Here is a 54,711-nt window from a genome sequence, read left to right on the forward strand (position 1 = left end):
GCCACTCCGTCACGGACCGCAGCCAGGAGCTGCGCGCCCGGACGGAGGTGATGAGAACGCGGGGAACCAGCCGGACATCCAAAACCGTTCGGGATGTCCGCAGTGCACAGGTGTGGGTCCAAGACTCGCTCCTGCTCACTTAATTGGAACGGTTTGCTACTACCCAATCTCCGTGCGGCAGTGGTGGCACGGGAATCGGCACGGCGGAAGTTCGACGCCCTGTGGGAAGCGGACGATCCCTGACGCCATGTCGAGAGCGCCTCCGTATTCCGTCCACCATCCCTCTGGGGAATCGGCGTACGGGGTTCCTGTGAAGGGATCGTTCTGCGCGTCGCTCATGTCAGGCCGCCACCTTCATGCCGTGGATCCAGCGCGGGCCTGCGTCGACGCCGTGAACGGCCAGCCACAGGGTGCGGCGGCGCATGCGTCGCAGCCGTCGTTCTTGGCGCTCCTTGTGCGAGAGCACGTAGGGACGGATAAGGAGGGCGGCGTTCTCACCGCGCAGGAGTACGGGCTGTGGGACGGGTCGGCGGTGCGAGTGCGCCGTTGGCGCGTTCTCGTTGCGCGGGGTGGGCTCTGGGGCTGCGGATCGGTGGCGTCCCGGTGCGGGTAACAGCAGATTCAGCAGTGATACGAGCAGGTGCGCGATAGCGTGGGTCATGTCGTCAACTCCGTAGTAGTTGAAGGCCACGCCCCCGGACGCATGCACCGCGTCGCGGGGGTCCTCTTGTTGTCTGGTGAGGAGGGCCTGTCTCGCTCTAGGCAACCGCTCGGCTACGGCCGGCGGTACCGTTGCGCCAGAGCGGCGGATTTAAACCGTTTAAAGCGCCTGCGGGCGTGGGGAGTTGAGCGACCATGCCGAATGAGCCCCTGCAACGCCTGTTCGTAGACAGCGGCTGGACCTTGAGCCAGTGCGCTCGGGCCGTGAACCTGATCGGCAGAGAGAACGGGACGCCGCTCAAGTACAACGGTTCCGCGGTTCACCACTGGTTAGGCGGAACGATGCCGCGCAGCGAATCGGTACGTCGATTCGTAGTCGAGGCATTCACGCGCCGACTGCGGCGCCCTGTGACCCACGCCGAGGCCGGGTTCTCAACTCCAGCCGATGACGGGGAACAACCGCTCGATACGGTGGAAGGGGTGATCGAGCTAGGGAGGCAAGACGTGGACCCGTCCCGGCGCAGCGTTCTCGGGGCCGGCCTCTTCTCTGTCGCGCTCACCATCCCTGGTTGGCCGGACGTGATCGGTCGGGCCGAAGCGGTGCAGACGGGCCGGGCCCAACGCATTGGCATGAGTGACGTCGACATGGTCATCGCGATGACCGAGCGCGTATCCGACTTGGACGATCAGTTCGGTGGGCGCCACGCGCGGCCGATGGCGGCCTCGTTCATCGTCAACACGGTGGCCGCGTACCTGCGGGCCGATGCACCGGAAAACGCTCGGCAAGCCATGTTGTCGGCGGCCTCGGACCTGCTGTACCTCACCGGCTACATGGCGGTGGACGAAGGGTTGCACGGGCTCGCGCAGCGCTACTACGTCAAGGCCCTGGAGCTGGCCGGAGCGGCGGAGGACCACCTGACGTACTGCACCACGCTGCGGGGGATGAGCGTGCAAGCGGTTGATCTGCGCCACGGGGCCAAGGCAATGGAGCTGGCTGACGCTGCTGCCGCCGCGTCTCCGAAGGCCGGTCCCCGGATGCAAGCGTTCCTCGTCGGCCAGCAGGCGCACGCCGCCGCGCAGACAGGCGACCGTACAGGCGCACTGCGGTTCGTCCGAGAGGCCGAGGCGGCGATGGACCGCGCCGAGTCACGGGGCAAGATCTTCGGCGCGTACGACCCCGCAGCGCTCAACTACCACATCAGTCAGGTCCGTTACGAACTCGGCGACAGGACCGGAGCCGTCGAGGCCATGCACCAAGCGGACAAGCTCCGTCACACCGTCTACCGGCGCACGCGGGTGCACCGACGCGGCCTTCTGGCCGAGCGTCAACTGGAGGTCGGCCACCTCGAAGCCGCCTGTGACACGTGGCACCAAGCCCTCGACGACTACCCCAAGGTCCAGTCCGGTCGTGCCGACGACCGGATCAAGACCATGTTCGGCCTCATCCGCCCCCACCTGAAGACCGCGGCCGCCCGCGCCCTCCACGAGCGGGCACGGCTCGTCACGCCCGAACGCCTCCACGCGTAACCCGGGGCGGGCTGGATCCCGCGGACCCTCAAGTCTCCCTCAGATCACCACGTGTTCGCCTCGCGTTCCGTACGCTCGAATGATCGAACGTCAAGAACGGAGGGACCCATGAAATCCACCCTCGGCCGTCTTGGCCGTCTGGCCTCCCGCACCGTGTCATTCCTGCTGCACGGACGGCGGCCCCGGTTCGACCACTCCGAAGCCCACCGGGACGCCCACCCCAACCGAGACGCGAGCGCGCTCGACCACTACCGACCCTCTGCCGTACCAGGGCACATGTCGGGGCCGCTGATGTGACCGCAACCCCGCAGTAGCCGCAGGGCTACCAGCCCGTCATCGACGAGAAGTCCGGGCCGATGGTGAGCGTGACCACCCCGGCCGTCGCCTCCGCGGACTGTGTCAGCTTGGCGCCGGGGAGGCGGGAACCCAGCACCGCGGCCTGGGCTTTGAGGGCGGCGGGGTAGGTGATGGTGGTCTTGTCGGTGGCGGGGGCGTTGCCGGTGGCGGTGACCGGGAAGCCGAGGCCGCGCAGCCGTCCGGCGGCGGTAGCGGCCTGGCCGGCGACGCCGGTGCCGTTGAGGACGCGGACCTGGACGGCGCGCGCGGTGATCGGGCTCTTGGCTGCCTCGGCGAGCTTCTTCTTGCCGGCGGCGCCGATCTCCCGGTCGTGGGCGAGGTCGCTGAACAGGTCCCCGGCCTGCGGGTACTGCCAGATCACATTGGCCTTGTCGGTCGGGACGTCGGCCTCGCGGTAGTAGTTGGGCACGGTCAGGAACGTGAGGCGGTCGCTGGGAATGCCCTTGACCGTCGCGGCGAGGTCGTAGAGCGGCTTGAGGCCCGCCAGGTCGTTGTCGGTCTTGATGGACTTGGTGGCCGAGTCGAGGAAGTCGTAGAGGTCGCCGGGGCTGGTGAGCTTGTCCTGGGCCTTGGCGCCCATGGCCTTCATGAACTCCTGCTGGCGGCCGATGCGTCCGAGGTCGGAGCCGTCGCCGACGCTGTAGCGGGTGCGGACGTACCCGAGGGCCTTCTCGTCCCGGACGGTCTGGCAGCCCGCCTCCATGTCCAGGTGGGCCTTCTTGTCATGGATGGCGTGCTTGGGGCAGACCTCGATGCCGTCCAGGGCGTTGACCATGCCTTTGAAGCCCTGGAAGTCGATCGAGGCGAAGTGGTCGATGCGCAGCCCGGTGTTCTTCTCGACGGTCTTGATCGTGCAGGTGGCGGCCTTGCCGATTTCGCCGCTGTCACCGCCGATCGAGAACGCCTCGTTGATTTTGAAGTGGTGCGGGGAGGACTCGGAGCCGTTGCCGCGTTTGCAGGCCGGGATCTGCACCCAGGAGTCGCGGGGGAAGGACAGCGCGGTGGCCCACTTACGGTTGGCGGCGATGTGCAACAACATCAGCGTGTCCGACTGCATGGTGGTCAGGCCCTTGCCGTACTTGGCGTTGGCGCCCGCGCGGCTGTCCGAGCCGATGATCAGGACGTTCTTGGAGCCGGGGCTGAGGTTGACCGGCCGGTCGCCGTCGAGGCCGAGGTCGGCGCCCTGGATGTTGCCGTCCAGCTTGATGTAGACCCAGGCGCCGACGCCGGCCGTGGCGAGCAGCAGGATGCCGAGGACGCCGCCGGTCCAGGCGAGGATCCGGCCGCGGCGGGTCATCCGCAGCTTGCCGGGGCGGGCGCCGCCGCGGGCCGCCCCGCCGGCCCTGCGGGATCCGTCCGCTCTGCGGCTGCCGCGCCCGGCTCCGCGCGCGGGGGCGTCGGCGGCCGTACGGGAAGTCCTGCCGCCCGTGCGGGAAGCACCTCCGGCTGCGCGGGAAGTGCCCCCGCCCGAACGCGAGGCGCCCCCGCCCGTACGCGGAACACCTCCGCCCGTACGGGAAGCTCCGCCGCCCGTACGCGAGTTGATGTCCGCGGTCCTGCGGTGCGTCTGCCTGTCATGCACGCCGGTGGCCCTTCTGATCCTTCAAGTGCTTCGTGGGGGAGGGAGCGGCATCGGCGGCCGAGGCTGGCAGCGGTGGGGAGTGCGGCGGTAGCGGTAGGGGGTCGGTGGTCAGATGCCGGTGCTGGGGAGGAGTCTTACGGACTCGGGGTCGTAGTGGAGCCATTGTGGACGGGGGCCGCCCGAGGGAGTCCGCAGCCGGCACCATTCGTCGCCGGTGTCGTCCGTCCACCAGGCGGTGATCCGTCCCAATTCCCACGTGCCATCGGGGTATTGGACCTCCACGGGTTGGTAAACCCATCGCACCTCCGCCTCTGGAGGCGGACAATCCCAGGTCAGGAGTCCGCGCTTCGTCGCCATCTCCCCCTTCCGCCGCGCCCGTTGCCTGTGTGGGACGCAATTCTACCGGCCATATCTACAGTGTTGTAGAAGTTGTCCGATTGTGCACCGGATCACAGCGTTAGCGGCCGATTGCAGTGGTCGGGCGGTAATGCGTCGGGCGGGCGGTGCGGAGGCGGAGCGTTGACTGTGGATCAGTGTGCCCTCACAGCGGCGTCGCTGCCTTCAGAACGAGGAACAGGGCTACCGCGGCGTTCAGCGCGGAGACGGCGGAGGCGGCGGTGCCCGCGGCGGCGACCAGCGCGGCCAGCCCCGCCGGGGTCAGCGCCGGCGGCCAGCTGCGGGCCGGCGGCACCGGCGCCAGCAGCGCCGCCACCCGGCGCGGCACCGGACCCGGCTCCGGCGCCGCGAACTGCGCCAGCTCCGGATACGGCGCGGGCCGCGCCACCAGCGCCGCCTTGCCCACGGCACGGGCCGTCAGCCGCCGGTCTCCGACCTCGCGGGCCGCCTCCTCGTCCGCCCACCGCTCGGTGCTGAAGGCGACCGCGGAACGCAGCGGCAGAAGCAGCGGGTTGACGCAGCCCGCCAGCCGTACGGCCAGGAGATAGCGGTGGTGACGGCAGTTCAGATGGGCGCGCTCATGGGCGAACAGGGCCGCCCGCTCGTCGGCGTCCAGGCTGCGCAGCATGCCGCGGGAGACCGCGATCCGGCCGGGCCTGGCGGGACGGCCCGGCCGGCCCGGGGTGCCGGGCACCGCGTAGGCGTAGGGATCGTCGTCCGGCAGCACCGCGGGGTCGGCGCCGGCCGGCAGTACGTCCAGCGCCCGGTGCGTACGGGCGCGGATCCGGCGGTGGCGGCGCAGCGCGGTCCCGCATCCGGCGAGGGCGGCGGCCAGCGCGAGGATCGCGGCGGCCCCGGCGACCTCGGCGAACGGCACCGCGGCCCGCACCTCCGGGTCCGACCAGCCGTCGGGCAGCGGATTGCCGGGCAGCTGGGCGGTGCCGACGACCATCAGCAGGCCCAGGCAGAGCGTGCTGCACAGGCCGAGGACGGCGGCGAGCAGGGTCAGCAGGCGGGTGGTGCCGCGCGGGTGGAGGTGCTGTTCCGCGAGCCGGGCGATCGGCAGCGCGGTGAGCGGCAGGACGAGGGGCAGGAAGACGAAGACGCCCACCGGTCAGCCTCCGCCCGTTTCGTCGGAGGGGAGGGAATCGGAGGGGAGGGAAGGGGCGGCGTTCTTCGTTCCTGCCGCCCCTTCCGTGCCCTCCGCCGCTTCCGTCTCCTCCGTCGCACGGTCCAGGAGGCTGCGCAGCAGCTGCTCGTCGTGTGCGGAGAGCGCGGAGACAAAGCTGGTGAGGACGGCGTCCCGGTCCGGTTCGCCGTCCAGTACGCGGCGCATCCGCAGCGCGGCGAGACCGGCCTCGTCGGCGGCCGGCGTCCATACGTAGGCGCGGCCGGCGCGCTCGCGGGTGACGGCCTTCTTGGCGTGCAGCCGGGACAGGATCGTCATCACGGTCGTGTACGCGAGGTCGCCGCCGAGTCGTTCCTGCACCCAGGCGGCGGTGGCCGGCCCCTGCGAGTGGTGGAGCGCGGCCAGCACCTGGGCTTCCAGCTGGCCCTGCCCGCGCCGCCGCCCCCGCGTGGACGATCCGCCGAGCGGATCGCCCAGGGAGGACTTGCCGCCCATGCCGTCGCCTCCCGTCGCGCCGGGTGTCCCGCTGGCCGGGACGTCGGGGCATTTTACTGAGCGGCCGGCCCAGGGGCGCGGCCCGTGCGGCGGCCCGCGCATCGATCCGTACCGCGGCCCGTCGCCTCACGGGCGCTTACTTCTACACTCCTGTAGTTTTTGAGCTTCCGCATGCGGACACAACACCTGGAGGGGAAACCATGGGAGTCTCGCTGGCCAAGGGCGGCAATGTCTCGCTGTCCAAGGAAGCGCCCGGACTGACCGCGGTCACGGTCGGCCTCGGCTGGGACGTACGGACGACGACGGGCGCGGACTACGACCTCGACGCCAGCGCGCTGCTGTGCACCGAGACCGGCAAGGTCGCCTCGGACGGTCACTTCGTCTTCTACAACAACCTCACCAGCCCCGACGGTTCGGTGCAGCACACCGGCGACAACCTGACCGGCGAGGGCGAGGGCGACGACGAGGCCATCAACGTCACGCTGTCCGGCGTGCCCGCCGAGATCACGAAGATCGTCTTCCCGGTCTCCATCCACGACGCGGAGAGCCGCGGCCAGAGCTTCGGCCAGGTCCGCAACGCCTTCATCCGCGTGGTGAACCAGGCGGACGGGGTCGAGCTGGCCCGCTACGACCTGAGCGAGGACGCCTCGACCGAGACCGCGATGGTCTTCGGCGAGCTGTACCGGCACGGCGCGGAGTGGAAGTTCCGGGCGGTGGGGCAGGGCTACGCGTCCGGCCTGGCGGGCATCGCGGCCGACTTCGGCGTCAACGTCTGACGTCCGTGTCCGGGAGACGCAGGCGGGTGAGGGGTGGCCACGGCCACCCCTCACCCGTCTCCCGCTCTCAGAGATCGAACTCCTCCGGCGCGATGCCCAGCGCGAAGCACACCTCGCGCACCACCGCCTGCTCCGTCTTGTCGAAGTCGCCGTCGGCGCCGCCGATCACGATGCCGATCTGGATCACGGCCCGGCCCTCCACCGGCTTCTTCTTCACCTTTCCGATCTCCTGCAGCACCGCGACCTTGCCGAAGTCGAAGTCGGCGGCCAGCTTGTCGAGGTAGCCGTCGAAGCGGCGCTGGAGATCGTCCGCGGGGAAGTTCTGCAGCACCTCGTTCGTGGCGATCAGCTGGGCCACGCGCCGGCGCTCGGCCGGGTCGATGGTGCCGTCCGCGGCGGCCACCAGGGCGCATATCGCCATGCTCGCGTCCCGGAAGGCGCCGCTCTTGAGGTCGTTCTTCTTGGCGACGAGCTGGGTCTGCATCGTCTGCGCGGAATCCTTGATCCGGTCCCACAGAGCCATGGGGTCCTCCTCCGTCATCGGGTGTGCTCGGGTCATGCGTAGGCAAAATCTACAGGCTTGTAGAAGTTGGCCGTACGGGAAGGTCCCCACCTGGACGGTTCGGTAGCGCAATAACCGAGTTTGGGGCGATTTGTCGTCCGGGTTCGCGTACCTTGGAACCACCGAAGGGAATCCGTACGCCGGCCGTCGCGCCGGAATCGTCCGAGGTGCCTGAGGTGAGCACCATGCAGACCCTGTTGACCGTCATCGTGCTGCTGGCGCTGGTCGCTCTGGGGGCCCTCTTCATCGCCCGGGTCAACGCCCAGACGACCGGACGTCTCGCCACACACCGGTACGCGGCGCTGCGCCCGTCCTTCCGCCTCCGGCTGCGCAAGCGGCCGCACGGCGACACCTCCCACCCCGGACCGCACCAGGCCGGACCACCGCCACCCACGCCCCAGACGGGCGACGACAAGACAGGCGACGACTTGTGACGTCCACCGCCCGCAACGCCCCGCCACGGCAGCAACCGAGCCGGCAGTACGACGGGACGTCGCCGTTCCCCACCGATGATCATGAAGCCCCGCCGTCCGGCGGCCGTCGGATGTATGTGACGGTCACCGGAATCATCGTCGTCGCACCGTTCGTGGGCCTGGCAGTCGCCATCCCGCTGCTCTGGGGCAGCGTGGTACGCCCCGCCGACCTCGTACTCGCCGCTGTTTTCTACGTCGTCACGGGCCTCGGCGTGACCGTCGGATTCCATCGCGGCCTCACCCACGGCAGCTACACCGCGACCCCCGCGCTGCGCATCGCGCTCGCCGTCGCCGGGTCGCTGAGCTTCCAGGGCGATGTCATCGACTGGGTCGCCACCCACCGCCGCCACCATGCCTTCGCCGACCGCCCCGGCGATCCGCACTCCCCGTACCGCTACGGCACCAGCCTGCGCGGACAGCTGCGCGGCCTGGTGCACTCGCACATCGGCTGGCTGTTCGGCAACGACCCCACCTCGCACCAGCACTACGCGCCCGATCTGCTCGCCGACCGCGGCATCCGAGCGGTGGACCGGGCATTCCCCGCACTGTGCCTGCTCACCCTGGGCCTGCCGTTCGCGCTGGGCTGGGCCATCGGCGGCTCATGGGTCACCGGCCTCACCGCCCTCCTCTGGGCGGGTTTCATCAGGATCGCGCTGCTGCACCATGTCACCTGGAGCGTGAATTCGCTCTGCCATGTGATCGGTCAGCGGCCGTTCCGCACCCGCCGGTTCGACCGGGCGACCAACCTGTGGCCGCTGGCCCTGCTCTCGTTCGGTGAGAGCTGGCACAACCTGCACCATGCCGACCCGACCTGCGCCCGGCACGGCGTGGACCGCGGTCAGCTCGATCCGTCCGCCGCCCTCATCCGGCTCTTCGAACGCGTCGGCTGGGTGCGCGACGTGCGCTGGCCGGACCCGGCCCGGGTCGCGGCCCGCCGCGTCCAGGCGGGCTGAGGGGCTGCCCCGTGACGCGCCGCCCGTGACCTCCTTCCAGGAGCACACCATGACCTCCGCCTCCGGTGCTCTCCCCGAACACCCGGCCCCGCCACCCGTCGCCCGCGTGGCCGTCGCCCCGCACAGCGAGGCCGCGCGCCGGATAGACGGGGTCTGGTGGCCGCACTCGACCGAACTCGTCACCGAACTGCCCGAGCTGCTGGCCGCGTTGCCCTTCGACTGGCCACGGATGACGCACGCCACCGTGAACGGGACGAGGTGGTCCTCGCTGCCCTGCCACATCCTCGTCGCGGGCCATGTCGTCCGGCTGCGCAGAACCGCCAACCGGCCGGGCCCGGACACCATCTGCCTGGTCTCCACCGGCATCGGCCGCCGCGACCTGCTGATCCTCCCGCCCGACACACCCGAGCCGGAAGCCATCCGGATCATGTCGGAGATGGCGGGGACGGGACATCTGACGACGGCCTGAGGGGCGCCCCCGGCCTCTCCCCGCTGCATACGTCCCTACTGCACACGGGTGGTGTTCATCGGAAGAACGCCACCCCGGGGGCGTCGCTCCCGCATTCCTCGCATTTCGTACTCATCATAAGAAAACGCAACAGATGTGGCAGATGCAGCAGATGCAACGGATGCAACGGGTGCAGGAACGGAAAGAGGGGCGCATGGCTGCGACCAGGGTCATGAAGTTCTGGGCGGTGTGCCTTGCCGTGCTCGGCAAGCTGCTGGCCTCACTGGGCGTCTCCGCCGCGGCGGCGGCGGCGCGCCGGGAGGCGGCGATGTACGGGGACGGCGCGGACGGCACTCCGGACGCCGCCCCGGACCCCGTCCCGGGCCCTGACCCGGTGCCCCTGTACGGCAGGGCCACCGCCGCCCGGCGGATGTCCGAGGCGGGCGGGCAACTGCTGCCGCCCACCATCAAGCAGCGCATCCGAGCCGAGGCCCACGGCGGCTCGCCCACCCTGCGCAGCCGCCTCGCCACCGGCGCCGAGCCACTCCACACCGTCCCCGCAGGGCCCCTGCCGCACACCGGCACGGAGCCGGACGAGGTCCCCGTGCGCATCCCGGCGGCCCGCCGCCGCGCGCACGCCGACTGCGCGGCCTGAGCCCGGCAGCAGCGGACTGCCGGGCCCAGGCCACGCTCTTCAGCCGAGCGCTCCCAGCACCACACCGAGCGCCGTGAGCACGTAGAAGACCGCGGCGCAGACCATTCCGCGCCGGATACACCGGTACTTGGCCGTGACCGCCTGCGACAGCACGGCGAACTGGCTGACGTGCCGCTCCAGTGGATCGGTACGGCGCACGAGCGAGGCGAGCCGCCGGGTGGAGACCGTCGCGGGCACATCGCCGAAGTAGTGCGCGCGCTGTCGAACCGCCGGGCCCGTCCGCGGCACGATGGCCAGCCCCAGCAGGGACAGCGCCGGCGGCAGAGCCGCACAGCCCGCCCAGAACAGCGACTGGGCGACCGGCCCGTAGCGCAACGGGGTGATCCCGCCCGCGCTGACCGCGCCGATCAGGGCGGTCACCGCCACGCCGAGGCACGAGAGCATGAAGCCGGCCTTCTGGTCCGCCTTGAGCATTTCCTCGCGGGTCTCGGCCAGCAGCAGACGGGCCAGGACATCGCCCCGGCTCGCCTCGCCGTCCCCCCTCGAAACAGCCACTCGGGTTCCTTTCCGCAGGTCAGTAGGTTGTTCAGAGCGAAGAGGTGCGACGCAGCTCGTCCTCCAGCGCGTTCACCGCCTGGCTGACGCGGATGTTCATCTCCGCCACATGCTCACGGTGCGCGGCCGCGAACTCGGCCCTGCGCCGCCGCAGGTCCTGCTCGCACCCTTCCTGGGCGATCTCCAGATCCGCCATGGCCCGGCGTTCCGTGACGCGCACCGCGGCCTCGTGGACCTTGACGGCGCTGTTGCTCCTCGACGACAGCAGCCGGTCGTAGCTGTTCTCGTGGCTCAGGAACTTCACCAGCACCGGGAGCACGTCGATGAGGATGAAGAGCAGCCGCACCATCCACACGCCCACGAACAGCGCGGTGTTCTTGCCGGTGAGCGCCTCCAGCGCCTGCATGCGCTCCAGGACGCCGATGCCCTTCTGCTTGGCACGCTCCTGCGCCACACGTTCGGCGATCTCCTTGTTCCGCGCCGCGAGGAAGCTGCCACGGGAACGCGTGAGCCGGCCGCCGTCCCGCCCGATCCGCTGCTGCATGTCCGCCAGCCGCCGCTCGTTCTCGGCGGTGTGGTGGGTGCTGCGGTAGTCCCGCGCCTTCTCCCGCAGCCGCAGACACTCCGAAGTGCGCTGCAACAGACCGGAGGACGCGTTGCGGATCAGCTGTCGGCACTCGTCACGGACGTCCGAGTCGAGGGCCTCCAGCCGGCGGGTGTCCTGGTCGACGCGCTTCTGGAGCTCGGCGGTGTCCTTGCGGAGATCGCCGAGGTCGCGGAACTGCGCGCCGGGAGTCGCCGCGAAGGAGAGCAGATGGTCGCCGCAGTCCCGCGGCCGGCCGCCGGCCTTCTCCGACGGGTCGGGGTTGCAGCGCAGCAGATTGCCGCGCAGCCGGTCCAGCTCGCCGTGCCGCTCGTCCCGGATGCGTTCTTCCACCGCGGTCTGGAAGACCCGCAGCACCAGCGGCTCCGCGATCACCGTGCCCAGCATCAGGGCGACGACGAGCCGCATCAGCAGCGGGCCCGCGCGCCGCTTGGCGTTGGGCTGGGGTGCGATCAGCCAGCGGTCGAGGTTGAGGACGAACAGCATCCAGATCACCGCGGGGAGCAGCGCCAGGAACGACGCCTCGCCGATCGCCTCGTTCGCGAAGTTCCACATCGAGAAGGCGGCGATGACGGACGTACCGAGCACGACGCCGCCCAGCGCCGTGTACTTGCTGCGCTCGAACCACACCCAGGCGAGCAGGTTCTCGTCCACGCCGGTGAGCGAGCGCAGCCGGCGGGCGGGGTCGAAGCCCTGCGGCCCGGCCTGGTCGGTGGGTCTGCCGTACCCCTCCGGCAGTTTGAGGAAGTCAGTCAAGGAGCTCGTCCTCGTCCTTGATGTACCGGTGCGGCTCACGGTCACCGCGGCCGGTCAGCTTGGCGGGGGAGCCGCCGTCGCGGTGCGCCCCTGACCCGATGGCCTCGGACGGCGGAGACGCCGGGACCGACGCCCCGCCCGCGGGTCCGGAGCCGCGCTCCATGACCTGGTGAAGCACCTGCTGGTAGTCCACGTACTCCCCGGACGAACCCATCTGCTTCAGCAGCGTGAGGACGAGGTTGGCCTGGAGGTTGCGTTCGGCTTCGGCCTGTTCGTGGGCGCGTGCCTTGTCGTCGGCGACCGCCTGGTGCCGGCGCGCCCGGTCCTGTTCGTCCAGCCGGTGGGTGCGCTCGGCGATGTCGGCCACGTCGATCCGTTCGCGGGTGACTCCGAGGGCGTCCACATAGGCGCCGCCCTGATTGAGCAGCTCCGCGAGCCGCTGCACCGCCCTGGACTCGAACTCCTGCTGGCTGTCGAGCAGTTGCTGGCCACGGAGTTCGTCCCGCACCTTCTGTTCCCAGGCCCGCAGGTCGTCGGGGGTGAGCACCTCGATGCCGACGAACTCCACCGACATGCCGGGGATCCGCGGGGTCACGATCGTGCTGTACGCGGTCATCCGGCGGGTCGCCTGGTCCCGTACGGCGTTGACCTCCTCGATCCGGTGCGCCGCGCTCAGCCGTGACAGTTCGCTGTCCCCCGCGAGATAGGTGCGCAGCGGGACGGTGACGTCGTCGATGCCCTGCCGGGCGACGCTGGCGGCGTCGGTGACCTGGCAGGTGAAGGACGCCCGCAACGTGAAGACATCGGCCTCGCTCACCGAGGGGACGATCCGCTCGGCCTGCACCAGCCGGGCCCGGGTGTCCACCACGCTCACCGACGAGGCGTCGACGACATCGGCGTGGGACGGGTCGAAGGGCACCGCATCGGGGAACTCGCGGTACTGCCCGCCGACCCGGAAGACATAGACCGCTCCGGGCGGCAGCTCGGGCACCGCGACGACCCGACGGCGCCGTGGCCACCAGCCGCGCTCGGCCTTCTCCAGCGTCTGCTCCGCCACGATCGGGTAGTTCAACTCTTTCATCTTCTCCTTCAACTTCCTTGAAAGGAACGGGTGTTGGCCGGTACGGGGCGCTGTGCCGGGGTGTGACGCCGGGCCGGTGCGGGGCGCTGCGTCGAACCGAGCAGCACCCGCGCCAGCTGCTGGGTGCCGGGGATCGCGTAGTCGGGATGGCGCAGCGCCGCCGACATGTCGCCGCGCAGCGACGCCCACTGCCGGTCGTTCAGCGCCCCGCGCATCGCCTCGCCCAGCTCGCGCACCGGTCCGGTGGCCGACGGGTCGTCCTGGAGCGCGGCCAGCGTCCGGCACAGCGCGGCCACGGCCTGCCGGCGGCGCACGCTGAACAGCACGCCGATCCACAGGGATCCGAGCTGCCGGGCGGTCCCCGGGTGGGCCCGCAGCAGGAACGCCGCCAGCGGCTCCACCCCGCTCAGCCGGGAGGCCTCGAGCACTTCGATGGCGGTGTGCAGGGCCTCGACACGCTCCTTGCCGTGGGCGTCCGCGAGCTGCGTCCGTAGATAGCGGAGGAAGAACACCGCCCGCTCCGGCTCCTGCTCCGCGGTCGCGAGGAAGAGCACCAGCGAGCGCCGGGCGGCCATCGCCACCCGCTGGCCGCGGCCGGTCATCATCCACAGGGTGTTGAGCGCTTCGAGGCGGTACAGCGAGCCGACCTCACCGGCGAAGGCCATCGCCGCCGTGATGGCGCGCGACCACCCCTCGCCGAGCTGCGACCAGCGCATCGCCATGTTGAGCGCCTGGGAGGCCAGCCGCTCGTCCACGCACATGAACTGGAGGATGAACGCGGCGGTCAGCCGCTGGCTGCTGGTGCCGTTCGACCACGGCCGTAGCAGGTTCTCCTCGACTTCCGGGAGCGCGTGCCTGGCGAGCAGCGCCACGCCCCGTGCCACCTCGGCACGGACCTCGGGAGAACCCTCCATGGACAGCTGGTCGAGCCACTGCCGCAGCGGATACCAGAGGCTGTACCCGTACAGCTCGTGCAGTTCGCCGATGACCAGCTCACGGACCCGCGGCGAGGCGAAGACGATCATCCGCTCGCTGCGGCAGTGGTCCTCGCCCCGCTCCGTCCGCCGCTCGGCCACGGCGATCCCGACGGCACGCGACCTCCACCGCGCCCTGCTCTGCTCGATGTCCGGGGCCGGCGGCCCGGACCCGTCCTCCTCGCGCGGTGCCCCATCCTCGAACCGGTCCCAGTTGCGGGCATGCGCGCCCAGCAGCACGGTCACTGCCTCGAAGGTCCGCTCCGGCAGCCCTTCGGCGAAGGCGAGCGCCGCCATCGGCAGCAGATCACCGACCGGCGGGCGCTTGCCGAACCAGTCCTGGACGGTCTGCTTCGCGCCGTCCCGCAGGGCCACCAGGGCCGCCTCCGGGCTCTCGGACAGTTTCCGTGCCGCCCTGACGATGTCGCCGGGACGCCGCAGTTCGGCCACCCGTTCCCGCAGCTCCGAGGCGGTGTCCGGAGGCAGGTCGGGTATCGCCGCCATGTCCACGCAGTGGTCGAAGAGCGTCAGCGGGTCCGGTGGATGCCATGCGACGCAGAAGTCCTTGAGCGCCAGCCGGCGTTGTGCCGCGGGCGCGGCCGTCAGCACCAGATACGAGCCGCTCCGCCGCAGCGCGTCGCGCAGCTTCCTGACGGCGAAGCCCTGGACCGCGTCGTGGTGCGTCTCGCCGACATAGTCGAGGATCACATAGCCCTGGCCGGCCTTGAGGCTGCCCTTCGACTCGAGTTCGGCCAGCGAGTTCGCCGGCGACAGGCTCCGCAGCCCGACGCCCCGCCCCAGCACGTCCCGCAGCATCGAGAACGCGCCCGCCCGCCGCCCGCTGCCGTCCTCGCCGGCCAGCACCAGAAGGTGGTCCGCCTGGAGCCGGCCGGCGGCCTCGTCGTACCCGTCCGGATGCAGATAGTCCGTCAGCACCCGGTCGATCTCGGCGGCTTCCACAAAGCCGGGGGCCAGTCCCGGCGCCGCTGCCGCACCGAAGCCGAAGACCGCGTCCGCCGCGTCGACGTGCCCGTAGAAGTTGTTGTAGACGCGCTGCCCGAGGGCTGTCGTGAGGTCGTCGTAGCCGTCCTGGTCATCGGCCTCAGGACCGCTGTCGGCGGCTCCCGCGCCGCTCGGCCCGCCGCTCCGCTCCGGCTCCTCCCCGGAGAGCTCCGCGGCTCCGTCGCCCGGTGACGGCTCTTCCGGGGGCCGTGGCGCGGGGGGCTCGTCGACGCCGGGGTCAGCCATTGACGTTGCCGAAGCCGAGGACGCTGCCGCGCAGGTCCACCCGGTCGGTGAAGTTGTTGACGTTGACCTGGTGTCCGTTGATGTCGTTGCGCACACCGGAGCCCGCGCCCGCGCGGTTCTCCGCATCGCGGCGGCCGGCCCCGCGGCCCTGCTCCGCCGCCGCGAACTCCCCCTCACCCGGACCGTTTTCCGGTCTCTCGGGCCCGAGTTCGAGCGTATGCACGTCGTGTCCGGGCACCCACAGCCAGGCGCCCGCCTCGTACTCCTTCTCCTGGACGGTCACGCGCCGGAACCCGCCCGCGGTGAGTGTGGTGTGCCCGCCGGCGACCGTCGACAGATACACCTCGTCGGACAGGACGAGCGCCAGGTCGGTGCCGGGCGCCGCGGTCAGCGCGCGGCGCAGCGGGGCCGAGTTGAGCAGCCGGCAGGTGGTGACCACGGTCCGCCCGGCGAAGCCGTTGTCGGCCACCTCGACAGGGCCGTGGTGGACCGCGGCCCTGATCCGCATCCGGGCGCTGCTCTTCCGGTCCTCGTTGTAGGCGGCGAGCCCCGCGGTGATGTGCCGGATGTAGTCGTCCACGATCCGGGGTTCGGATCCGTCCAGGGGGGCGACGGCCAGTTGCTCGTCGCCCTTTGCCTGGATATTCCACCGGGACCGGTCCAGACCGGAGTGCAAAGCGGCCCGGGAAAGCAGCCGTGGCAGATCGTGCTGGATTTCGGATTGCCGGCGGTCGTTGTTGCCTCCGTACGCCTGGACGTCGAGGGCAATGCAGGTGCAGGGGTAGTACCCGGCCTGTTCGGCCACTTGAACTTTCCTCCCTCCTTCGCGGAGTTCCCGCGAAGCGTGGGAGAGACGTTAGGAGGGCCGGTTGGCGGCGATCCCGTACTAATACGGGTTCTCGGCACCGATTTTCGCGAATTCCAGTAACTTCGGAATGTCACTGACCGTGATCCGACGGTAATTGCGCTCCACCAGTCCCCGCTGGGCCAGCGAGGCGAGCGCCTTCTCCGCGGTGGGCAGCGCGAGCCCGGCGAGCGAGGCCAATTCCGACTGGGTGAGCGTCACCCCGAGCACACTGCGCTTCCCGCCGGAGTCGTCGACCGGCTGCCCGTAGGCCTGCGTCAGCTCCGCGACCACGCGTGCCAGCCGGGTGGACGCGTCGTACGCCCGGAAGTCCAGACGCAGCTTGTTCGCCCAGCGCAACCGGGCGCTCATCATGCGGAACAGCGCCACCATGGCGTCCGGGTGCCCGGTCAGGAACGCTTCCAGCGCGGGCCGCTGGATGATGCGCGCGGTAACCGGGCTGCAGGCGATCACCGTGCCGGAGCGGGGCCGGTCCTCGAAGGCCGCCATTTCTCCCACGAGGTCGCCGGCCACGCGTATCGCCAGCAGCATCTCGAAGCCGTCTTCCGACCGTGTCACCACCTTGACCACACCACTGGTGATCAATAGGACATGGCTGCTCCCGTCGCCCTGATGGAGCAGCGGCCGGTGGGCCGGATATTCGGTGCGGGTGCCCAGCTGTGTGAGGTCTTCGAGGGTGCCGTCGCGCAGTCGGCCGAGGAACGTCGAAGGCGACCATGAGCGGGTCATCGGACCATCCCGCGCCGGGTGAGGGATAAATGCCGGATTCGTGACATCGACATGCGCTATTGCCCCCGCTTTTCGTGACCGACCCGACCGCGCTCCGTTCTCGGGCGCATACGTTCCGTCCATGGTGCCGCTACCGGAGGAAAGCGGAAGCCGAATAAACGGCTTTGGCCGAATTCCGCGACTGAATTCGGCTCGATGTTCGGTCGCGTCGAACTGGCGGCCGGGCGCTGCGGTGGTGCCGAGCCGACGTGGTCGCCCGCCGCCTCGGACGACCCCCTCGGACGACCGCCTCAGACGAACGACCGCTCCGGCATCGGCACTTCCACGCCGTCGAGTTCCAGCGTGCAGTGCGGCCTGGACGGGACGAGGTGCGGCTCGCGTACCCGGACGCGGAGCGGGCGGGCGGGGTCCTCGGGGAGTTCGGCGCGCAGCACGGTCATCCCGCGGCCGTGCGCCTTCCGGTAGGCGACCACCTTGCCGTCGACCAGGAGCTCGATCTCGCCGTCTCTGCCGGGCCCGACGTGCACGGTGATCGAGTGGTCGCCCCGGTCCAGGTGGAAGTGGTGGCTGTGCCCCATGACGCACCTCCCGCAGTGCCGTCCGTACGTCCCAGTGTCCCCCCTCGCCCCGCTTCGTACCCGCCGAGCTGCACCGATGCGCGCTTCGCGAGCGACAATTGTGGTGGATGGGAGACGCGATGAACGGCTCGGTCCGTGTCGGACATGTGGTCGGGGTCCCGTTGCGCATGCACTGGAGCGTGCCGCTGCTGGTGGTCCTCTTCGCGTACGGGCTCGGCCGTCAGACCCTGCCCGCATGGACGCCGGGGCGCTCGGACGCCGTCTACGCGCTCGCCGGCGTCGTGGGTGCCGCGCTGCTGATGGGCAGCCTGCTGCTGCACGAGACGGCACACGCCGCGACCGCCCGGCGGAAGCAGATCTCGGTCCAGGACGTGACGCTGTGGGCCCTGGGCGGCATCACCAGGATGGGCCGGCCGCAGACCGCGAAGGCGGCCTTCGTGGTGGCCGTCGCCGGGCCGCTGGCCAGCCTGGTCATCGGCGGCGCCGCGCTCGGCGCGGGCTTCGGGCTGCACACGCTGGCCGGCTGGGCGGCGGTGCCCGGCGTCGTCCTGATGTGGCTCGGCTGGGCGAACCTGTTCCTGGGCGTCTTCAATCTGCTGCCGGCCGTGCCGCTCGACGGCGGGCGGGTGGTGCAGGCGCTGCTGTGGTGGCGTACCGGAGACCGCGACCGGGCGGAACTGGCCGCTTCCCGGAGCGGCCAGGTCATCGGCCTGCTGATGGTGGCCCTCGGCTGGATATCGGTGCTGCGCGGGTCGCCGGGCGGGCTGTGGATCGTCTTCATCGGCCTGTTCATCATGGTCGTGGCCGGGGCGGAGCGACGGCGCACCGCGTTGAACACAGCGCTGCGGGACATCCGCGTCGCCGAGGCCATGTCCAGCCCGGTGGACACCGGCGCCGACTGGCTGACCGTCCAGCGGTTCATCGACGAGGTGGCCGTGCGGGCCCGTCATTCCGTCCTGGCGCTGCTCGACTTCGAGGGCCGTCCCAGCGGGATCGTGCAGGTGGGAAGGCTCGCCGGGATACCGGGACCGCGCCGCGAGACCCTGCGGGTGCGCGAGGTGGCGACACCGCTGTCCCAGTGCGCGGTCGCCGCGCCGGACGATCTGCTGAGCGAGGCGATCGACAAGCTCAGCCTGCGCACCGGTATGCGGATCCTCGTCGTGGACGGGGGGCGGCTGGCGGGGATCGTCACCGGGAAGGACATCTCCCGGCTGATGCAGCGGCACACCCTGGGCGGCAGGCGGCCGGACGGCAGCCGTTCCGAGGACACGTGGTCCGACGGCAGGCGGACCGATGACGACGGGACCGGGACCGGAACCGGTGACGACGGGACCCGCTGAGCGCTCTGGAGGTCTGATGCGGTACGTAACGGTCACTGCCCTGAGCCACCCCGGGCTGATCCGCGAGCACAACGAGGACAGCCTGGTGGCCGGTCCGTGGACGCTCTGCGGCACCGTGACGGAGAACCCGCAGACGCTGGTGTTCCCGCTCGGCAGCCCGCTCGTCGTCGCGGTCGCCGACGGCATGGGCGGGCAACCAGGCGGCGAGGTGGCCAGCGCGCTCGCCGTCCGGCATCTGGCGTCGTACGGCCCGACGCTGGACAGCGAGGAGGCCGTCCGGGACGCCCTGAAGCTCTGCAATCACGCGGTGTACGCGGCCGCCGAACGCGATCCGACGCTGCTCACCATGGGCACCACGGTCGCCGGCGCCGTCGTGCTGCCGGACTCGCTGCTGGTGTTCAACGTCGGCGACAGCCGCGTACTCGACGCCACGTCGGACGGGCTTCGCCAGGTGAGCGTGGACGACAGCCCGCCGCTGCCGCCGGGGCGGCGCACCACCTCGCTGGTCACCCAGTCGCTCGGCGGCTCGGACCGGTACAGCGCCATCACCCCGCATGTCACCACGTCCCCACTGGCCACCGGCTGCCGCTACCTGGTGTGCACCGACGGCCTGACCGACCCCGTACCGGAGGACGCCCTCGACGGCCTGCTGCGGGCCCACGACGACGGCCGGGCCGCCTTCGAGCTGTGGAAGTCCGCCATCGAGGCGGGCGGCCCCGACAACATCACGCTCGCCCTGATCGGCGTCGGCGGCACCTCGGACACACTCGGCTAACCTGGGGGAATGGGCGGTGACTTGATCACCGTGTTCCTCTGCGGTGATGTGATGCTCGGCCGCGGCGTCGACCAGATCCTCCCGAACCCCGGCGACCCCGCGCTGCGGGAGTGGTACGTCCGCGACGCCCTCGACTACGTCGCGCTGGCCGAGGCCGCCAACGGCCCCATCCCCCGCCCGGTCGACTTCTCCTGGCCCTGGGGGGACGCGCTGCGGGTGCTCGACGACGTCGCGCCCGCCGCCCGGGTGATCAATCTGGAGACCAGCGTCACCGCGGACGGAACCTTCGCTCCGGGCAAGGAAGTCCACTACCGGATGCACCCCGGGAACGTCCGCTGCCTGGCCGCCGCCCGCCCCGACGTCTGCGTGCTGGCCAACAACCATGTCCTGGACTTCGGCCACCGCGGACTGGACGAGACGCTGGACACCCTGGCGGGCGCGGGGCTGCGGACGGCCGGCGCGGGCCGGGACGCGGACGCGGCGGCCCGGCCGGCGATCGTCCCCGTCGAGGGCGGCCGCCGGGTCGTGGTCCTCTCCTTCGGCATGCCGTCCAGCGGCATTCCGGGCTCCTGGGCCGCGACCGCCGACCGGGGCGGGGTCGACTACGTGGCCAGGCCGTCGGACAGCGCCGCGGCCGGGATCGTCGGCCGCGTACGCGAGGTGAAACGACCGGGCGACATCGCGGTGGCCTCGGTCCACTGGGGTTCCAACTGGGGCTACGAGGTGCCCCGTGACCAGGTCGCCTTCGCACGTGCGCTGATCGACGGCGGAGTGGACGTGGTGCACGGGCACTCCTCGCACCATGCCCGCCCCCTGGAGGCGTACCGGGGAAAGCTCATCCTCTACGGGTGCGGCGACTTCATCGACGACTACGAGGGCATCACCGGCTATGAGCAGTACCGCGACGACCTGCGGCTGCTCTATCTCGTCTCGCTGGAGCCGGACACCGGCCGCCTCGCCGACCTGCGGATCACGACGTTGCAGGCGTGGCGGATGCGGCTGCGGCACGCGTCGCACGAGGACGTGCTGTGGATGCGCGCGCTCCTGGACCGGATCGGCTCCGGGTTCGCCTCGCACATCGATCCCGGGCCGGAGGGCGACGCGCTCGTGCTGAGGCCGTCATGAGGGCCCGGGTGCCGCTTCAGGGCCCCGGTGCCGCTTCAGGTCCCTGGTGCCGCTTCGCCCGTGTCATCCGCTTCGTTCGCTTCGTCCGTGTCGCCGCGAGTGGACCCGAGCCGGTTGACGACCTGCACCACCCCGTCCACGCTGGCGCAGAGCCGCTCCACGATGGGGATCAGGCTGCTGCGCTCCACCGTGCCGCTGATCGTCACCGTGCCGTCGGCGACATCGACGGTGAGGGCGGACGGCGCCAGCCCCAGGGTGCCGATCAGGATGTCCTCCAGGATCTCCTCCTGGATCGCCCGGTCACGCCGCAGGAACAGCTGCATCAGGTCACGGCGGCTGATCACTCCGATGAGCCGGCCGGAGTCGTCGACCACCGGCAGCCGCTTGATCTTCTTCTCCTCCATGGTCCGCGCCGCCCGGACCGCGCTCCACTCGGGCCGGGCCACGATGGCCGGGCTCGACATCAGCGCTTCGGCGGTGCTGGGCCCCCGCTCCCCGGTATGCCTGCGCAGCAGATCCGCTTCGGACACCACACCCACCGTCCGCTCGTCCTCGTCGACGACCGGCACGGCGGTGATGCCGTATTCGTCGAGCAGCCGGGTGATCTCCTTGAACGTGGTGCCGGGCTGGACGACCACGGCGTTCGGCGTCATCAGATCGGCAACGCTGCGATGCCTCATCGCCGGCCATCCCTTCGCGGCAGCGGGTCTCCCGTCCGTACGCCTGCCTCCGCACCGCGTGCCCGCGGTGTGCCGACGGCGTAGTCACGAGCGTGCACCGCCCGGCCGGCCCGCGGGTAGGGCCGAGCGGGACCACGCGGGAGGACATGCCCCGGACGGACCACCGGACCGGCGCGCGCCGATCACCGGCGGTGTACTTGACGCACACCACTCGACCCACAGAACCCGACGCGCAGAACTCAACGCACACAAGTAGTGGCCACCGAGCGAGGGGAGCGGTCCGTGTCGCCCTCGGATGCCGCCGACCGCCCGGCCCCGCCGGACCGGATGTTCGACCGGGAGGCCGAGTGGGACGACCTGCTGCGCTTCGTGTGCGACACCCGCCGGGGCGCCACGCTCGGCCTCGTCTCGGGACAGCGCCGGTACGGCAAGACCTATCTGCTGGAGGCGATGGTCAAGGCCACCGGCGGTTTCTACTTCGACGGCCAAGCCGCGGCCGAGGCCGAGTCGCTGCGCCGCCTCGCCGACCGCCTCGCCGAACACACCCGGGCGCCGCAGCCACCCCGCTGGCACCGCTGGGAGGACGCCCTCGACGCGCTGCTGGCGCTCGGCGACGAGGGCCCGGTCCCCGTGGTCATCGACGACTTCCCCGACCTCGTCGGCCAGAGCCCCGCGCTCCCCGCCGTCATCCACAGCGCCTACCGCCGGCTGCGCACGGAGCGACCGGAGAACCGCACCCGGCTGATCCTCAGCGGCGGCATCCCCTCCATCGTGACCCGACTCTTCTCCGGCCCTTCCTCGCTGCACGACCTCGCCGGTCTGGAACTCGCGGTGCGGCCCTTCGACTTCCGGACGGCGGCCCGGTTCTGGGGCATCGACGACCCCCGGCTCGCGGTGCAGGTGCACGCCGTCGTGGGCGGAACTCCCGCCTACCGGGGCGACTTCGTGTGCGACGACGCGCCCGCCGGCCCTGACGACTTCGACGCCTGGGTGTGCCGGACCGCCCTCAATCCGCGGGTGCCCCTCTTCTGGGAGGCGCGCCATCTGCTGGAGGAGGAGGCGGACCACGCGGACCGGGCGCTGTGCCACTCGGTGCTGGTCGCGATCGCGTCCGGCTGCGCCACCCGCGGCGAGATCACCGATTGCGTCGCGGGCTCGCTGAACGACGTGTCCCATGTCCTGGTGGTGATGCAGAACCGCGGTCTGCTGCACGGCGAGCCGGACGCCTTCCGGCCGGGCCTGACGCGCTATCGCATCGCGGAGCCGCTGCTGGCCTTCGAGCACGCCGTCGCCTGGCCGCACCGCGTCGCACTGGAGCAGGAGGACGTCGCCGAGGCCTGGCGCCGGGCCCGCCGCGTCTTCGACGCCGCCGTGGTCGCACCGCACTTCGCCCAGCTGTGCCGGAACTGGGTCCTCGGGTTCGCCGCCCCGGACACCTTCGGCGGCGCCCCCGAAGAGGCCGTACGCGGCACCGTCCCCGATCCCGCGCGGCACACCAGGCTCGATGTCGACGTGGCGGTACGCGGCATGACCGACGGCCGGCCCGGGGTCCTGCTGTCGCTCGGACTCGCCCGCTGGAACGAGACCATGGGCGCCGATCACCTGGACCATCTGCGCCATATCCGCTCCGTCCTCGCCGCCTCCGGCGAGGACACCAGCCAGGCCCTCCCGGCCTGCTACAGCGCGACCGGCTTCACCCCGGAACTCCACGCGGCGGCGGCCAGGAACGAGGTCCTCCTGATCGACGCGGACAGGCTGTACGGCGGCGAGTGACCGGCCGGTTGCGTGGGTCACCCGGGGGAACCCGCCCGCGCCCCACGACGTCTTCCGGCGTGTTGGCGGTGGCGGTCCGTGGAGGAGCCCGGTGGAGCACAGGATTTTGGGGCAGCGCTACGAGCTGGTGGAGCAGCTCGGGCACGGCGGTATGGGCACGGTCTATCGGGCCGTCGACCGCCGGTTGCGCCGCACCGTCGCCGTGAAGACGCTCTCCGCCGAGCTGGCGCTGCAGCCCGAGTTCCTGGCGCGGTTCCAGCGCGAGGCGCATGCCGCCGCCGCGCTCAACCACCCCGGCGTGGCCACCGTTCATGACGTGGGCGAGGACGCCGCGGGCGGTGCCGCCGAGCCCTATCTGGTGATGGAGTACGTGGCGGGCCGGACCCTCAGCCAGGTCCTCGGCGACGGCACGCTCCCGGTGGCGCAGGCCGTCGACATCGTGGGCCAGGTGCTGGAGGCCCTGGAGCACAGCCACCGGCACGCCATCGTGCACCGCGACATCAAGCCCGCGAACGTCATGCTCACCGGCACCGGCACGGTCAAGGTCGTCGACTTCGGCATCGCGAAGGCGCTCAGCGAGGTGGCCACCCGGCTGACCGGAACGGGCGTGGCGGTCGGCACTCCCGCCTATCTCGCCCCCGAGCAGATCAACGGAGCCGAGACCGACCACCGTACGGACCTGTACGCCGTGGGCTGTCTGCTGTACGAGCTGCTCACCGGCCGTCCCCCGTACACCGGGGACTCGCCGTTCTCCGTGATGCACCAGCACCTGGCGGCGGAACCGGTGCCGCCCTCGCGGCTCCGCCCGGAGCTGCCGCCCGCGCTGGACGAGGTGATCGCACGGGCGCTGCGCAAGAGCCGGGCGGACCGCTTCCCGGACGCCTCCGCGATGAGGACGGCGCTCGACGCGGCCTCCCGGGCCGCCGCACCGGCGGCCCCGGTGCGTACCCCCACCACGCTCGACCCCGCCGCGGGGGCGATCACCCCCATGGCGGCCGACTCTCCCGACTCTCCCGACTCCCCGGCGCCTTCCGGGAGGGAGCGAGCCCCGAAGCCCGCCCGTCGGGGACCGGCGCGCGTGGTGTTCCGGCCGACCGCCGAGGGTGCCGTCGCGCTGCTCGGCTGCTTTCTCTCGGTGATGGTTTCCCGGTCCGACATGATCGAGGTCGGCCAGTTCTCCCGGGTCGCGCTGCTCGCCGGCATCGCGGGGGCGGTGTTCCTCCTGTGGTCGGCGCGGCTCGCGTGTGCGGTGGCGTGGGGGCCGGTGGCGGAGGCGGTGGCCGCGTGGTCGGAGCTGGCCCGCGGGTACGTCGGCTGGGACACCCGCTATGTCATCGTCGCCCTGGTCCTGGGCGCCGTCGCCGCCCTGTGCTTCGCCGCCGGGTACCGGGACGAGCGCGGGGGCGGGTTCGCGCTGGTGGCGTGCTGGTTCACCGGACTGACCTCGGTCTGGTTCTTCCTCGACGACCTGGACAAGATCGGCGTCTTCTACGTCCTGCTGCTGGGGGTCACGCTCGCCATCGGCGCGCAGGCGCTGGCCGCACGTATCCGAAGGGCGTCCGCGGAACGCGCCGCTGAGCTGCACGATCGCGCCGGTGTCGGCGAGGTCTCCGGGGCGCGTGGCGCCAGCGAGATGCGCGATGGCGCGCAGCGTGGTGCCACCATGGCGCCGTAGGTGCCACTTCGACGCCACGATGGCTTGCGATGGCGCCATCATGGCGTTACGGTAGTGCCATGGATCTGACGCCCTACGTCGACAACCTCCGGCATGAGCTCGCGGTCGCCGCGGATGCCGGTGGGGACGAAGCCCGTGCCCTGGCCGAGCGGCTGACCGCGCCTTTGGAGTCGGCCGCCCGGCTGACCTTGCTGAACGCGCTGTCCGCCGCGATGGGTGAGGTCACCCGTGATCTGGTGCCGGGCTCGGTCGACGTACGGCTGCGCGGGCTGGATCCGGAGTTCGTGGTGACACCGCCGCCGGGGTACGAGGCGTTCGAGGAGGAGGCCGGGGAGCCCGAGAGCGCCCCGACGCCTGTGCCGGCGCCTGTGCCTGTGGCGGATGCCGAGGAGGGCGGCACCGCGCGTATCAACTTCCGGCTTCCGGCTCATCTCAAGGCCCGGGTCGAGGAGGTCGCCGGCCAGGAGGGCCTGTCGGCCAATGCCTGGCTGGTGCGGGCGGTTGCCACTGCGCTGGAGCAGCCCGGTGAGCGGGCTCGCCCGGCGGCCGGCCGCCGGGCCCGCGGGCAGCAGGGCTTCACGGGCTGGGTCCGCTAGCCCGGCACCACACACCCACTTATCCACTCACCCGCCTGACCGGCGGGAACGCAGACATAGCCAGGAGGACGGGACAGCCATGCCAAGTTTCGACACGCCCGAACCGATCGTCGCCACCCTCGAATTCGACTGCGGCTCGGTCCGGATCATCGCGAGCAACCGCACCGACACGGTCGTCGAGGTGGTGCCGAGCAATGACGCCGACGAGGCCGACGTACGGGCCGCGGAGCAGACCAAAGTGACCTGCTCGGGCGGCGAGTTGCTGGTCAAGGGGTCCAAGAAGCGCTCCCTGTTCGGTAAGAGCGGCTCGATCGACGTGACCGTCGAGCTGCCGACCGACTCCGACGTCCTGAGCGTGTCGTCAGCGGGGACGCGGCTGGCGGCTCCCATGGCGGACTTCCTCTGCGAAGGCCGCCTGGGGCAGTGCCGGCTCAAGACCTCGGTCGGCGCCATCCAGGTCGATGAGGCGGCAGCCGTCGATCTGCGGACCGGCCACGGCCGCATCGGCGTGGACCGCGTGACGGGAGACGCCGAGCTCGTCGGGGCGGGCCGGGTCGAGATCGGTGAGGTCGCGGGCGCGGCGAGCGTCCAGAACGGCAACGGGGAGACCGTGATCGGCGAGATCACCGGCGACCTGACGGTCAAGGTGTCCAACGGCGCCATTTCCGTGGACACCGCGCATGCCTCGGTCGACGCCAAGTCCGCCAACGGTGACATCAGGATCGGCGATGTGATGCGCGGTCAGGTCACGCTGCAGGCCGCCATCGGCGATCTGGAGGTCGGCATCCGCAAGTCGACCGCCGCCTGGCTCGACGTCCACACCCGGGTCGGCCGTGTGCACAACTCCCTCGGGGAGTCCGAGGGCCCCGGCGACGCCGCCAACAAGGTCGAGGTACGCGCCAACACCGGCGTCGGCAACATCACCATCCGCCGCGCCTGACCACCCGACCACCTGACCTGACCACCTCAGCGGCGGCTCCCGGCCACGCGATCCGCCGCTCCTCGCACACCAAACCACACCCCACAGCACTCTCCGAGGAGTGTCATGACCATGCCTAATACGCCGACCGCCGCGCCGGCGATCACCGCCACCGGGCTGTCCAAGTCCTACGGCGACAAGAAGGTGCTCGACGGCATCGACCTGCACATCCCCGAGGGCACGATCTTCGCGCTGCTCGGCCCCAACGGCGCCGGCAAGACCACCACCGTGCAGATCCTCTCCACGCTCATCTCCGCGAACGCCGGCCAGGCACGGATCGCGGGCCACGACCTGACCGGCGAGGTCGACGCCGTACGCGGCGCGATCGGCGTCACCGGCCAGTTCGCGGCCGTGGACAACCTGCTGACCGCCCACGAGAACCTGATGCTGATGTCGGACCTCCAGCATCTGTCGCGCCGCGACGGCCGGCGGCGCTCCGCCGAGCTGCTGCGCCGCTTCGAGCTCACCGACGCGGCCAAGCGGCCCGTCACCACCTTCTCCGGCGGTATGCGGCGCAAGCTCGACCTCGCGATGACCCTGGTCGGCGACCCGCGCATCATCTTCCTCGACGAGCCGACCACCGGCCTGGACCCGCGCAGCCGCCGCACGATGTGGGAGATCATCCGCGGCCTGGTCGCCGACGAGGGCGTCACGATCTTCCTGACCACCCAGTACCTGGAAGAAGCCGACCAACTCGCCGACCGCATCGCCGTACTCGACCACGGCAAGCTGGTCGCCGAGGGCACCGCGGACGAGCTGAAGCGCCTCATCCCCGGCGGCCACATCCGCCTCCGGTTCGGCGACGCGAACGGCCTCGAAACGGCCGCTGACCTCTTCGGTTCCGCCGCACGCGACAGCGAAGAACTCACCCTGCAGATCCCCAGCGACGGCAGCATCCCCACCCTGCGCGCCGTCCTGGACGTCCTCGACAACGCGTCGGTGAAGGCCGAGTCCCTCACGGTGCACACCCCCGACCTCGACGACGTCTTCCTCACCCTCACCGGCCAGGCCCAGTCGGGCGCCGGCACCAACTCCCAGCTGGAGAACGCCCGATGAGCACCATGTCCTACGCCGCCAGGGATTCGATGACGATGCTGCGGCGCAACCTGAAGCGCGCACTGCGCTACCCGAGCATGACGGTCTCGGTCGTCGCGATGCCGCTGGTGATGCTGCTGCTGTTCAACTATGTCTTCGGCGGCGCCCTGGGCACCGGCATCGGCGGGGCGCCCACCGGCGGCGGCGAGTACATCGACTACATCGCGCCCGGCATCATCCTGATGGCCGCGACCTCCGGGGCCCTGTCCACCGCCATCAGCGTCTGCTCCGACATGACCGAGGGCATCGTCAACCGCTTCCGGACGATGTCGATCTCCCGCGCCTCGTTCCTGACCGGGCATGTCGTCGGCAGCGTCATCCAGACGCTGGTCAGCATCGCGCTCGTCCTGGGCGTCGCCCTGCTGATGGGCTTCCGGCCCAGCGCCACCCCCGTGGAATGGCTCGCGATCACCGGTGTCCTGGTGCTGCTCGTCCTGGCGCTGACCTGGCTGGCCGCCGCCATGGGCCTGATCGCCAAGAACGTCGAGACCGCCAGCAACATGCCCATGCCGCTGACCTTCCTGCCCTTCCTCGGCAGCGCCATCGTCCCGCCCGAGTCGATGCCCGCCGGGCTGCGCTGGTTCGCCGAGTACCAGCCCTTCACACCCGTCATCGAGACGCTGCGCGGCCTGCTGATGGGCACCGAGATCGGCAACAACGGGATCGTCGCCGTCGCCTGGTGCGTCGGCCTCAGCCTGGTCGGCTACCTCTGGGCCCGCTCGGCCTTCAACCGCGACGCAAAGCGGTAACGGGCCCACCCGGTCCACCCGGTCCACCCGGTCCACCTACTCCCCGGCATTTCCCGCGCAGCCCCGACGCACCCCCCCCCCGCACAAGCCACTTCTCCGCACACACCAGGTCACTCTCTGTTCCTTGCACGTCACTTCACACCGGAGGACACCATGCAACACGAACTGCCGACCGACTCCACCGAGCCGGTAACCATGCCGACCACCCGCCCCGAAGGCTGCCCCTTCGACCCGCCCGCCGAGCTGGCAACGCTGCGCGAGGAACAGCCGCTGCGCCGGCTCAGCTTCCCCGACGGCCACACGGGCTGGCTGGCCACCGGCCACTCCGTGGTCCGCGCGATCATGGCCGACCCCCGCTTCAGCGCGCGATACGAGCTGCTGCACTACCCGCTCGCCGACGTGGGCGAGATTCCCCCGGCGCCGCCCGGCGAATTCCTCGGCCTCGACGCCCCCGAGCACACCCGCTACCGGCGGCTGCTCATGGGCAAGTTCACCGTCCGCCGGATGCGGCAACTGGCCGAGCGCGTCGAACAGTTCACCACCGAGTGCCTGGACGCCATGGAGCGCCAGGGGGGACCGGTGGACCTGGTGAAGGCCTTCGCCCAGCCCATCCCGGCGCTGATGATCTGTGAACTCCTCGGTGTGCCCTACGCGGACCGGGACATCTTCGAGGGCCATGTGACGACGCTCTTCAACCAAGCGGCGTCGGAGGAGGAGCGCGGCACCGCCGTGACCTCGTTGACGGAGTATCTCCAGGGGCTGGTCCTGGCCAAGCGCGCCGAGCCCACCGACGACCTGCTCAGCGACCTGACCAGCAGCGACCTCACCGACGAAGAGCTCTCCGGCGTCGGGGTGTTCCTGCTGGCCGCCGGTTTCGACACCACCGCCAACATGCTCGGGCTCGGCACCTTCGCCCTGCTGAGCAACCCGGACCAGTTCGCCGCCCTGCGCGACGATCCGGGCCTGGCCGACGGCGCCGTCGAGGAGCTGATGCGCTATCTGACCGTCGCCGACCCCACACTGCGGTCCGCGCTGGAGGATGTCGAGATAGACGGCCGGACGATCAAGGCCGGTGAGACCGTCCTCCTCTCCTTCCAGGCCGCCAACCGCGACCCGGCGAAGTTCCCCGAGCCCGACCGCCTCGACCTGCACCGCAAGGCCACCGGCCATGTGGCCTTCGGGCACGGCCCCCACCAGTGCCTGGGCCAGCAACTGGCCCGCGTCGAGATGCAGATCGCCTTCCCGGCGCTGGCCACCCGCTTCCCGACACTCCGGCTCGCGGTCCCACCCGAGGACGTCCCGCTCCGCGCCGACATGAACATCTACGGAGTGCACAGCCTCCCCGTCACCTGGGACACGGAGTAGCCCGTCCGCTGCGCCTGGCCTGGGCAAAGCGCAGCGGACGGCGAGCAACCACGCCGGCCTAGGCCAGGCTCAGCGACTCCGCCTCCCGCAGCATCGTGATCAGCTGCGTCCGCGCCCGTGCGACGCGCGAGCGCACCGTTCCCACCGGGCAGCCCGCGACCCGCGCGGCCTCCGCGTACGGCAGGCCGACGACCTGGGTGAGGACGAACGCCTCCCGCCGCTGCGCCGGGACTCCCGCGAGCAGTTCGTCGAGGGCCACCCGCTCCTCGAAGCCCGGCAGGCCGTGCGGCTGGCGCCGTTCCACGATCGTCTGCCAGTCCTCCACATCTGCCTTTTTCGGCCTGGCGGAGGCGGAACGGTACCGGTCCACGACCACCCGGCGGGCTATCGACAGCAGCCAGGTACGGGCGGAGGAGCGGCCGGCGAAGCGGGGCAGGCTGCCGAGCGCGCGCAGGAAGGTTTCCTGCGCGAGATCGTCCGCCGACTGCGGATCGGTGAGATGGGCGACAAACCGCCAGACGTCCCGCTGCGTGGCCCGTACGAAGGCCTCCACGTCCGACGCCGAACCCTCGCGCGCGGCCATGGCCAGAGCGGTCACCTGCTCATCGTCCATGGCGCGCCGCCCAGTGTCCGGAAACGGTGAACGCGGTGGTGGTGAACGTGGTGGTGGTGAACGCGGTGGTGGTGAACGCGGTGTTGGTGACTGAGGAGCGGCGACATGCCGCCGCATCGACGGCATGCCGAAGGAGAAAACGTGTCATCGCGGATGAGTCCTCGGTGCACGGCCGCACCCGGTGCCGACAAAGCGGCAGGGCACGGCGGACGGACGGCCGTCGCCCGGTGATCGGCACCTCCGGCGCATCCCGTGGCGGGACGGCGGGGAGGCTGGGCCACGGCCGTAAAGACAGGGGAGACAAGGAACGAGGGCAGGAGAGAGCTCGCCGCGACCCTGTTCAGGGGCCTGCGACTGCCACTCGGCTGCTCAGTCCTTTTCCGGCGTACGCGGGCGTGTTGGCTCGCACTCGTGCGCTCGCACGCACGCACTCACTCGCACTCAGCAGTACGCCGGCAGCCCCTGCGGCGGCCCGCGCCGCGACAGCACATGGCACAGCACCGTCTCCCGCAGCCGGGCGACGAGCGGCTCCGTACGGGACACGATCTCCGGGCCGGCCTGCCGTACGGGCACGAACCAGCAGATCAGGAATCCGAGCGCCCCGACGGCCAGAACGGCCAGGCAGCGCAGCAGCCGGAAGGCGGCCGCCTCACCGCGCCACAGCCACAGCCCGCACACCACGGCGGCCAGCGCATGCGCGGCCATCATCCCGAGGGCGCTGTGACCCGCGTGCATCGCGGCGGAGCCGTGCGCCATCGCGGAACCGTGACCGGACATCATCTCCGCCGGATGTCCCGCCATCGCCGCGTCCATGCCCGCATCGCGCAGCAGCCGGGCGGCCGACGCCCCGCTCTCACCGGTGGCCGAGCCGTGCGGCGCACCGCACACCAGCCGCTCGATCCACCGTGCCTGAGCGTCCGCACCCGTCATGTCCGATGGCGCGGTGTACCGCTGTGCCCAGGCGAAGAGGTTGTGCAGCGCGGTCTGTACGACCAGCAGCCCGCCGACGATCGCGACGGGGCCGCGCTCACGGCGTGCCGCCGCCCACGCCGCGGTGCCCGTGACGAGGAACGCGGCGGCCAGCGCCCACGGCGTGACATCGGTACCGGACATGACGACATGGCCGGCCGCGGAAAGCGCGACGCACACCGCGGCGAAAATCGCGGCGCGCACCCATCTCGACATCGACCCTGCGGACACAGCCCGTCATGCTGCCACCCGGCCCGGACGGTGGAGAGACCGGGTCGGAGTTACGCACGTGCCGCCGATGCCTGATATCGGGCATCGGGTGAGACGCGCCCCTCACGCCTTCAGACGTCGTCCTCCGCAAGTGCCCAGCGCGGGCGGGGCGATGGCGCCTTCCGTTGCCGCTTCGGGCGCGTCGTACCGCTGCTGTTGGGCGGGCCGAGGAGCCGCGGACGGGCGTCGGCGGAGCCGCGGGCGGCCCGGCTGAGCTGGGACATCTCCTGCTGGGAGACACCGAGCAGCCGGCTGGCGTCGCCCTGGCTCAGACGCAGGTCCTCGGACAGCGTGCGAGCGGCCTCGGCGAGTGCCTGCCGCTCCGCGGCATCGGCAGCGGCGCGCTGCCTGCGCGCCTCCAGCACCTCGTCCAACAGCGGCGCGACCTCCGGCACCACCAGCTCCAGGCCGACCGTCTCCGGCCGGATGCCGAGCGTTTCACCGATGGCGTCGCGCGCCATGTCCTCGGCCTCGTCGAGCGTGCGGCACTGGGTCTGGATGGCGAGTTCCGGGATGTCGAGGGCCCACCACCGACCGAGTCTGTGCAGCCGGGCTTCGAAGTGCGTACGAACGGGTCTCGGCCTCCTCGTTGATATCAGCCTCGAATGTCCGGAGCCCCGGTGTCCCGGGGTGGCTCGGCGCCTCGGGGCGTTTCGGCACGTCGGGGGGTTTCGGTGCGTCGGGGTGTCTCGGTGCCTCGGGGCGTTTCGGTACGTCGGGGTGGCTCGGTGCCTCGGGGTGACTCGGGCGCCTCTGCCCGCGGTCTCGGGCGTCTCGGGCGGTCTCGGGCGGTCTCGAGTGTCTCCGCCCGCCCGCCCCTGGGTAGGCATTGGCCTGGGGCGCTGCCACCCCCTAGGGGATCTCCCCTAGGGGCCCACCGAGCCGGCTCCGCCCGGCCGTCAGTCGACGCACACGACTCCCAGCAGACACACCTGCGTAGGCGATGTCGGCTCGGACTCCGGCGTCGAGGGTGCCGGGCTCGTCTGTGACGTGCTGCCGCCGTCGCCGGAGTCTTCGCGGGGCGCGGCCGCGGTCGTCTCCGGTGCCGCGGCGCCGCCATCGTCGGCCTGCGTCCCCTTGCCCGACACGGGCGCTGCGTACGGAGTCGCGCTCGCGGTCGCGGCGGGGTGGGCGGCGACAGTCGGCCGCTGGCTCGGCGTCGCGGTGCGAGGCGCGGCGACGCCGGTGTTCTGCTGCCGGTCGGCCTTCACGGGCGGGCGGGAGTTCGTGTGCCGCGAGGCCCGGGAGTCCGGCTGCTCCGACGACGCGGCGGTGTTCTCCGTGCGAGGCGCGCCCGCGGCCTCCGGGTCCGGTGCCGCGGCGGCGTGCGTCTGGCTGGTGGAGGGCTTGTTGGGCAGCAGGGCGACGGTCAGCGCGCCGCCGGCGATGGCGAAGGCGGTCGCGGCCACGGCCCGGCGCTTGTGCTTCTTCCAACGCGCCAGCTGCCGGCGCCGGGCCGCCCGGCCCTGCCCGGTGGGTGCGGCGCTGCCGGCGCCGACGGACGGGGCCTCGACCGGCAGATGATCCTCGACCGGCGCGTCCGCCACCGCGTCCGGGGACGCGGGCATCTCCGCCGTGCCCCAGGGGTCCCACGGCGTGTCCCACGGCGTCGCGGCGGCGGCCGCCGCGTCGGGCTGACGGGGGGCGGGCGGCGCTATGTCCGGTGCGTAGGCGCCGCACCCCGGGCACATCAGCGCCCCGTTGAGATTCCGGCGGCACGACGAGCAGTAGTCCATCTGCGATCTTTCTCTGCTGACTGCGCCGCCAGGCGACACCGGCGACCTGATCACGTACCTGTCCGCGTTCGCACGCGGGATCGAGCGATTCAGAACGCTAACGACACCCGCCGAAGGCAGCACGTAGACCTTGTGATGCTTCCGTGTAGATTCCCTGGCCCCGGCGCTCGCCATGCCGGACATGTCGCCAGGAATACCGGGTTGGGGCGGCCTTCGGGCCGGCCTCAGCTGAGGATCTTCTCCTTCGCCCGCTCGAACTCCGCCTCGGAGAGGTCGCCCTTCGCTTTCAGCTCGGAGAGCTTGGCCAGCTCGTCCGCGCCCCCCGGCTTACCGGCGGCCTCACGGACGTAAGCATCGAACGCCTCCTGCTGATGTCTGGCGTGCTGGATCTCGCGCTCGCCCATCCCCTTCCCGCGCGCGATCACGTACACGAGGACACCGAGGAACGGGATGAGCAGTACGAACAGGAGCCACCCGAACTTCGCCCACCCGCTCAACTTACGGTCACGGAAGACATCGGCGATGACACGGAACAGCACCATCAGCCACATGACCCACAGGAAAATCCACATCACGGTCCAGAAGGCGCCCAGCACCGGGTAGTCGTACGCGATGGTCACGTAGGCGTCCATGGCTCTCCTCCTGCCACTCGCGTTCCCCCTCGTTCCATCCTCTCGCTGGGGACCCAGGGCGCCAATTGGCACGGTGGAGGCGCGTACGCCGGAGAGCCGACCGAATACCGACCGAATACGGACTGAGTACGGACTGAGTACGGACTGAGTACGTACCGAATACGTACCGGATACCGACCGGATGCGGCGCGTTACAGCCCGTCTCGCGGGGCGGCGAGGTCCTGGGTCCACCAGGGGCCGCCCGCGCCGTGGACGATGCCGATGCCGACCGCGGTGTACTGGCAGTTCAGCAGGTTGCCGCGGTGCATGGCGTCGCTCATCCAGTCGTCCACCACCGCGGCGGCCGTGACCGGACCGCGGTCGAGGTTCTCGCCCCAGCTGCTCCACGGGTAGCCGGCGGCGGTGATCCGCTCGTCGGGGCCGGTGCCGTCCGGTGCGTCGTGCGCGTAGTAGCCGCGGGCCGCCATGTCGGCGGAGTGCCGCTGGGCCGCTGTGTGCAGCCGCGGGTCTATACGGAGCGGACCGCAGCCGGCCCGTGCACGGCGGGCGTTGACGAGCGCGGTGGCCTGTTCCTCGAGGTCGGGCGGGGTGGCCGACGGGGTGGCGGCCGGTGGGGTGGACGGGCTGGGTGGCGGGGTGGTGGCGGTGCGCGACGGTGTCGGTGTCGGCGTGCGGCGGGGTGCCGGTGCGGAGGCGGCCACGGTGGGTGCCGCCTTCGGCTCGGCCTTGTGCTCGTTCCGGGGGGTGCCGGGAAACCACCAGAGGGCGGCGATGACGGCAACGGCGACCGCCGCCGCCCCGGCGACCTTTACGCCCTTGGAGGCCTTGGCGCCCTTGGCGGCCCCGTGCGGCCCGGTCGTAGGTGCACTCGACGTACCCGACGCACCCGATGCACCCGATGTGCTCGACGCGGGCGCGGCGGTCGCGGCGACGGGTGCGCCGGCGGGATGCAGAACCGCGTCCGGGGTGAGGTGCGTGGGCAGTGGCAGCAGGGCGAGGCCGGCCAGCAGCCCCTCGGCGGGCAGGAGGTCGTTCCAGTGCCCCGAGCAGTTGGTGCACCGGCGCGCATGGCGGGATATGCGTTTGCGCCACAGGGCGCACGGTTCGTTGTCCCAGGAGGCGGTCAGCCGGTCGAGTTCGGGGCACGGGGGATGCCCCGCGAGCGCGCGGACCACGACACGTCCGGCCGCCAGCTGCTGCTTCATCCGCTGCACCCGGACCGCCGTATGACGCGGCCCGCTGCCGATGGCGGCGGCGAGTTCCGCTCTGCTGATCTCCCCGGCGGCCTCCAGCCACCACAGGGACAGCAGGGCCCGGTCCGCTTCGTCCAGCCAGCGGGTGGCCGCGGCCACCTCACGGCGCTGGCCGGACAACCCCAGTTTCAGGATGGTCAGGTCCGCGAAATCGGCGGACCGGTCGGCCCGTTCGGGCGCCTGGTCCAGGCCGATGACGGGCGCCTTGTGGTGACCGGTCCAGCGGCGCCGTACCTGGTTCATGGCGATCGCCACCAGCCAGGAACGGAACGAAGCCGGCTCCCGTAGATCCGTCAGGGACTCCAGGACGCGCAGCATGGTCTCCTGCACCACGTCGTCGACGTCCGCATGGCCGTCCAGTGCCCGGCCCACGACGTTGTAGATCAGTGGCAGGTACGCGGCGACCAGTTGCTCCCTGGCCTGTTCGTCGCCGGCCCTGGCAGCCTCGACGGTCGCCGTACCGCTTTCCCGCTTCACGCCTCTTCGGTCCCGTTCATCCGTGTGCACCTCCATGGCCCCCGAACTCAGGTGACCTGCCGGACCCCTCGGGATAACAGAAAAAAACCTACGTGCTTTTCGTTATCCGGGACCGCGACCGGGCTCTCCCTTGTGCGGACCGCCTGTGCGGCGGACCGCACGGACCACATCCCCGACAGGCCACGGCCGCGCAGCCCCCACAGCTGCACAGCCCCAGGCCGCACAGGAAGCGGAACCATGAACTACGACGACGACCTCCGGCCGGCACCGCGCGACGAGACGACGGCCGGGACCGGCCACCGACTGGGAGAGCCCGCCTCGCGCCGCCGTTCCGCCGCGACCCGGTCCGGCGGCCGGCACGGACGCACTGCCGGGAGCGGGCGGACCGGGCGCAACGGCGGAACCCACCGCGCAGCCGCCGGCCGTCCCGGCCCCCGGCGGAAGGCGACGCTGCTGGCGGTGACGGCCGCGATAGCCGTGGGCTGCTGCTCCCTGGTGCTGATACGTCCGGACTCCGACGCCGACCAGGCGCTCGCGGCGGAGCAGTCCCGGCCGGCGCCGCTCGCGTCCGCCCCCTCCGCACCGGGCAATGCCTCCCTCTCCGCCCAGCGCACGAAGTCGTCGGCCGCCCCCTCCGTCGACGAACGAAAGGGCACCCGGCACACGCCCCAACGGCCGCGGAAGACCCGGCCCGAGAGCAGTTCGAAGAGCGGCTCGAAGACGGCCGGCAGCACGGCGCCCCGCACCTCCCGCACCGAGTCCAGGGCGCGCACCACCGCCCCCGCCGGGCCGCGGGCCGCGACCGGCACCGCCGCGCGGTTCGCCCAGGAGGTCGTCGACCTGGTCAACGAGCAGCGGGCACAGCACGGCTGCGGCCCGCTCACCGTCGACCCCCACATCCAGCGCGCGGCACAGGCCCACTCGGACGACATGGCCGCCCGCGACTACTACGAGCACAACACCCCGGAAGGCGTCGACCCCGGAACCCGCATGACCAACGCCGGGTTCTCGTGGAGCAGTTGGGCCGAGAACATCTTCAAGAGCCCCAAGGACCCGGCCACGGCGCTGAAGGGCTGGATGGAGAGCCCCGGGCACCGCGCCAACATCCTGAACTGCTCCTACAAATCCACCGGTGTGGGCGTCAACCTCAGCTCCAACGGCCCTTGGTGGACCCAGGACTTCGGCACCCACTCCTGATCCTGACGAGCTCCTGACCTGCGACGAGTCCTGACCTATGACGAGCGGATGAGCCCGGCTTCGCGCGGCCGCCACCCGGTCGCGCGAAGCTCCCGCCCAAGCGGGCGCCGGCCGCACCCGCGCTAGTGTGCGGATGTGAGCCTTCATGTCGTTATAGGTTTCGGGCCCGCCGGGGCGGCCACCGCCCGGCTGCTCGTCGAAAAAGGTCATTCCGTACGGGTCGTCACCAGGTCGGGCCGCAGCCCGGAGCCCGGCATCGAGCATGTCGCGCTGGACGCGACGGACAGTGCGCGACTGATCGAGGCGACGCGGGGTGCGGCCGCGATCCACAGTTGCGCCGCCCCGCCCTACCACCGCTGGGCGAGCGAATGGCCGCCGCTGGCCTCGTCGCTCTGCGCGGCGGCCGAGGCGACCGGGGCCGTCCTGGTCATGCTGGGCAACCTCTACGGCTACGGTCCGGTGGACGGTCCCCTGACCGAGGAGCTGCCGCTCGCGGCCACCGGGCCCAAGGGGCGGGTGCGCGCCGCCGTCTGGGAGCAGGCGCTGGACCTGCACGAGCAGGGCCGTATCAAGGCGGTCGAGGTGCGGGCCTCGGACTTCTTCGGGCCCGGTGTGACCGATGGCGGGCACCTCGCCGCGCGCGTCATGCCACGACTGCTGCGCGGCAAGCCGGTCGCCACGCTCGGCGATCCGGACGCCCCGCACAGCTGGAGCTATCTCCCCGACGTGGCCAGGACCCTGGTCCGGGTCGCTGACGAGGAACGCGCCTGGGGGCGGGCCTGGCACGTCCCGACGGCGCCCGCGCGGTCCACCCGCGAGATGGTCGACCGCCTTGCCACCCGGTCGGGGACGGGGCCCGTCGCGGTGCGCCGGCTCTCACCGGCCGTGCTGGGTGTCGTATCGCTCTTCTCCCCGCTGATCCGCGAACTGAAGGAGATCCGCTACCAGTTCGACCGGCCGTTCGTCATGGACTCCAGCGCCTGCGAAGCCGCATTCGCGGTTTCGGCCACACCCGTCGACGAGCAGGTCGAGGCGACGGTGGAGTGGTGGCGGGAGCGGCTGGCTGCCGCCGGCTGACAGCCTGGCCGGGAGGAATTCCCCGGGCTGCCGCCCCCGCCTCCCACCGTGACCCTTATCGCGGGTCTTCGGCCGCGTCGGCGTCGGCCGCGTCCGCCGCCCGCTCGGCGTCCTCGACCTTCTTCTGCATCTGCGCTTCCTGGTCGGACGACGAGGACGACGACGAACGGTCGCCGGCGGCCGCCGAGCAGCCGGTGACCGCCAGGGCCAGGGCCGGTACCGCGACCGCCGCGATCAGCAGCTTTGCGGCGCCCTGTGCCCGCCTCATGAGCCGTCGCCTGCCTTGGAGTTGTCCCTGGTCGAGCACCACTCCGCGACGGCCTTGAGGTCGCCGCGCTGACGGGTGAGGCCGGGCTTGAGCTGCTTGCGACGGGTGAGCCGGTCCTGGAGGAACGTGGCGACCTCGTCGTGGTCCTTGGCGCGGGCGTTCTTCACCCGCTGTTCCATCCGTGCGATCGAACCACGGGTGTGCACACCGCCGTTGAGCCGGGCGAGCGCCCGGTCGATGCGCTTCTCCAGCCTGGGCACCCGGGCACAGATGCCCTTCCCCTTCCCCTTCCCCTTCCCTTCGCCCTTGCCCTGGGCGTGCCGCTGGTGGTCCGAGGTCTGCTTCGAGGGCGAAGCGGCCGGGCCGCCGCCGGATTCCGCCGCGTTCGCCGGCGCCGCCGCGCTCAGCAGGGAACCGGCGAGCGCGAGTCCGGCGAGCGCGGTGGCCACGGCGGTTTTGGGGCGCTGCATGGTGGTGCTCCTTTCCACGGTGGTGGGACACGGCCACTGCTTCCGCATCGGTCGCGGACGGGCCGTCTGCCACAGAACGTAGGAGCGTTCTTTGTGGAGACCTTGTGAGCCGGAGCGCCGTACGGGACCGGCGGAGCGGCACAGGGAATCCACAAAGAACGCTCCTAGGCTCCCGGTCGTCGAGCCCTCGAAGACGCGGAAGCGCATGGACGTCGCCCCCAGGAGGCACAGTGAACTGCGGTGATTCCCCAGGTGATTTCCTCGGCGATTCCTCGGCTGGTTTCCTCGGTGACTTCCCTGTGCCGGACGAGCGCCCGCTGACGGGACCGCCCACCCTCACCCTCACCCGCACCGAGCCCGGTGAACTGCGTCTGCCCCGCAGTGGCTGGCTGCTGCGCATCGCCCGGGGTTCCGCGGGCCGGCCCGCCCTGGAGGTGCACAGCGAGGCCGGGCTGATCGACGTGTCCGTCCTGACCACGCTCGGCGTCACCCCGCTGCGGGGCGGCCGGCGCAGCGGCCGTTCGGCGTCGCGCTGGTCGCTGGCGTGGGGGCAGCTGCCGCCCGGTGCCGATGTCGTCGAGGCCACCTTCCGCGCCCGTCGGCGCGGCCTGCGCGTCCAGGCGCTCACGATCGCCGACGCGTTCTGGGTGGCCGAGGTCGGCGATCGGTTCCGCTCGGTGACGTGCTCGGCGGGTACGACCCTGGTCACGGCCCGGGTGGGCAGGGAGCCCAGGTCCCGGACGAGATGACCGCGGGCGGCCGCCCGGCCGAGCTCAGCCCGCGGCCGGGTTCCGGGGCCGCCCGTGCGCCGGAAGTTCGCTCAACCAGTCGCGGCGCAGCGGCAGTTCGAGCGTACGGGTGTCGTTCGCCGCGTCCCCGGTCCGGGGCAGCCGCACCTCGATACGGGTGCCGGGTCCGTCCGGACGGTCCGTGATCCGCACCGTGCCGCGGTGCAGGGCGATCTGCTGCGCCACCAGCGTCAGCCCCAGTCCCGAACCCGGGCTGTCCGGGCGCCGACGGAACCGCTGGAAGACCTGTGCGCGCTCCTCCGGCGCGATGCCCGGACCGTCGTCGTCCACGGTGAGCACGGCGACCGGGTCCGCCGGCCGGCCGCTCGGCCGCAGGGCCACGGCGACCCGGGCCGGTGCGCCCGGCCGGCCGCCGTGGACGACCGCGTTGCGGAGCAGGTTGTCGACCGCCATCCGCAGGCCCGGTTCCCAGGCGTGCAGCCGCAGCCCTGGAGCGAGCTGGGTGGTGACCTGGGCTGAGGGGTGGTGCCGTGCCAGGTCGGCCACCGCCACCGCGACGAGTTCCGAGAGGTCCACGACGCCGAACGCGTCGGCTTCCACCAGGTCCCCCTGGGCCAGCGCCCGGAGCGCGACCAGCAGGCCCATCAGCCGCTGATGCCCGGAGTGCAGATCGTCCAGGATCTCGGCGCGCTCGGCCGGGTCGAGGTCGGGGTGGTCGGTGAGGACGTCCAGATTGGTCTGCATGCCCATCAGGGGCGTGCGCAGTTCGTGGGAGGCGGTGGCGGCGAAGGCGCGGGCGGTGGCCAGCGCTTCCCGGGTCCGTGCCGCCTGCTCGTCGTAGCGGGACAGGACCGTCTGCAAGGTGCCGGCCAGGTCGTCGACCTCCGTGATCCGCGACGGGGCGTGGTCCAGGCGGGCCGTACTGGTGCCGGGGTCCAGGCCGCCGGCCCGACGCTGGAGCCGCCGCAGCGGCAGCGTGGCGCGTTCGGCGATGGCCAGGGAGACCAGCCCGGCCAGCGGTGCGGTGATCAACGCCACCAGCAGGAAGCGCTTCTGTACGGTGTCGATCTCGGCGTTCCCGGCCGATCCGGAGGAGAACACCCACAGCGTGCCGTGCCGTGCTGCCTTCGCGCCCGCGCCGCCGACCTGCACCGACAGCGCCCGCCAGGAGTGCCCCCCGCTCCGTACCGTCACCGGTTCGAGAGCCGCGGGCGGCAGCCACACCGTGTCGGCCGGCCGCGGACCGGCCTCGGCCACCACCCGGCCCGGCGTCCGCCCGCCGGTGGCCGTGGTGAGCCGCACCCCGACGTCGAGCCCGGCGGCGAGCAGCCGCCGCTCCTGGTTCGCCGTCTGCCGGGGCCGGCCGCCGTCCTCGCTGCGCAGCAGCCCCCTGGCCAGCGGCAGCAGCACCGCGGCCCGCTCCCGCAGACGGGCGTCCTGTTCGGCGTGCACATCGTGGGTGACCAGACGCAGCAGCAGCGCCCCCGAGCCCAGGACCAGCAGGGGGACCGCGACCCCCATCGCGACGGCGATCCGCGTCGACAGCCTCATCGGACGGCCTCCGGCCCGGCCGCGCGCAGCACGAAGCCCACTCCCCGGACGGTGTGCACGAGACGCGGCCGGCCGCCGGCCTCCAGCTTGCGCCGCAGGTAGCTGACGAACGTGTCGACGGCGTCGGTGCGCACGTCGAAGTCGTAGCCCCACACCCGGTCGAGGAGCTGGTCGCGGGTGAGCACGACCCCCGCGTTGCGGGCGAGCACCTCCAGCAGCTCGAACTCCCGCCGGGTGAGCCGCACCTCGGCGCCTTCGTACGTCACCTCCCGCGCGGCCGCGTCCAGCACCAGGTCACCGATCCGCACCAGGTCCGTCGCGCCGGGCGGGCGCCGGCGCAGCAGGGCCTGCAACCGGAGCACCAGTTCCTTGAGCGCGAACGGCTTGACGAGGTAGTCGTCCGCCCCGGCCTGGAGGCCCGCGACCCGGTCCGCCAGCTCGTCCAGCGCGGACAGCATCAGCACCGGCACCTCGTCGCCGTGGGCACGCAGGGTGCGGCAGATGTCGATGCCGCTGGTCCCGGGCAGGGAGACATCGAGCACGATCACGTCGGGGGGTGTGGCCGCCAGTTCGGTCAGGGCGGCCGCACCGTCCTCGGCGAGTGCGACGGCGAAGCCGTTGAGGCGCAGGCCGCGTCCGAGGGAACGCAGGATCACCGCGTCGTCGTCGACGACGAGGACGCGGTCGAGGCGCTTCGCCGCGCACATGCAGGACTCCGCTCTGGTCGCATCGGGCTCAACCGCTCGCCCGGCGGTTGTCGCCGCGCGGGGCCGGCCGCGCCACGACGCTAGAGGGCAATCCTGTGGGATTCCTGTGACCGGCCCGAGCGTCTCCCGAAGCCGCTCAGAGCCGTTCGGGGGTGCGGATGCCCAGGAGGGCCATGCCCTGGTGGAGGGTCCTGGCCGTGATGTCGCAGAGGAAGAGGCGGTTCTCCACCTGGGCCGGGGTGTCCGCCTTCAGGACCGGGCACTTGTCGAAGAACGAGGTGTAGAGCGAGGCCGGCTGGTAGAGGTATGCGGCCAACTTGTGCGGGGCGTACTCCTCGGCCGCCTCTGTGACCGTCGCCGCGAAGCCGTCGATGTGCAGCCCCAGCGCCCGCTCCGAAGCGGACAGTTGGAGTTCCGGGTGTGCCTTCGGAGATATGCCGTCGGCCTGCGTCGAGCCGGCGCCGGAACGCCCCGGGATCGGCTGGTCTCCCTCGACGGCGTGGTCTCCGTCGGCCTCAACTGGTCCAGCGGACTGGCCCTGTTCACCGTCCCGCGGTAGCCCGTTCCCGGCACACACGCCTGCGCGGCGCTCCCCACGCGGGGAGCGCCGACGGGGACCGTCTGAACGTCTAGAACGTCTAGAGCGTCCCCTCCCCTGCCATCAGCCCCGCCCGATGAACTTCTCCCCCACCCCGAGCCGGCGCAGGTCGGAGAGGACCTGTGGGTCCTGTGCGTCGAGCCAGTCGCAGAGCTGCCGGAAGGACACCAGCCGCACGTCCTTGTTCTTCCCTCCGGCGATGTGCTTGATCGCCTCCTCGACGGCGTCCATGTAGATACCGCCGTTCCACTGCTCGAAGTGGTTGCCGACGAAGAACGGCGCCCGGTTGGTCTCGTAGGCCCGCTGGAACCCGGCTATGTACGCGTCGGTGGCCTGCTTGCGCCAGCCCGGGTAGTTGGCCGGCGGGGCCTTGGTCGAGTTCTGCGACTGGTTGGCCATGATGTTGTAGTCCATCGACAGGACCGGGAAGCTGTGGCCGGGGAACGGCATTCCCTGCAGCGGGAGGTCCCAAATTCCCTGCTTCTTGGTGGGCCACACCTGAAGGCCACCGGGCGAGCTGGCGTCGTACCGCCAGCCCCGCTTGCGCGCCGTGGGCAGCAGGTTCTCCTGCCCCAGCAGGCACGGCGTACGGCCGCCCACCAGTTCCTTGCTGTAGTCGAAAGGCAGCGGTTCGAGATCGGTGAACCCGGTGTTGGTCCGCCACTTCGTGACAAACCCCATGGCCTGCTCGATCTCGTCATCCCACTGGGCAGGAGTCCAGTGCTTCACCGAGCCCGAGCCCTCGCCGCAGAAATGGCCGTTGAAGTGGGTGCCTATCTCGTGGCCCTCCAGCCACGCCGCGCGCACGTTCTTGATCGTCATCTTGACGTGCTCATCGGTGAGGAAAGGGATGTCGGAGGCACCGACGGAATTGTTCGGCGGCCGGTACATCCGCCTCTTCGACTCGGGCAGCATGTACAGCCCGGAAAGGAAGAAGGTCATCGAGGCGTCATGGTCCTCGGCCAGCTTGCGGAACCGCGGGAAAAGGCCGTTGCCGACCTCACCCGCACCATCCCAGGAAAAGACCACGAACTGCGGCGGCTTCTGACCCGGCTCCAGCTTCTCCGGCTTGGGCGGCTGGTTCGGCTGCTTGCCGGTGTACGCGGTGGAGCCATCGCCTATCGGCTTGGCCTGCGCTTTCCTGCCGGGCTTGGTTCCGACCTTGTCGGAGCCCGACGACCCGGAGGACGAGCAGCCTGCGACGGACAGCGCGGCCGCCGCTCCTATCCCGAGTCCGAAGATCCCCCGGCGGCTGTATTCACGCATAACGGTCCCATCGCATTCGTTCGAAGTTCTGGTGAGTGGGACGCCCAAAGAAGTGGGACGCCCAAAGAGAGGGGGAGACGGACGCTGAGGTTCCGCCTCGACTCAAAAAGGAGAAATCCTCAACGGAGGGTCGCGAGCGACTTACTCGCCGAAGTCACGCCCGCCGGCCAGCCGTTTCCCTCGCCGGCCGCCGCCCCGGGCCCGAACGCCATCAACCCCGTGGCCAGCGCCCCACAAACCGCGAGCGGCACCCCCACCCTCAGCAGCGCCCCCGACCTCATCCTCTGCACCATGTGCTCCCCCTGTTCGACGAACGGGGCCGAAAGCTGAAGACCACAGCGACCCTCAACCAACGCCCTTGGACGCGTATGACTCTCACGGGGACCGCTAGCGCACGAATAACGCCTCACTAACAACCGTTAGCGGCGCTCACTTCGGGACACGGCAACGAAACCGAACCGGGAACACCGGCGGGCTGCGAGCCGCAGGCCGAGGGCGCGCCTTTACCTCAACCGCAGTCGAGGTTCTACGGTCGGCGCGTGCGCAACGTGCGTACTCAGCCCAAAAGAAGGATGTTCCCGAACATGTCAAATATTTTGGTCACCGGCGCCACCGGAACGCAGGGCGGGGCCGTCGCCCGACAGCTGCTGTCGCGGGGACACGGGGTCAGGGCCATGACCCGGCACACCGGTTCCGAGGCCGCCGTCGCATTACAGAAGCTCGGCGCCGAGGTGGTGCAGGGCGACTTCGGCTCTTCGGACAGCCTGCGGTCCGCCCTCCGCGGGGTGGACGCGGCCTTCGTCATGGGCACGCCGTATGCCGGCGCCGGCGTCGACGGCGAGATCCGCCATGCCAAGGCCCTCATCGACGCGGTCCGCGATACGGGTGGCGCCCACGTCGTCTACAGCTCGGCAGCCGGCGCCGACCGGGGCACCGGCATCCCGCACAACGAGAGCAAGTTCGAGGTCGAGCAGTACCTGAAGGCGAGCGGCCTGGACTGGACGGTCATCGGCCCGACCGCGTTCGTGGAGGCTTTCATCGCGCCCTGGGGCCTGCCGCTGCTTCGCGAGGGCGTGGCCTCCTTCTTCACCCGGCCCGAGACGCCCATGCAGTGGATCTCCGTCGAGGACATCGGCAGGTTCGCCGCCCATGTGCTGGGGCGCACTGCCGAATTCACCGGACAGCGCATCGACATCGCGTCCTTCGAAGCGACCGGAAGCCAGATCGCCGCCGCGTTCGAGGGCGTGCGCTACGAGCAGATGCCGGTGGACCGCTCCGCTGGCGAGGAGCTGTGGCTGATGACCGAGCTCTTCGAGAAGCGTGCCGTGGTCCTGGACATCCCGGCGCTGCATGCCAAGTACCCCTCTGTCGGCTGGTACGACCTGCCGACGTGGGTGCGGGAGAGGGCCGTACCCGCGCTGCGCTGACTCTGCCCGGCCCGGCACGGCACGGGCGATGGGGCGCCCTTGGAATCAGGCAACGCCCGGCCGACGCTGGGCGTTGCGGCCGACGAGGTACCAGAGCAGGCACCCGAAGAAGGGGGCCATCAAGACGAACACGACCCAGACCAGCTTCATCCCGCCGGTGAGGTCGGACCTGACGATGCCGAGCAGGGCGCCGAAGTACAACGCGAGAACGCCGAGGGCCGCAGCGGCTCCTACGCAGCCGATCACTATGCCGCCTGTAGGAGCGAGGGCCATCTGGTGGGTGAGCTGTGCGTGCATCGTCTTCTCCTCTTGCGGGTGGGGCTTCTCGGAGTTCGTCGGGCGGGCTGGATGTAGGTGGTGAGCGGCGGCTACCACCCGTGCGGGAGCCGTCGGGAGCCGTCGGAGTCATCGGAGCCATCGACGACAGCCACCGGCATCGGCTATCTGTGGATCAGCCGACCGGCGCCGTGAACAGCGCCGCGGCCGTACCGATCGGCACCACGCGGATCCTCGTCACGCCTGGCGCCTCGCCGCCCGCAGCAGATAGACGCCGGCGGCGGTCGGGAGCGCCGGGACGGCCAGGAGGACCGGGAGGAATGCTCCGAGACCGAAGTTCAGCGTGCCCGCGGGGACCACCCACTGCGACACCAGGAACAGCAGCGGCACGAGGGCGGCCACCGTCCCGATCACCTTGTCGCGGTTGCGCCACTGCGGCGCGGACCACAGCCACCAGATCGCGCCGATCAGGGCCGGGACGCCCAGCGGGGGTGCGAAGACCGTCAGAGGGCCGGACGCCGCCAGCAGCACCAGCGGGCCGAGGGTGCGACCTCGGCTCGCGGGCGCAGCGGGGAGCTCCTCGCCGAGTGCGGTGGCCGCGATCGTGCGCGGATCGCCGAGGCGTGCGAGCACGGCGCGGATCTCGTCGTCCCCGGAGGCGGACTCCTCCGCGAGGGCCACCGCGATGTGTTCCTCCAGGTCGGCCAGCAGCTCGTTGCGGCGTTCCGGGCTGAGTCCGGCCGTCTCACGCGCCACGGCGGCCAGGTACTTCTTCACCAGCGGGTGGTCGGTGATCGTCATGGTGGTCTCCTGTCAGTCGGTGATGAAGTGGTCGACCGCGTCACGGAAGTGCGGCCAGATCGCGGTGAACTCCTTCAGCGCCGCATGCCCCGACGGTGTCAGCTCGTAGTAGCGCCGGGGCGGCCCACTGGGGGACTCCTGCCAGCGGGTCTCCACCAGTCCGTCACGGCGCAGCCGCGACAGCAAGGGGTAGATCGTCCCCTGGCTCGTGACCATGCCGTTCACCGCACCGAGGGTTTCCAGCAGCTCCACGCCGTAGCGAGGGCCGTCCCGCAAGATCGCGAGCACGCAGTACTCCAGCACCCCCTTGCGGAGCTGGCTCTCCGCCTTGCCCGCGGCAGGCTTACCTGCAATGTCAGGTTCCATGCATTGCACAGTACCTGGTTATCTCAAGAAGGTGAAAGGTGATGTCGGTGGGACCCGGCACGCGCCGCCCAGCCCGGCTGCGCCCGGTCTCCCGGTCTCCCGATCTGCCGGTCTCCCGGTCCCCGGCCGCTCCGGCTCCCGGCCCCTCCGGCTCCCGGCCCGGTCCGATCCCTTGACCCCTGACTATGCTGACCACCGCGCGGTGTGTGCGAGACGGTTGCGCCACTCCGGTTGTTCTTGGGAGAGGTGAGGGCGTGGCCAAGCCTGTACGTGCGGCTGTCGGGAACGTGTGGGTCAAATGCACTTTCTGCCAGGGCGATCTGTTTCGGGACCGCGAGGTGAAGCTCAACAGTTCCGGCATGGAGTTCATGAACTTCGGCTGGGCGAACGAGTCGGCGACCGGGCTGATCTGCTGGAGCTGCGGCTATGTGCACCTGTTCGTGAACAGGGATCTCGAGCTGTACAAAGTGAAGAAGGACAAGGGGTGACGTAGGTCGGTCCCCCTCGGAGGTGCCCGGCGAGCGCAGCTCCTGTAGGTGGACGTTCCGGGGTACGTCGACTACCCCGCCAATGACGCGCCGCGCGCGTCCCCATGCGCGGACAGGCGCGAGCGCGCCGGCATCAAATGCGAAGTCGCCGACGCAAGTGCCCAGTCCCACCGCGTTCTTGCAGCAGGGGCGCTGACGCTGCTCCTCATCCGCGCGCCCGCCTTCCCGGCGTCGCAGTCCCGGGCTTAGGGGCTGGCTCTAGGACAGCTACTGACCTACATGGTCTCTAACTTGGTCCTGTCCGGCGGAACAGGACCAAGAAAGGCGGAGATCATGACCTCCATCGAGTCGACCACCACCACGGCCCACGCGTCAGCAGCCACCGGCGAGCGCGCGGACTTGTTGGCGATGCTGGCCAAGCACCGGCACATGCTGCGCTTCACCACCCGCGACCTCACCGACGAGCAGGCGGGGCTGCGGACCACCGCCAGTGAGCTGTGCTTGGGCGGCCTGATCAAGCACGTCACCGCTGTTGAGCAGCATTGGGTCGGTTTCATCCTGGACGGCCCGACCGCGATGCCCGACTTCACCGCCATCACCGAGGCCGACCGGGCGCGCTGGGCCGACGGGTTCCGCATGCTGCCAGGGGAGACGTTGGCGGGCGTGCTGGACGACTACGCCGAGGTGGCCCGCCGAACCGACGATCTGGTCGCCGGCCTGTCCGATCTGGGTGCCACCCAGCCGCTGCCGAAGGCGCCGTGGTTCGAGCCCGACAAGCAGTGGTCGGCCCGCCGGGTGCTGATGCACATCATCTCCGAGACCGCCCAGCACGCCGGCCACGCCGACATCATCCGCGAGTGCCTGGACGGCGCCAAGAGCATGGGTTGACCTGACCGGCGGCGCGGTCCGGCCGGCCACCCGAGACCGGCGCCTCCCGCCAGCGCGCTTTCCGCATGATGCACCAAGTCCCGTGCAATTCAACGAGGTTGGGGAGCCGGTCGAGCCCTGAGGCCTTGAACAACAAACAAGGCCCAGGTCTTCGACCTGGGCCTTCGCTATGGAGCGGGTGACGGGAATCGAACCCGCGCTCTGAGCTTGGGAAGCTCATGTTCTACCATTAAACTACACCCGCGTAATCCCGCCTCGATCCGAGGGCGGAACATCGTCGCACACTCTACCCCATCGCCCCGTCGCGGTGCATTTGGCATGTCCGGGGGCGGTCCGTGAGGTGTCGCTCCGGGCGGGATGCGGCTGCGGGGCGCGGGAGTTGAGGCGTACGGTGGGGCGTCGGAGTGCCGCGTGAGGCGGCGCCCAGTTCATCCCCTAATGTGGCAATTGTTGTCCACGCACTTGGGAGAGGGACTTGATGGAGCGCACCGTCGTACGTTGTGCCGAGGGGCACGTGTTCAGCACCGCTTCGTTCCCGATGCAGACCACCGGCCGGCTCGGCCCCGGGCGGCTGCTGCGCTGCCCGCGCTGTGCCCGGCTCCGGCATGCGGTGCCGGTCGAGAACACGAAGCGCTAGCGGCGACGAGCGGAAGCAAGCGACAGTGAGCGGAAGCCGGCGGACGTCACAGGCACAGCGGACGTAAGCGGCAGAAGGCAGGCGGAAGCTTCGGGTGAGGGCCCGGTCCCAGGTGGGGCCGGGCCCTCGTCGTGCGGACGGGGTGGTGCGGGCGCGTATCCTCGTCTGCGTGCTTCTCTCAGACAAGGACATCCGGGCCGAGATCGACGCCGGTCGGGTGGGCATCGACCCCTATGACGAGTCGATGGTGCAGCCGTCGAGCATTGACGTGCGGCTCGATCGCTATTTCCGGGTGTTCGAGAATCACCGCTACCCGCACATCGATCCGGCCGTCGAGCAGCCCGATCTGACCCGTGAGGTCGTGCCGGAGGGCGACGAGGCGTTCATCCTGCACCCCGGCGAGTTCGTGCTCGCCTCGACCTACGAGGTCATCAGCCTGCCGGACGATCTCGCGTCCCGGCTGGAGGGCAAGTCCAGCCTCGGGCGGCTCGGGCTGCTGACACATTCGACCGCCGGGTTCATCGACCCGGGGTTCAGCGGGCATGTGACGCTGGAGCTGAGCAATGTCGCGACGCTGCCGATCAAGCTGTGGCCGGGCATGAAGATCGGGCAGCTGTGCATGTTCCGGCTGACCTCGCCGGCCGAGCACCCCTACGGCTCCTCGCACTACGGCTCCCGTTACCAGGACCAGCGCGGCCCGACGCCGTCCCGGTCCTTCAAGAACTTTCACCGTACGCAGGTGTGACGCGGATATGACACAGGTGTGGGGAAGCGCCGCTCGCGGCGTGCGGATGTGGATAGCGAAGGTCTGAGAGATACGTGAGTGACGTGCGGGAGAACCTGACGTACGAGCGCTTCGGCGGAGCGATCCGCGAGCTGGCGCAGACGATCGCGGACGACGGGTTCGAGCCCGATGTCGTGCTGTCGATCGCCCGGGGCGGTGTCTTCGTGGCGGGCGGTCTGGCGTACGCCCTGGACTGCAAGAACATCCACCTGGTCAATGTGGAGTTCTACACCGGGGTCGGCACCACCCTGGAGATGCCAGTCATGCTGGCGCCGGTGCCCAACGTGATCGACTTCTCCGACAAGAAGGTGCTGATCGCGGACGACGTCGCGGACACCGGCAAGACCCTGAAGCTGGTCCACGACTTCTGCCAGGGAACCGTGGCGGACGTACGCAGCGCGGTGATCTACGAGAAGTCGCACTCGCTGGTGAAGTGCGAGTACGTGTGGAAGCGCACGGATGAATGGATCAACTTCCCGTGGAGCGTCGAACCGCCCGTCGTGCGGCGGGAGAACCAGGTTCTGGACGCCTGACGGGGCGGTGTCGAGGGCTGGGTGCTGACAGCGGACGGAGTAACTTCCGTCCGCTGCTTGCGTGTTGGCGTGGGGCCGGGCGGGTGCGGGCGTGCGGTTGCCGGTCCCTTGCGCGCTTTTCGGCCAATACCGCTCCGGGTGTTCCAACGGTGCTTACTTCCGAGTAAATACCGGCGGTAACAGCAGACCGGAGGGGAGGCCCCAATGGTGCGTGCGAAATGCGGACAACGGCGGTCGGGTGGCGGACGGGCGTTACCCGGGCGTGGGGCGATGCGCGGCGGACGGGCGGCGCGCGGGCGTCGGCTGAGGGCGGGCGTTGTGGCGTTCGGCCTGGCGGTGACCGTGGCGGTGGGGACGGCGAGCGCCGCCTCCGGAGCGCCCGCCTCCGGAGCCACCGCGGCGCCCGGCCGGGGCGCCGCCTCCGCCAAGCCGCTGCCGCCCGAGCTCGAGGAGATCCGGGCGCGGCAGGCGACCGGGCTCTACGGTGACCCCGCCGAGCGGCCGGCCGGTGAGCGCAAGACCTCGTTGATCTCGCTGGGCGACAGCGAGATCTCGGGGGAGGGCGTCGGGACGTACGAGCCGGGGACCGACGGGCCCGACAACTGGTGCCACCGGTCGCCGGACGCGGCGATCCACCGGACCGGGATCGCCGCGGATGTGACGTACAACGCCGCCTGCTCGGGCGCGTACAGCGGGAACATTGTGATCGGCGGCAGCAAGCAGTACCCGGACGAGCTGGTGCAGAGCGACAGTCTCGCCATCGCGGCCCGGAACACCAAGCTGAAGATGGTGCTGCTGGTGGCGGGCGCCAATGACGATCTGCAGTTCGGGCCGGTGATGACGGACTGCGTGACGCGCTGGTTCCTGCTCCAGGGCACCTGTGAGCCGAAGTACCAGCCCGGGTGGCAGGCCCGGGTCGACGGACTGGTGCCGAAGGTGGAGCGGACCATCGGCGATCTGCGGACGGTGATGCGGGACGCCGGGTACGCGGACGGCGACTACCGGCTCGTGGTGATGTCGTATCCGAGCCCGATCGGCCCGGACGTGGAGGACAACCCGAACTTCCCCGGGAAGCTGCCGGGCGGCTGCACGGGCTACACCTCCGACGCGGGCTGGGGGCGCAACACCGCCGTGCCGGCCTTCGAGCGGGGCGTACGGAAGGCCGCCCAGGACACCGGCGCCACCTATCTCGACGCCTCCCGGCTCTTCCACGGGCACGAGGTCTGCATGGAGGAGACCTGGGCCCGCGGCCTGTACGTCAATCTCTCCAACCCCTTCCCGCCGGACTCCAATTCCGTCCGCCAGTCCTTCCACCCCAACGCCGCGGGCCATCGCGCCTTCGCGTCGTGTCTCACCCAGCTCTACGCGACACCGGGGCTGCGCGAGGCGTCCTGCACCGATCCGGCGAGCACCGGGCGGCCGAAGCTGTACGCCGGGGCCTGGGACGACGCGTACCGGCCGCTGAAGAACGCCGGTACCGGGAGCTGCGTGGACGCGGCCGGCGGTGCCAGCCGCAACGGCACGGCGGTCGGCGGCTGGGACTGTGCCGGGCAGCGCAACCAGGGCTGGTGGTACGACCCGGAGCAGCGGATGTTTCACGTGGAACTGACCCACGACCGGTGTCTGGACGTGCCGGGCGCGCGCTACGAGCCGGGGACCGGGCTGGTGCTCTGGAACTGCTCGGGCGCGGCCAACCAGCAGTTCGTACGGGCGGACGGCGGTACGGTCCGGCCGGCCGCGGCCCAGTCGCTCTGCCTGACGCTGAGCGCGGCTAAGGACCCGCTGCGGTTGCAGCCGTGCGACGGGTCGGCGGGGCAGCGCTTCGCCTCGTGAGACCTCGTAAGGCCTCGTAAGGCCTCGTAAGGCCTCGTAAGAGTTGGCGCTTCGTCTCGTCGAGGGTGGCGAAGGGCTCATTGAAGGGTTGCGAAAGGGCCCGCTCCGGTGTGTCGGAGCGGGCCCTTTCGGCGTACGGCGAGGCGTGCGGCAGCGGCGCCGCGTACGGCTACAGCGTGCCGAGCTTCACCAGGGCGAGCAGCGCGACCAGCTGGATCGCGGCGGCGCCCAGCGCCTTGGGCCACGGCAGGTCGTGCGACTTGCTGACCATGGAGGTGAAGAGGTAGCCGGCCGCGAGCCAGGTCAGCCAGCCGATGACCTGCACCAGGGTGCTGTCACCGCCGAGGAACATCGCGAAGATCAGCCGGGGCGCGTCCGAGATCGACATGATCAGCATGGAGAGGCCGATGGTCGGCGCCCAGGAGCCGTCGCCGCCGAGCTGGCGGGCCATGGTGTGGGTGACCGCGCCCAGGATCAGGCTGCCGACGATGAACATCACGCCGGTGATCAGCACCCACGGGATGCTGTTGGCGAGCGTGGCGTTCAGCACGTCCTCGCGGGCCTTGTCGAAGCCGAAGACGGCGAGCAGGCCGTAGACGAAGGTGACGGTCAGTGCCGAGCCCCATACCGTGTGGTCGCGCATCTGCCAGAACGTGGGCGAGGGCCGCAGCACGATGCCGGACAGCAGCTGCTTCCAGTGCAGCCGGGGGCCGGCCGGCGGCGCGGTGGCCTGGCCCGCGCGGTAGGTGCCGCCGTCGTCGTACTGGCCGTCGGGGCCGTGGCCGTTGTCGTACTGGTCCGGGTAGGGGCCGTACGCGTCCGGGGCCTCGCCGACGCTGAACTGCTGCGTGTGGCCAGGGTTGTTGTCGTTGGCGTACGGCGCGTAGGACTGCTGCCCGGCCTGGTAGTCGCCGTCGCCGAAGTACTCCGGCTCGCCGTACTGCCCCTGCGGCTGCGGGCGCCCGTGGGGCCGGCCCTGTGGCTGTCCCTGCGGTCGGCCGCCGTACTGCTGCGGTTGCGGAGACTGCTGCCACTGCCCATGCGGCGGCGGGGGCTGCTGCCCGTACGGCCCTTGCTGCCCGTACGGCGCCTGCCCCTGCTGCTGCCCGTCCTGCGCGGTGCGGGGATCCCGTCCGCGACCCATCCTGAATCCAGCCACGCCTTCGAAAGTACCTGGTCTGTGCGGCATCGGTGGCGGATGCGGGGCAGCGGGGCGGGGTTTGCTGCTGACCTGTGACATCCCTTAGGGGATATCCCCTAGGGGATGGGAGGGCCCCCTGCGGGTCCACAACGTGGGGGCGCCGGACGGTATTCCCCGGGGAGGTCCGCCGGCGAGTCCGATGTGCAATGGAGGGACGGTGCCCTACGGGGGATCGGGAGGCTCTCCACGGAGGCTCGGGAGGCTCTCCACGGCGGTCCGGCAGGCTCTCCACGGAGGCCCGGTCGGCCTTCCGAGGGTGGGTCAGCCGGCGTTCCTGCGACGGGTCAGCCGGCGTCCGACGAACGGGAGCAACGAACGTGGAGCCGTCGTCCGACGGACGCGAAATCAGGACCCGACCGGCCCTATGCCGGCACCCAACCGAGCGTCAGCTCCGGCAGGTTCTCCATGTTGGTGCTGCCGTCGCCCGTGGCGATGACCGTGAAGCCGTGGTGCTCGTAGAACGCCCTGGCGGCGTCGTTGAGTTGGAAGACGTGCAACGTCAGACCGCCGGGGCGGTACCGCCGCGCCTCGGCGAGCAGGAGGCTGCCGATGCCCTGGCGGCGGACGTCCGGGCGGAGGTAGAGCTGGTCCAGCAGCTCGCCCCGGACGGCGGCGTAGCCGAGGACCTCCGGGCCGCGCACCGCGACCACGGTATGACACTCCATCAGCACGATCTCGCGGACCCACCGGGCGACTTCCTCATGGGTACGCCGCTGCGGCGGCAGATACGGCATGGTGGCGCGCCGCGACGCCTGGTGGATGGCCGCGATCGCCTCCGCGTCGGCGGTCTCGGCGGGTCGGACACGGATCGCGGGCCCGGTGGTCGGGGAGCCGGCGGCGCGGAAGTCATCTGGCATGCCGTCATGTTCGGTACGAGGCAGATGCCGGGCAACCAAATTTCCCACGCCCGACAACATTTCCCACGCCCGACAACCGCACCCCAGCGCCACACCCCCCGCCGCAACGCCGACGGCCGGCCCCGCGTGTTGCGGGACCGGCCGTACGGGAGAGCGTCCGCCGTTACTTCACCGGCTCCGGCTCCGGCGCGTCCGCCGACGCCGTTCCACCGTCGGTCCCGCCGGAGTCGACCGGCGTCTTGACGGAGTCCAGCAGCAGCTGGGCCACGTCGACGACCTGCACCGACTCCTTCGCCTTGCCGTCGTTCTTCTTGCCGTTGACCGAGTCGGTCAGCATGACCAGGCAGAACGGGCAGGCGGTGGACACGATGTCCGGGTTGAGCGACAGCGCCTCGTCGACCCGCTCGTTGTTGATGCGCTTGCCGATGCGCTCTTCCATCCACATCCGCGCACCACCGGCGCCACAGCAGAAACCGCGCTCCTTGTGGCGGTGCATCTCCTCGTTGCGCAGGCCCGGCACCTTGGCGATGATCTCGCGCGGCGGCGTGTAGACCTTGTTGTGGCGGCCCAGGTAGCAGGGGTCGTGGTAGGTGATCAGACCCTCGACCGGCGTGACGGGGATCAGCTTGCCCTCGTCGACGAGGTGCTGCAGCAGCTGGGTGTGGTGGATGACCTCGTACTCGCCGCCGAGCTGCGGGTACTCGTTTGCGATGGTGTTGAAGCAGTGCGGGCAGGTCGCGACGATCTTCTTCGACGACTTCGGCTTCTTCGTCGACTCGTCCTCGTCGTCCTCGCCGAACGCGGCGTTCAGCGAGGCGACGTTCTCCGCGCCGAGCTGCTGGAAGAGGAACTCGTTGCCCAGGCGGCGCGGCGAGTCACCGGTGCACTTCTCGTCGCCGCCCATGATCGCGAACTTGACGCCCGCGATGTGCAGCAGCTCGGCGAAGGCCTTGGTGGTCTTCTTCGCCCGGTCCTCCAGGGCGCCCGCGCAGCCGACCCAGTAGAGGTAGTCGACCTCGGTGAGGTCCTCGACGTCCTTGCCGACGACCGGGATCTCGAAGTCGACCTCCTTGGTCCACGCCAGGCGCTGCTTCTTGGCCAGGCCCCAGGGGTTGCCCTTCTTCTCCAGGTTCTTGAGCATCGTGCCCGCCTCGGACGGGAACGACGACTCGATCATGACCTGGTAGCGGCGCATGTCGACGATGTGGTCGATGTGCTCGATGTCTACCGGG

The 54,711-nt window shown here is 70.9% G+C and carries 58 protein-coding genes, 1 tRNA gene and 1 pseudogene (1 of these 60 only partly in view); 27 read left to right on the forward strand and 33 right to left on the reverse strand.

Annotation, left to right across the window (positions count from 1 at the left end; genetic code table 11):
* Positions 1–340: 340 nt before the first annotated feature.
* Positions 341–661, reverse strand: coding sequence for a hypothetical protein (locus FCH28_RS34785; protein ID WP_187364004.1), 321 nt, complete (start codon positions 659–661; stop codon positions 341–343).
* Between the two features lie 194 nt (positions 662–855).
* On the opposite strand from FCH28_RS34785, the gene FCH28_RS34790 reads away from it, so the two are divergent.
* Both FCH28_RS34790 and FCH28_RS34795 read left to right on the forward strand, forming a co-directional pair.
* Positions 856–2,187, forward strand: a complete 1,332-nt coding sequence (locus tag FCH28_RS34790; RefSeq protein ID WP_246103472.1) for an NsdA family TPR-like regulatory protein — start codon at positions 856–858, stop codon at positions 2,185–2,187.
* A 108-nt stretch (positions 2,188–2,295) separates the two neighbouring features.
* Positions 2,296–2,484 (forward strand): hypothetical protein, encoded by a 189-nt coding sequence (locus FCH28_RS34795; protein WP_136744339.1) that lies wholly within the window; start codon positions 2,296–2,298, stop codon positions 2,482–2,484.
* 25 nt (positions 2,485–2,509) lie between these two features.
* On the opposite strand, the gene FCH28_RS34800 is transcribed toward FCH28_RS34795, so the two are convergent.
* From FCH28_RS34800 to FCH28_RS34815, 3 genes are all read right to left on the reverse strand, one after another.
* Complete coding sequence (locus tag FCH28_RS34800) at positions 2,510–3,841, reverse strand: LCP family protein (protein WP_136744543.1); 1,332 nt, start codon at positions 3,839–3,841, stop codon at positions 2,510–2,512.
* Positions 3,842–4,667: 826 nt separating this feature from the next.
* Complete coding sequence (locus FCH28_RS34810) at positions 4,668–5,633, reverse strand: M56 family metallopeptidase (protein ID WP_136744342.1); 966 nt, start codon at positions 5,631–5,633, stop codon at positions 4,668–4,670.
* Positions 5,634–5,636: 3 nt separating this feature from the next.
* Positions 5,637–6,146: a BlaI/MecI/CopY family transcriptional regulator gene (locus tag FCH28_RS34815; protein WP_246103473.1), complete on the reverse strand. Its 510-nt coding sequence runs from the start codon at positions 6,144–6,146 to the stop codon at positions 5,637–5,639.
* Between the two features lie 200 nt (positions 6,147–6,346).
* Here FCH28_RS34815 and FCH28_RS34820 point away from each other — a divergent pair, with 200 nt between their 5' ends.
* Positions 6,347–6,922 (forward strand): TerD family protein, encoded by a 576-nt coding sequence (locus FCH28_RS34820; protein ID WP_136744344.1) that lies wholly within the window; start codon positions 6,347–6,349, stop codon positions 6,920–6,922.
* Positions 6,923–6,989: 67 nt separating this feature from the next.
* Here FCH28_RS34820 and FCH28_RS34825 read toward each other — a convergent pair whose 3' ends face one another.
* On the reverse strand, positions 6,990–7,445 hold the full coding sequence (locus tag FCH28_RS34825; RefSeq protein WP_136744346.1) for a tellurite resistance TerB family protein: 456 nt from the start codon (positions 7,443–7,445) through the stop codon (positions 6,990–6,992).
* A gap of 224 nt (positions 7,446–7,669) precedes the next feature.
* Here FCH28_RS34825 and FCH28_RS34830 point away from each other — a divergent pair, with 224 nt between their 5' ends.
* The 4 genes from FCH28_RS34830 (at position 7,670) to FCH28_RS34845 (ending at position 10,013) form a co-directional block, all read left to right on the forward strand.
* The gene (locus tag FCH28_RS34830; protein ID WP_246103482.1) at positions 7,670–7,918 is read left to right on the forward strand and encodes a hypothetical protein; all 249 of its coding nucleotides are present in this window, start codon (positions 7,670–7,672) and stop codon (positions 7,916–7,918) included.
* Positions 7,915–8,910 carry an acyl-CoA desaturase gene (locus FCH28_RS34835; protein ID WP_136744350.1) on the forward strand — a complete coding sequence of 332 codons (996 nt, stop codon included), beginning with the start codon at positions 7,915–7,917 and terminating at the stop codon, positions 8,908–8,910. The genes FCH28_RS34830 and FCH28_RS34835 overlap by 4 nt, the downstream gene beginning before the upstream one ends.
* A gap of 49 nt (positions 8,911–8,959) precedes the next feature.
* On the forward strand, positions 8,960–9,379 hold the full coding sequence (locus FCH28_RS34840; protein ID WP_136744352.1) for a DUF5994 family protein: 420 nt from the start codon (positions 8,960–8,962) through the stop codon (positions 9,377–9,379).
* 193 nt (positions 9,380–9,572) lie between these two features.
* Complete coding sequence (locus tag FCH28_RS34845) at positions 9,573–10,013, forward strand: DUF6344 domain-containing protein (RefSeq protein WP_222852477.1); 441 nt, start codon at positions 9,573–9,575, stop codon at positions 10,011–10,013.
* Positions 10,014–10,052: 39 nt separating this feature from the next.
* Here FCH28_RS34845 and FCH28_RS34850 read toward each other — a convergent pair whose 3' ends face one another.
* The 7 genes from FCH28_RS34850 to FCH28_RS34880 all read right to left on the reverse strand — a co-directional run bounded on the left by FCH28_RS34850 (position 10,053) and on the right by FCH28_RS34880 (position 17,403).
* Positions 10,053–10,568 carry a Pycsar system effector family protein gene (locus tag FCH28_RS34850; RefSeq protein WP_136744354.1) on the reverse strand — a complete coding sequence of 172 codons (516 nt, stop codon included), beginning with the start codon at positions 10,566–10,568 and terminating at the stop codon, positions 10,053–10,055.
* Positions 10,569–10,599: 31 nt separating this feature from the next.
* A complete protein-coding gene (locus tag FCH28_RS34855) occupies positions 10,600–11,928 on the reverse strand; it encodes a DUF4407 domain-containing protein (RefSeq protein ID WP_246103474.1) in 1,329 nt (442 codons plus the stop codon).
* Positions 11,921–13,009 carry a hypothetical protein gene (locus FCH28_RS34860; RefSeq protein ID WP_246103475.1) on the reverse strand — a complete coding sequence of 363 codons (1,089 nt, stop codon included), beginning with the start codon at positions 13,007–13,009 and terminating at the stop codon, positions 11,921–11,923. Before FCH28_RS34860 ends, FCH28_RS34855 begins: the two co-directional genes overlap by 8 nt.
* An 8-nt stretch (positions 13,010–13,017) precedes the next feature.
* Entirely contained in the window at positions 13,018–15,231 is a 2,214-nt protein-coding gene (locus FCH28_RS34865) for a hypothetical protein (protein ID WP_136744358.1), read from the reverse strand.
* Positions 15,224–16,036 carry a nucleotidyl cyclase domain-containing protein gene (locus tag FCH28_RS34870; RefSeq protein WP_136744360.1) on the reverse strand — a complete coding sequence of 271 codons (813 nt, stop codon included), beginning with the start codon at positions 16,034–16,036 and terminating at the stop codon, positions 15,224–15,226. Before FCH28_RS34870 ends, FCH28_RS34865 begins: the two co-directional genes overlap by 8 nt.
* 81 nt (positions 16,037–16,117) lie before the next feature.
* Complete coding sequence (locus FCH28_RS34875) at positions 16,118–16,825, reverse strand: Crp/Fnr family transcriptional regulator (protein WP_136744362.1); 708 nt, start codon at positions 16,823–16,825, stop codon at positions 16,118–16,120.
* Positions 16,826–17,115: 290 nt separating this feature from the next.
* The gene (locus FCH28_RS34880; protein WP_136744364.1) at positions 17,116–17,403 is read right to left on the reverse strand and encodes a hypothetical protein; all 288 of its coding nucleotides are present in this window, start codon (positions 17,401–17,403) and stop codon (positions 17,116–17,118) included.
* Between the two features lie 119 nt (positions 17,404–17,522).
* Here FCH28_RS34880 and FCH28_RS34885 point away from each other — a divergent pair, with 119 nt between their 5' ends.
* The 3 genes from FCH28_RS34885 to FCH28_RS34895 are packed head-to-tail and all read left to right on the forward strand — an operon-like array spanning position 17,523 to position 20,643.
* Complete coding sequence (locus FCH28_RS34885) at positions 17,523–18,743, forward strand: site-2 protease family protein (RefSeq protein ID WP_136744545.1); 1,221 nt, start codon at positions 17,523–17,525, stop codon at positions 18,741–18,743.
* 16 nt (positions 18,744–18,759) lie between these two features.
* Positions 18,760–19,518, forward strand: coding sequence for a PP2C family protein-serine/threonine phosphatase (locus tag FCH28_RS34890; RefSeq protein WP_136744366.1), 759 nt, complete (start codon positions 18,760–18,762; stop codon positions 19,516–19,518).
* A gap of 9 nt (positions 19,519–19,527) precedes the next feature.
* Complete coding sequence (locus FCH28_RS34895) at positions 19,528–20,643, forward strand: CapA family protein (protein WP_136744368.1); 1,116 nt, start codon at positions 19,528–19,530, stop codon at positions 20,641–20,643.
* A 35-nt stretch (positions 20,644–20,678) separates the two neighbouring features.
* Here the strand turns inward: FCH28_RS34895 and FCH28_RS34900 are convergent, their stop codons facing one another.
* On the reverse strand, positions 20,679–21,323 hold the full coding sequence (locus tag FCH28_RS34900) for a CBS domain-containing protein (protein ID WP_136744370.1): 645 nt from the start codon (positions 21,321–21,323) through the stop codon (positions 20,679–20,681).
* Positions 21,324–21,605: 282 nt separating this feature from the next.
* Here FCH28_RS34900 and FCH28_RS34905 point away from each other — a divergent pair, with 282 nt between their 5' ends.
* The 7 genes from FCH28_RS34905 (at position 21,606) to FCH28_RS34935 (ending at position 29,555) form a co-directional block, all read left to right on the forward strand.
* Positions 21,606–23,096 (forward strand): AAA family ATPase, encoded by a 1,491-nt coding sequence (locus FCH28_RS34905; protein WP_136744372.1) that lies wholly within the window; start codon positions 21,606–21,608, stop codon positions 23,094–23,096.
* 91 nt (positions 23,097–23,187) lie between these two features.
* Positions 23,188–24,771: a protein kinase domain-containing protein gene (locus tag FCH28_RS34910; RefSeq protein WP_136744374.1), complete on the forward strand. Its 1,584-nt coding sequence runs from the start codon at positions 23,188–23,190 to the stop codon at positions 24,769–24,771.
* A gap of 59 nt (positions 24,772–24,830) precedes the next feature.
* Positions 24,831–25,367 carry a hypothetical protein gene (locus tag FCH28_RS34915; protein ID WP_136744375.1) on the forward strand — a complete coding sequence of 179 codons (537 nt, stop codon included), beginning with the start codon at positions 24,831–24,833 and terminating at the stop codon, positions 25,365–25,367.
* A gap of 79 nt (positions 25,368–25,446) precedes the next feature.
* Positions 25,447–26,307, forward strand: a complete 861-nt coding sequence (locus FCH28_RS34920) for a DUF4097 family beta strand repeat-containing protein (protein ID WP_136744378.1) — start codon at positions 25,447–25,449, stop codon at positions 26,305–26,307.
* A 105-nt stretch (positions 26,308–26,412) separates the two neighbouring features.
* The gene (locus FCH28_RS34925) at positions 26,413–27,402 is read left to right on the forward strand and encodes an ATP-binding cassette domain-containing protein (RefSeq protein ID WP_136744380.1); all 990 of its coding nucleotides are present in this window, start codon (positions 26,413–26,415) and stop codon (positions 27,400–27,402) included.
* Positions 27,399–28,190 carry an ABC transporter permease gene (locus tag FCH28_RS34930; RefSeq protein WP_136744382.1) on the forward strand — a complete coding sequence of 264 codons (792 nt, stop codon included), beginning with the start codon at positions 27,399–27,401 and terminating at the stop codon, positions 28,188–28,190. Before FCH28_RS34925 ends, FCH28_RS34930 begins: the two co-directional genes overlap by 4 nt.
* A 153-nt stretch (positions 28,191–28,343) precedes the next feature.
* Positions 28,344–29,555 (forward strand): cytochrome P450, encoded by a 1,212-nt coding sequence (locus FCH28_RS34935; RefSeq protein WP_136744384.1) that lies wholly within the window; start codon positions 28,344–28,346, stop codon positions 29,553–29,555.
* Between the two features lie 58 nt (positions 29,556–29,613).
* On the opposite strand, the gene FCH28_RS34940 is transcribed toward FCH28_RS34935, so the two are convergent.
* The 7 genes from FCH28_RS34940 to FCH28_RS34965 all read right to left on the reverse strand — a co-directional run bounded on the left by FCH28_RS34940 (position 29,614) and on the right by FCH28_RS34965 (position 35,505).
* Positions 29,614–30,168, reverse strand: a complete 555-nt coding sequence (locus tag FCH28_RS34940) for a sigma-70 family RNA polymerase sigma factor (RefSeq protein WP_136744386.1) — start codon at positions 30,166–30,168, stop codon at positions 29,614–29,616.
* Complete coding sequence (locus FCH28_RS39575) at positions 30,158–30,316, reverse strand: hypothetical protein (RefSeq protein ID WP_246103487.1); 159 nt, start codon at positions 30,314–30,316, stop codon at positions 30,158–30,160. Before FCH28_RS39575 ends, FCH28_RS34940 begins: the two co-directional genes overlap by 11 nt.
* Positions 30,317–30,609: 293 nt before the next feature.
* Positions 30,610–31,353 carry a hypothetical protein gene (locus FCH28_RS34945; RefSeq protein ID WP_169314331.1) on the reverse strand — a complete coding sequence of 248 codons (744 nt, stop codon included), beginning with the start codon at positions 31,351–31,353 and terminating at the stop codon, positions 30,610–30,612.
* A 125-nt stretch (positions 31,354–31,478) separates the two neighbouring features.
* Complete coding sequence (locus FCH28_RS34950; protein WP_136744389.1) at positions 31,479–31,868, reverse strand: hypothetical protein; 390 nt, start codon at positions 31,866–31,868, stop codon at positions 31,479–31,481.
* 438 nt (positions 31,869–32,306) lie between these two features.
* On the reverse strand, positions 32,307–33,143 hold the full coding sequence (locus FCH28_RS34955; protein WP_136744391.1) for an SCO2400 family protein: 837 nt from the start codon (positions 33,141–33,143) through the stop codon (positions 32,307–32,309).
* Between the two features lie 224 nt (positions 33,144–33,367).
* Positions 33,368–33,775, reverse strand: a complete 408-nt coding sequence (locus FCH28_RS34960; RefSeq protein ID WP_136744393.1) for an SHOCT domain-containing protein — start codon at positions 33,773–33,775, stop codon at positions 33,368–33,370.
* A 191-nt stretch (positions 33,776–33,966) separates the two neighbouring features.
* Positions 33,967–35,505 (reverse strand): sigma-70 family RNA polymerase sigma factor, encoded by a 1,539-nt coding sequence (locus tag FCH28_RS34965; RefSeq protein ID WP_136744395.1) that lies wholly within the window; start codon positions 35,503–35,505, stop codon positions 33,967–33,969.
* Between the two features lie 237 nt (positions 35,506–35,742).
* Here FCH28_RS34965 and FCH28_RS39580 point away from each other — a divergent pair, with 237 nt between their 5' ends.
* Positions 35,743–36,702, forward strand: coding sequence for a CAP domain-containing protein (locus FCH28_RS39580; RefSeq protein WP_246103476.1), 960 nt, complete (start codon positions 35,743–35,745; stop codon positions 36,700–36,702).
* A gap of 135 nt (positions 36,703–36,837) precedes the next feature.
* Positions 36,838–37,779 (forward strand): NAD-dependent epimerase/dehydratase family protein, encoded by a 942-nt coding sequence (locus FCH28_RS34975; RefSeq protein ID WP_136744397.1) that lies wholly within the window; start codon positions 36,838–36,840, stop codon positions 37,777–37,779.
* 55 nt (positions 37,780–37,834) lie between these two features.
* Here the strand turns inward: FCH28_RS34975 and FCH28_RS34980 are convergent, their stop codons facing one another.
* Positions 37,835–38,047 carry a hypothetical protein gene (locus FCH28_RS34980; RefSeq protein ID WP_136744399.1) on the reverse strand — a complete coding sequence of 71 codons (213 nt, stop codon included), beginning with the start codon at positions 38,045–38,047 and terminating at the stop codon, positions 37,835–37,837.
* Positions 38,044–38,517, reverse strand: a complete 474-nt coding sequence (locus FCH28_RS34985; protein WP_136744401.1) for a hypothetical protein — start codon at positions 38,515–38,517, stop codon at positions 38,044–38,046. Before FCH28_RS34985 ends, FCH28_RS34980 begins: the two co-directional genes overlap by 4 nt.
* Positions 38,518–38,816: 299 nt before the next feature.
* Between FCH28_RS34985 and FCH28_RS34990 the strand changes: the two genes are divergently transcribed.
* A complete protein-coding gene (locus FCH28_RS34990; protein WP_136744403.1) occupies positions 38,817–39,266 on the forward strand; it encodes a hypothetical protein in 450 nt (149 codons plus the stop codon).
* A 24-nt stretch (positions 39,267–39,290) separates the two neighbouring features.
* Here the strand turns inward: FCH28_RS34990 and FCH28_RS34995 are convergent, their stop codons facing one another.
* From FCH28_RS34995 to FCH28_RS35015, 4 genes and pseudogenes are all read right to left on the reverse strand, one after another.
* Positions 39,291–40,817, reverse strand: a complete 1,527-nt coding sequence (locus FCH28_RS34995) for a sensor histidine kinase (RefSeq protein ID WP_136744405.1) — start codon at positions 40,815–40,817, stop codon at positions 39,291–39,293.
* Positions 40,814–41,524 (reverse strand): response regulator transcription factor, encoded by a 711-nt coding sequence (locus FCH28_RS35000; RefSeq protein ID WP_136744407.1) that lies wholly within the window; start codon positions 41,522–41,524, stop codon positions 40,814–40,816. Before FCH28_RS35000 ends, FCH28_RS34995 begins: the two co-directional genes overlap by 4 nt.
* A gap of 136 nt (positions 41,525–41,660) precedes the next feature.
* Positions 41,661–41,954: pseudogene (locus tag FCH28_RS35005) on the reverse strand (DALR anticodon-binding domain-containing protein); the annotation flags it as partial.
* 231 nt (positions 41,955–42,185) lie between these two features.
* Entirely contained in the window at positions 42,186–43,388 is a 1,203-nt protein-coding gene (locus FCH28_RS35015) for a polysaccharide deacetylase family protein (RefSeq protein WP_136744409.1), read from the reverse strand.
* A 584-nt stretch (positions 43,389–43,972) separates the two neighbouring features.
* Between FCH28_RS35015 and FCH28_RS35020 the strand changes: the two genes are divergently transcribed.
* Complete coding sequence (locus tag FCH28_RS35020; protein WP_169314333.1) at positions 43,973–44,815, forward strand: NmrA/HSCARG family protein; 843 nt, start codon at positions 43,973–43,975, stop codon at positions 44,813–44,815.
* Between the two features lie 45 nt (positions 44,816–44,860).
* Here FCH28_RS35020 and FCH28_RS35025 read toward each other — a convergent pair whose 3' ends face one another.
* The 3 genes from FCH28_RS35025 to FCH28_RS35035 all read right to left on the reverse strand — a co-directional run bounded on the left by FCH28_RS35025 (position 44,861) and on the right by FCH28_RS35035 (position 46,258).
* Positions 44,861–45,112: a PLD nuclease N-terminal domain-containing protein gene (locus tag FCH28_RS35025; protein ID WP_136744413.1), complete on the reverse strand. Its 252-nt coding sequence runs from the start codon at positions 45,110–45,112 to the stop codon at positions 44,861–44,863.
* 216 nt (positions 45,113–45,328) lie between these two features.
* A complete protein-coding gene (locus FCH28_RS35030; protein WP_136744415.1) occupies positions 45,329–45,892 on the reverse strand; it encodes an HAAS signaling domain-containing protein in 564 nt (187 codons plus the stop codon).
* 12 nt (positions 45,893–45,904) lie between these two features.
* Positions 45,905–46,258 carry a PadR family transcriptional regulator gene (locus tag FCH28_RS35035; protein ID WP_136744417.1) on the reverse strand — a complete coding sequence of 118 codons (354 nt, stop codon included), beginning with the start codon at positions 46,256–46,258 and terminating at the stop codon, positions 45,905–45,907.
* Positions 46,259–46,512: 254 nt separating this feature from the next.
* Here FCH28_RS35035 and FCH28_RS35040 point away from each other — a divergent pair, with 254 nt between their 5' ends.
* Positions 46,513–46,746: a hypothetical protein gene (locus FCH28_RS35040; protein ID WP_136744419.1), complete on the forward strand. Its 234-nt coding sequence runs from the start codon at positions 46,513–46,515 to the stop codon at positions 46,744–46,746.
* 333 nt (positions 46,747–47,079) lie between these two features.
* Positions 47,080–47,634, forward strand: a complete 555-nt coding sequence (locus FCH28_RS35045) for a DinB family protein (RefSeq protein WP_136744421.1) — start codon at positions 47,080–47,082, stop codon at positions 47,632–47,634.
* A 170-nt stretch (positions 47,635–47,804) separates the two neighbouring features.
* Here FCH28_RS35045 and FCH28_RS35050 read toward each other — a convergent pair.
* Positions 47,805–47,878: transfer RNA gene (locus tag FCH28_RS35050), tRNA-Gly, on the reverse strand.
* 270 nt (positions 47,879–48,148) lie between these two features.
* Between FCH28_RS35050 and FCH28_RS39805 the strand changes: the two genes are divergently transcribed.
* From FCH28_RS39805 to FCH28_RS35065, 4 genes are all read left to right on the forward strand, one after another.
* Positions 48,149–48,271 carry a hypothetical protein gene (locus FCH28_RS39805; RefSeq protein ID WP_281289784.1) on the forward strand — a complete coding sequence of 41 codons (123 nt, stop codon included), beginning with the start codon at positions 48,149–48,151 and terminating at the stop codon, positions 48,269–48,271.
* 169 nt (positions 48,272–48,440) lie between these two features.
* Entirely contained in the window at positions 48,441–49,016 is a 576-nt protein-coding gene (gene dcd / locus FCH28_RS35055; protein WP_136744423.1) for a dCTP deaminase, read from the forward strand.
* Positions 49,017–49,090: 74 nt separating this feature from the next.
* Complete coding sequence (locus FCH28_RS35060) at positions 49,091–49,588, forward strand: phosphoribosyltransferase (protein ID WP_136744425.1); 498 nt, start codon at positions 49,091–49,093, stop codon at positions 49,586–49,588.
* 270 nt (positions 49,589–49,858) lie between these two features.
* Complete coding sequence (locus FCH28_RS35065) at positions 49,859–51,421, forward strand: ricin-type beta-trefoil lectin domain protein (protein ID WP_136744427.1); 1,563 nt, start codon at positions 49,859–49,861, stop codon at positions 51,419–51,421.
* Positions 51,422–51,590: 169 nt separating this feature from the next.
* Here FCH28_RS35065 and FCH28_RS35070 read toward each other — a convergent pair whose 3' ends face one another.
* From FCH28_RS35070 to FCH28_RS35080, 3 genes are all read right to left on the reverse strand, one after another.
* Positions 51,591–52,565, reverse strand: a complete 975-nt coding sequence (locus tag FCH28_RS35070) for a Yip1 family protein (protein ID WP_136744547.1) — start codon at positions 52,563–52,565, stop codon at positions 51,591–51,593.
* A 419-nt stretch (positions 52,566–52,984) separates the two neighbouring features.
* Positions 52,985–53,479 (reverse strand): GNAT family N-acetyltransferase, encoded by a 495-nt coding sequence (locus FCH28_RS35075; RefSeq protein WP_136744429.1) that lies wholly within the window; start codon positions 53,477–53,479, stop codon positions 52,985–52,987.
* 163 nt (positions 53,480–53,642) lie between these two features.
* Positions 53,643–54,711, reverse strand: partial view of a (Fe-S)-binding protein gene (locus tag FCH28_RS35080; RefSeq protein ID WP_136744430.1) — the end only. 1,208 nt of this gene lie beyond the right edge of the window; 1,069 of the gene's 2,277 nt are visible here — the last part of the coding sequence; its start codon lies beyond the right edge, outside the window; it ends in the stop codon at positions 53,643–53,645.

Source organism: Streptomyces piniterrae (assembly GCF_005048155.1).
Taxonomy (GTDB): Bacteria; Actinomycetota; Actinomycetes; order Streptomycetales; family Streptomycetaceae; genus Streptomyces; species Streptomyces piniterrae.

Excerpts from the sequence above, each read along its gene's own strand:
- FCH28_RS34830 (WP_246103482.1), top strand. The coding sequence starts at position 7,670 with ATGCAGACCCTGTTGACCGTCATCGTGCTGCTGGCGCTGGTCGCTCTG.
- FCH28_RS34955 (WP_136744391.1), bottom strand. The coding sequence starts at position 33,143 with ATGGACTACTGCTCGTCGTGCCGCCGGAATCTCAACGGGGCGCTGATG.
- FCH28_RS34930 (WP_136744382.1), top strand. The coding sequence starts at position 27,399 with ATGAGCACCATGTCCTACGCCGCCAGGGATTCGATGACGATGCTGCGG.
- FCH28_RS35030 (WP_136744415.1), bottom strand. The coding sequence starts at position 45,892 with ATGACGATCACCGACCACCCGCTGGTGAAGAAGTACCTGGCCGCCGTG.
- FCH28_RS35035 (WP_136744417.1), bottom strand. The coding sequence starts at position 46,258 with ATGGAACCTGACATTGCAGGTAAGCCTGCCGCGGGCAAGGCGGAGAGC.
- FCH28_RS35025 (WP_136744413.1), bottom strand. The coding sequence starts at position 45,112 with ATGCACGCACAGCTCACCCACCAGATGGCCCTCGCTCCTACAGGCGGC.
- FCH28_RS34950 (WP_136744389.1), bottom strand. The coding sequence starts at position 31,868 with ATGGCGCGCGACGCCATCGGTGAAACGCTCGGCATCCGGCCGGAGACG.
- FCH28_RS34960 (WP_136744393.1), bottom strand. The coding sequence starts at position 33,775 with ATGGACGCCTACGTGACCATCGCGTACGACTACCCGGTGCTGGGCGCC.
- FCH28_RS35045 (WP_136744421.1), top strand. The coding sequence starts at position 47,080 with ATGACCTCCATCGAGTCGACCACCACCACGGCCCACGCGTCAGCAGCC.
- FCH28_RS34840 (WP_136744352.1), top strand. The coding sequence starts at position 8,960 with ATGACCTCCGCCTCCGGTGCTCTCCCCGAACACCCGGCCCCGCCACCC.
- FCH28_RS34915 (WP_136744375.1), top strand. The coding sequence starts at position 24,831 with ATGGATCTGACGCCCTACGTCGACAACCTCCGGCATGAGCTCGCGGTC.
- FCH28_RS35065 (WP_136744427.1), top strand. The coding sequence starts at position 49,859 with ATGCGCGGCGGACGGGCGGCGCGCGGGCGTCGGCTGAGGGCGGGCGTT.
- FCH28_RS35015 (WP_136744409.1), bottom strand. The coding sequence starts at position 43,388 with ATGCGTGAATACAGCCGCCGGGGGATCTTCGGACTCGGGATAGGAGCG.
- FCH28_RS34985 (WP_136744401.1), bottom strand. The coding sequence starts at position 38,517 with ATGCAGCGCCCCAAAACCGCCGTGGCCACCGCGCTCGCCGGACTCGCG.
- FCH28_RS34875 (WP_136744362.1), bottom strand. The coding sequence starts at position 16,825 with ATGACCCGCTCATGGTCGCCTTCGACGTTCCTCGGCCGACTGCGCGAC.
- FCH28_RS34895 (WP_136744368.1), top strand. The coding sequence starts at position 19,528 with ATGGGCGGTGACTTGATCACCGTGTTCCTCTGCGGTGATGTGATGCTC.
- FCH28_RS35000 (WP_136744407.1), bottom strand. The coding sequence starts at position 41,524 with ATGTGCGCGGCGAAGCGCCTCGACCGCGTCCTCGTCGTCGACGACGAC.
- FCH28_RS34920 (WP_136744378.1), top strand. The coding sequence starts at position 25,447 with ATGCCAAGTTTCGACACGCCCGAACCGATCGTCGCCACCCTCGAATTC.
- FCH28_RS34880 (WP_136744364.1), bottom strand. The coding sequence starts at position 17,403 with ATGGGGCACAGCCACCACTTCCACCTGGACCGGGGCGACCACTCGATC.
- FCH28_RS34945 (WP_169314331.1), bottom strand. The coding sequence starts at position 31,353 with ATGTCGAGATGGGTGCGCGCCGCGATTTTCGCCGCGGTGTGCGTCGCG.
- FCH28_RS34925 (WP_136744380.1), top strand. The coding sequence starts at position 26,413 with ATGACCATGCCTAATACGCCGACCGCCGCGCCGGCGATCACCGCCACC.
- FCH28_RS34940 (WP_136744386.1), bottom strand. The coding sequence starts at position 30,168 with ATGGACGATGAGCAGGTGACCGCTCTGGCCATGGCCGCGCGCGAGGGT.
- FCH28_RS34935 (WP_136744384.1), top strand. The coding sequence starts at position 28,344 with ATGCAACACGAACTGCCGACCGACTCCACCGAGCCGGTAACCATGCCG.
- FCH28_RS34885 (WP_136744545.1), top strand. The coding sequence starts at position 17,523 with ATGAACGGCTCGGTCCGTGTCGGACATGTGGTCGGGGTCCCGTTGCGC.
- FCH28_RS34790 (WP_246103472.1), top strand. The coding sequence starts at position 856 with ATGCCGAATGAGCCCCTGCAACGCCTGTTCGTAGACAGCGGCTGGACC.
- FCH28_RS34825 (WP_136744346.1), bottom strand. The coding sequence starts at position 7,445 with ATGGCTCTGTGGGACCGGATCAAGGATTCCGCGCAGACGATGCAGACC.
- FCH28_RS34860 (WP_246103475.1), bottom strand. The coding sequence starts at position 13,009 with ATGAAAGAGTTGAACTACCCGATCGTGGCGGAGCAGACGCTGGAGAAG.
- FCH28_RS35070 (WP_136744547.1), bottom strand. The coding sequence starts at position 52,565 with ATGGGTCGCGGACGGGATCCCCGCACCGCGCAGGACGGGCAGCAGCAG.
- FCH28_RS39575 (WP_246103487.1), bottom strand. The coding sequence starts at position 30,316 with ATGACACGTTTTCTCCTTCGGCATGCCGTCGATGCGGCGGCATGTCGC.
- FCH28_RS34845 (WP_222852477.1), top strand. The coding sequence starts at position 9,573 with ATGGCTGCGACCAGGGTCATGAAGTTCTGGGCGGTGTGCCTTGCCGTG.
- FCH28_RS34890 (WP_136744366.1), top strand. The coding sequence starts at position 18,760 with ATGCGGTACGTAACGGTCACTGCCCTGAGCCACCCCGGGCTGATCCGC.
- FCH28_RS39580 (WP_246103476.1), top strand. The coding sequence starts at position 35,743 with ATGAACTACGACGACGACCTCCGGCCGGCACCGCGCGACGAGACGACG.
- FCH28_RS35075 (WP_136744429.1), bottom strand. The coding sequence starts at position 53,479 with ATGCCAGATGACTTCCGCGCCGCCGGCTCCCCGACCACCGGGCCCGCG.
- FCH28_RS34815 (WP_246103473.1), bottom strand. The coding sequence starts at position 6,146 with ATGGGCGGCAAGTCCTCCCTGGGCGATCCGCTCGGCGGATCGTCCACG.
- FCH28_RS34820 (WP_136744344.1), top strand. The coding sequence starts at position 6,347 with ATGGGAGTCTCGCTGGCCAAGGGCGGCAATGTCTCGCTGTCCAAGGAA.
- FCH28_RS34900 (WP_136744370.1), bottom strand. The coding sequence starts at position 21,323 with ATGAGGCATCGCAGCGTTGCCGATCTGATGACGCCGAACGCCGTGGTC.
- FCH28_RS34865 (WP_136744358.1), bottom strand. The coding sequence starts at position 15,231 with ATGGCTGACCCCGGCGTCGACGAGCCCCCCGCGCCACGGCCCCCGGAA.
- FCH28_RS34995 (WP_136744405.1), bottom strand. The coding sequence starts at position 40,817 with ATGAGGCTGTCGACGCGGATCGCCGTCGCGATGGGGGTCGCGGTCCCC.
- FCH28_RS34785 (WP_187364004.1), bottom strand. The coding sequence starts at position 661 with ATGACCCACGCTATCGCGCACCTGCTCGTATCACTGCTGAATCTGCTG.
- FCH28_RS35020 (WP_169314333.1), top strand. The coding sequence starts at position 43,973 with ATGTCAAATATTTTGGTCACCGGCGCCACCGGAACGCAGGGCGGGGCC.
- FCH28_RS34980 (WP_136744399.1), bottom strand. The coding sequence starts at position 38,047 with ATGAGGCGGGCACAGGGCGCCGCAAAGCTGCTGATCGCGGCGGTCGCG.
- FCH28_RS34795 (WP_136744339.1), top strand. The coding sequence starts at position 2,296 with ATGAAATCCACCCTCGGCCGTCTTGGCCGTCTGGCCTCCCGCACCGTG.
- FCH28_RS34800 (WP_136744543.1), bottom strand. The coding sequence starts at position 3,841 with ATGACCCGCCGCGGCCGGATCCTCGCCTGGACCGGCGGCGTCCTCGGC.